This is a genomic window from Streptomyces sp. NPDC027962, from assembly GCF_055566095.1.
Map to the genome: position 1 here is coordinate 104,597 of NZ_JBVHTA010000008.1, position 45,516 is coordinate 150,112.

Genomic DNA, 45,516 nt, shown 5'->3' on the forward strand with positions numbered 1-45,516 from the left:
CGTCCGGGGGGACCCCCACCTGGCCCAGCGTCCTGAACGCCCTCCTCGAGAACCGCGACCAGAGCGCCGAGGCCACCGCGTGGGCCATGGACCGCATCCTCAGCGGCGAGGCCACCAACGCCCAGATCGCGGGCTTCGCCGTCGCCCTGCGCGCCAAGGGGGAGACGGTCGAGGAGATCTCCGGACTCGTACGGACCATGTACCGGCACGCCAACCTGATCGACGTGCCCGGCCCGAGCGTCGACATCGTCGGCACGGGCGGTGACGGCGCCAGGACGGTCAACATCTCCACCATGTCCGCGATCGTCGTGGCAGGCACGGGCGCGAAGGTCGTCAAGCACGGCAACCGCGCCGCGTCCTCCGCGAGCGGCGCGTCCGACGTCCTGGAGAAGCTCGGCGTCAATCTGGAGCTCACTCCGCAGCGGGTTGCCCAGGTGGCCGAAGAGGCCGGGATCACCTTCTGCTTCGCCGTGAAGTTCCACCCCGCGCTGCGGCACGTGGCCGCAGCCCGCAAGGAGCTGGGCATCCGCACCACGTTCAACTTCCTGGGCCCGCTGACCAACCCGGCGCAGGTCAAGGCGCAGGCCACCGGTGTCGCCGACGAGCGGATGGCGCCCATCCTGGCCGGTGTGCTCGCCGACCGCGGCTCCTCCGCGCTCGTCTTCCGCGGCGACGACGGCCTCGACGAGCTGACGACGACCGCGACGTCCCGGGTGTGGGTGGTACGGGACGGCGCGGTGCGCGAGGACCGGTTCGACCCGCGGGACATCGGCATCGAGCTCGTGCCCGTCGAGGCGCTGCGCGGCGCCGACGCCTCGTACAACGCCGATGTGGCGCGCCGGCTGCTGGGCGGCGAGACCGGCCCCGTACGGGACGCGGTGCTGCTCAACTCGGCGGCGGCGCTCGCGGCCCTGGAGCCGACGGACGGCACGCTGAACGAGCAGCTCGCGGCCGGGGTCGCCCGGGCGGCCCAGTCGATCGACTCGGGTGCGGCGCGGGCGGCGCTGGAGCGCTGGGTGGCGGCCAGCAACGCATGACGCGGCAAGGGCGCGGCAACGCATGACGCCGCCGCACGCATGACGCAAGGGCGCGGTCCGGATCGTGGACCGCGCCCTTGCGTCATGCGAGACGTATGGCAGGATGCGTCCCAAGGTCATGAGTGACAGCGATTACGGCCCCGGCCCGCTGTCCGGCAACCCTCCGTCCGTGGCGGGGTGCCCCGGGTGAAGACCAGGCCGCAGGCAGCGAGGTCTGCGGCAAGCGCGGACCCCCGCGGCATCGTCGAATGCCGTGTCCCTGGGGTCCTGGTCCTCAAGGGAGCAGTCTCGTGAGCAAGCGAATGCGATAGGGCATCCCAGCCCCTTCTCCGGTCACCCTTTTCTCCAGCGGTGCTCCGCCCTGTGCTGCGTCGACGCACCGTTTTCGCCTGCCCGTACGGGAGTTCGCCATGTCTGTCGCCACCACCTCCGACCTGTCCCTCTGCGCCCCGCTGCCGGTCCTCGGCCGGGACGTCACCGTTCCGCTCGTCACCGGCGGTGAAGTCGGCTACGCCGCCCTCGACTACGCGGCCAGCGCCCCCGCGCTTCAGCGCGTCTGGGACGACGTGGCCGCGTACGCCCCGTACTACGGCAGCGTGCACCGCGGGGCCGGCTACCTCTCCCAGCTGTCCACGGACCTGTTCGAGAACAGCCGGACCGTGGTCCACGAGTTCCTCGACTGCCGGGACGCCGACCAGGTCGTCTTCACCCGCTCCACCACCGACTCGCTCAACCTGCTCGCCGCCGCGCTGCCGGCCGGCTGCGAGGTGTTCGTCTTCGAGACCGAGCACCATGCCTCGTTGCTGCCGTGGAGCGACGCCCGCGTGACGTACCTGAACGCGCCCCGTACGCCCGCCGAGGCCGTGCGGACCCTGGAGCACGCGCTCGCCGACCGCGACCCCCACGGTCCCGCGCTGGTCTGCGTCACCGGTGCGTCCAACGTGACCGGTGAGCTGTGGCCGGTGAAGGAGCTCGCCGCCGCCGCCCACGCCCACGGCGCCCGCATCGTGCTCGACGCCGCCCAGCTGGCGCCCCACCTCCCGGTGTCCGTAAGGGAGTTGGATGTCGACTGGGTGGCCTTCTCCGGGCACAAGCTGTACGCGCCGTTCGGCTCCGGTGTGCTCGCCGGGCGGTCCGACTGGCTGCAGGACGCGGAGCCGTACCTGGCGGGCGGTGGCGCCTCCCGGAAGGTCACACGGCGGACCGACGGCGGGGTGGACGTCGAGTGGCACACCACGGCCGCCCGGCACGAGGCCGGTTCCCCGAACGTGATCGGCGTCTACTCGATCGCCTCCGCCTGCAAGGCGCTCGCAGAGGCCGGGTTCGACGCACTGGTCGCCCGGGAGCGGCTCCTGATCGAGAAGGTCCGAGAGGGGCTCGCCGAGGTGCCCGAGGTCAAGGTGCTGTCCCTGTTCGGCGACGAAGCGCCGCGGGTCGGTGTCATCTCCTTCGTGGTGGAGGGCTGGAACAGCTCGCACTTCGCCGCGGCGCTCTCCGCCGAGTACGGCATCGGTGTGCGCGACGGCCTCTTCTGCGCCCACCCGCTGGTGCGCACCTTGCTGGGCGGCGACCAGCAGGACGTCGGCGAGTGCGGCGCGCCGGAGGCGAAGCCGGGGGAGAAGGCCCGGGGCGCCATCCGGGTCAGCTTCGGCGCGGGCACTCCGGACGAGCACCTGGACCGGTTCGTGAGCGCCGTGAAGGAACTGGTCCGCGACGGTGCGCAGTGGAAGTACCGTACCGAGGACGGCCGTTGCGTGCCCGACCGCGGCTGACGCCCGCTCACGCCGCGAGCCGCGTCCCCACCAGGACCATCCCGAGCGCACGTTCGGCCGTGTCGGCGAGGAGCTCACCGGCGCGGTCCAGCGCCTCCGGCAGCGGCACGGGCGCCGGCACGATCGACCCGTAGGCGTCCACGCCCGCGGTGATGATCGCGCGGACGCCGTGGCCGAGGGTTCCGGCGAGGGCGAGGGCGAGGGCGAGGCCGAGCACGAGCGCGGCGGCGGCCCGGGCCCGGTGCGCCACCTCCGCCGCAACGGCCCGCGGTTCGCGACCGGCCGGGGTGCCGCCTCCAGCGCTACGCGTCCAGGCCGATCGCGAACGCCGCCTCCAGGTCGTGCTGGGAGTAGGTACGGAAGGCGACGTGTGTGTCGGTCGCCTCGACGCCCTGGATCTTGCTGATCCGGCCGGGGATCACATCCGCCAGGTCGTCGTGCCTGGCCACCCGGACCATGGCGATCAGGTCGTAGGTGCCGGTGACGGAGAAGACCTCGCTGACGCTGTCCAGCGCGGCGATCGACTCGGCGATCTCGGGGATACGGTCCACGCTGGTCTTGATGAGCACGATCGCGGTGATCACGGCTGGCTTTCTCCCTCGGTCGCTGCAGATGTGTTCACTCTAGTCCCACGTCCGTAGCGGCCCCACGCGTAGACGAAGCCCGCCCCGAACCCCACCAGGTGCGCCAGATACGCGACGCCCGGCCCGCTGCCCGCGCCCCTGGCCGCCAGCCACTGCAGTACGAACCAGAAGATCAGTACCGCCCAGGCGGGGAAGCGCAGCGGCAGGAAGAAGAGGAAGGGGAAGAGACTGGTCACCCGGGCCCTGGGGAAGAGGAAGAGGAACGCTCCGAGTACGGCGGAGATGGCCCCCGACGCGCCCACCAGGGTCTGCTCCGAGTCGTCGTTGACCGCCGCGTAGACGAGCAGCGCGAGATAGCCGGCCCCCGTGTAGAAGAGGGCGAAGGCGAGCCGGCCCATCCGCTCCTCGACCATCGCGCCGAAGACGAAGAGGAAGAGCATGTTGCCGAGCAGGTGCAGCCAACTGCCGTGCACGAACAGGGCGGTGAGCGGAGTGAGCAGGGCGCCCGGCGAGCCCGCCATCAGTTCGGCGGGGATCACCCCCCACCGTTCGAAGTACGCCGCCTGAGCGGCGAGCAGCCGGTCGCCGAGGCCGTACGAGAGGTTCAGACCGGAGACCGGGCTGATGACGAAGATCGCGCAGCAGACCGCGATCAGGCCGTATGTCACGGCGGGACCTCTCACCGCGTTCCGGATCGTATGCCTGGCCGTGCCCCACCGACTGATCATGGACAGAGCATGGCTTAGCGGGACCGAACGGTACAGAGTGCCTCGCCGCGACATGGGGTACCCGCGAGGCCGTAGGGTTGCAGGGAGTACATCCGCAGTTCGACGGCGCACCGCGGCACCAGCATCCCGCATGACGAAGAAGGACGGCACGATGACGACGGTTCCCTCGCCGACCGCTGACACCCGGTGGCGCTGCACACTCTGCGGCAACCTCACGCGCTTCGACGTCACGCGCTCCTCGAAGGTCGTGGAATACGTCCATCTGGACCTGGCCGGTGAGCCGGCCGTGGAGGAGCGCGAGGTCGTCAGTGAGACCATCGAGTCGGTCCGGTGCCGTTGGTGCAACGCGGTGGACCAGATCGAGCTGGTGGACAGGCCGGGCGCCGGCTCCTGAACGGAGCGGCCCGCATGGGTGGTAGGGGTGACGGATCGTGGAGCAGCCTGACAACGGCGCCGAGTCGGCCGGTGCGGCCGGCGACGCCGCCGAGGCGCTCGACCGCCCGCTGCCGGAAGGGGTTCGACGGCGGGTCGTCGCCCTGGTCTCCGATGCGTTCGGCGGCCTGACCGTCGCCGAACTTCCGGCACAGTTGCGCCAGTACGCCCGATTCACCCCCACCCGGCGCGCCAAGTTCGCAGGCAATGCGATGGCCGCCGCACTGGAGAGCGACCCCCTCTTCCGCCAGCGCATCGGCGAACGGCTCGGAAAGGCCCAGCCCGAGCTGGCCGCGGCCCTCGGGTCCGGAGCGCCGCCCGCCGCCGCCGACCCCGTCGACGTGGCGGCCGCCGCCTATGTGCTGCGTCCCCCCGGCTGGGTGAAGATGGTCGCCGCCGCGGGCGAGGAGGCCCTGCGGGCCGACGCAGAGCGCGCCGACGAGGCAGGCCGGCGCGAGCTGGACCGGCTGCGCGAGGAGCTGGCGGAGGCCCGCGGACAGATCAGGAGCGAGACCGACCGGCTGCGCGTCGAACTCGATGCCGCCCGCAAGGAGGCCGAGTCGCTCCACCGCAAGCTGCGCAGCGCCCAGGCCGATGTGAAGCGCGGCGAGGCCGCCGTGCGGCGCAGGGAAGCGGAGATCGACGGCGTCAGGGCCCAGGCCGCGGCCCAGGTGTCGGCCGCCGAGAGCGAGACACGGCGGCTCAAGGCGCGTCTGGCGGAGGCGGAGGCCGCCGTCGAGGCGGGCCGCCGGGCCGCCCGTGAGGGGCGCTCCATCGAGGACATGCGGTTGCGGCTGCTCCTCGACACGGTGCTGGACGCCGCACAGGGGCTGCGCCGCGAGCTGGCCCTGCCGCCGGCCGGTATCCATCCGGCCGACACGGTGGAGGCCGTCGAACCCGGGCGGATGTCGCCCAAGGACATCGCGGCCCGTGCGCTGTCCGAGACGGACCCCGCCCTCCTCGACCAGCTGCTGGCGCTGCCCCAGGCGCATCTGGTCGTGGACGGCTACAACGTCACCAAGACCGGCTATCCGACGATGCCGCTGGAGAAGCAGCGGCTGCGGCTGCTGGGCGGCCTGTCGATGCTCGCCGCCCGCTCCGGGGCCGAGATCACCTGTGTCTTCGACGGGGCCGAACTGGCCGCGCCGGTGCTGCTGGCGCCGCCGCGCGGGGTGCGCGTGCTCTTTTCCAAGGCGGGTGTCACCGCCGACGAGCTGATCCGTCAACTGGTGCGTGCCGAGCCGCCCGGCCGGCCTGTGGTGGTCGTGTCGACCGACCGCGAAGTGGCCGACGGTGTCGCGAAGGCGGGCGCCAGGCCCGTCGCGTCCGCCTTGTTGCTGAAGCGGCTTTCGCGCGTCTCGTAGAGTCTGGCAATCCCCACGGCATATGCCCGATTTGACGCCAGTGCAGGTGGGACGTTGCGTCAAGTAACCATTACTACGCGTGTGATGAGAGTAAAGAATGGCCTCGACGGGCAAGATTTTTCCTGCGAGGATTTGAAGTGATCACAAGAAGGTCACTAGGGTCAGGCCTCGAACCTTCGCGCGGTTGATCGCCCATCCGGGGTGACAGCGAAGGAACCGCCTAGTTCGTGCAGTTCGCCCCATTTCCCCCGGGATCCGACGCGCGGACAGCCGGGGATTCGCCCCCCACAGCCCGGTAGGCGGCTCGAGGAAGAAGGAGCTCGCCTTCGTGGCGTCCCACCGTCGTCCCAAGCAGCCGAGCCGCACCCGCGTGACCGTGCTCACCGCGACCGCCGCAGCCGCCGTCGCCCTGACCGCCCAGACCGCCCAGGCCGACCCGAAGCCGAGCAAGAGCGAGGTCAAGGAGAAGGTCGACAAGCTCTACGAAGAGGCGGAGCAGGCCACCGAGAAGTACAACGGGGCCAAGGAGCAGCAGGAGAAGCTCGACGAGCAGATCGACGCGCTGCAGGACAAGGTCGCCCGCGGGCAGGACGAGCTCAACACCCTCCGGGACAGCCTCGGTTCGGTGGCGAGCGCCCAGTACCGCACCGGTGGCATCGACCCCTCCGTGCAGCTCTTCCTCTCCGGCGACCCGGACACCTACCTCGACAAGGCTTCCGCGCTGGACCAGCTCGGCGCCAAGCAGACCGAGGCGATCCAGGAGATCCAGGCCAAGCAGCGCACCCTCGCGCAGCAGCGCCAGGAGGCCCAGAGCAAGCTCGGCGATCTGGCGGAGACCCGCAAGACCCTCGGCGAGAAGAAGAAGGAAGTCCAGGGCAAGCTCGCGGAAGCGCAGAAGCTGCTGAACTCCCTCACCGCCGCGGAGCGCGCCGCGCTCGCCGCCGAGGAGACCCGCGCCAATCGCGCGAGCGCCCGCGCCGACCTCGGCCCGGCCGTGCCCGCCTCGCAGCGCGCGTCCGCAGCCTTCGCCGCCGCGCAGTCCCAGATAGGCAAGCCGTACGTGTACGGGGCCAGCGGCCCCAACTCCTTCGACTGCTCCGGTCTCACCTCCTGGGCGTTCGCCCAGGCCGGTGTCTCCATCCCGCGTACTTCGCAGGCGCAGGCCAACGCCGGCTCCCGCATCTACTCGCAGAGCCAGCTCAAGCAGGGCGACCTGGTCATCTTCTACGGCGACCTGCACCACGTCGGCTTCTACGCGGGCAACGGCCAGGTGCTGCACGCCCCGCGCAGCGGGACCAACGTGCGCTACGAGTCGATCAACAACATGCCGTTCCAGTTCGGCGTGCGTATCTGACGCAGCGCGTTCCTGACGGCTGTGCCTTCTGACTGAACCGCGTACCTGACGGGCCGTCGGACGGAGCGTTCGGCGGTCTTCACACCCGCCCGAACGGGGGAATTCCGTCCCTCCTGGCTGACGCGACGCCCCGCCGGTGACCTTGTGATCTCCGGCGGGGCGTCACTTTGTATGCCCGGACGGGCCTTTGGTCACCCCGTGTTCACCCGGCTACTCTCTGCCGCGCACCGAACCCGGTTGCACGGAAGTCCCGTGCAACCGCTGCGGAAGTCCTGCGGAAGGGAGCGCGGCCCGTGGTTTCCCACCGCCGACCCTCACAGCCCGGCCTCACCCGGAGCGTCGCCCGTGGCACCGTCCTGTCCGCGGCTGCGGCCACGGCCGCCGCCCTCACGGCCGTACCGGCGGGCGCGGAACCGAGGGACAGCGTCGAGGCCACCCGGGCCGAGGTCGACCGGCTCCATCAGGAGGCGGAGCAGGCCACGGAGAAGTACAACAAGGCCGGTGAACACGTCGAACAGCTCAACGAGCAGGTACGGCACGCGCAGGACAGGGTCGCCCGCAGCCAGGAGCGGATCAACCGGATGCGCGAAGCGCTCGGCTCCGTGGCGGGCGCCCAGTACCGGTCCGGCGGCATGGATCCCGCCCTCGCGCTGCTGCTGTCCAAGGACCCGGACAGCTACCTCGAGGCCGCGGCCACCCTCGACCGCATCAGCGAACGCCACACCGGAGCCCTCGCGGACCTCCGCCGCGAGCAGCGCGGCCTCGGCCAGAAGCGCGCCGAGGTCGCACAGGACCTCGTGGAGCTCGAACGCAGCCGAAGCGCCGTGGCACGCCACAAGCGCACCGTCGAACGCAAACTGGGTGAGGCCCGCCGACTGCTGAACGCCCTGCCCGCCGAGGAACGGGAGGCATACGACAGGGCCTCGCGCTCCGGCCGCGGCGAACTCCCCGGCCTTTCCGGCGTCGTGGCAGGCTCCCCGCACGCGGCCGCCGCGACCATGGCGGCCCGCAGCGTGGTCGGCCGCCCGTATGTGTGGGGCGCGAACGGGCCGTCCGGCTTCGACTGCTCGGGCCTCGTCCAGTGGTCGTACGCCCAGGCGGGCGTCGCGCTGCCCCGCACCTCCCAGGCACAGGCGTACGCCGGCCGCCGGGTGTCCCTGGCCGAGGCGCGACCCGGCGACATCGTCACGTACCGCAGCGACGCGAGCCACGTGGGCATGTACGTGGGGAACGGGCAGGTGGTGCATGCGCCGTACCCGGGGGCGTCGGTGAGGTACGACCCGGTGGGGATGATGCCGGTGAACTCGGTGAACTCGGTGACGCGGGTGTAGCGCGGGCGGCTTCGGCTCCCTGCCGGCCGTTCAGAGGCGCAGGACTGCGGGGGTCCTGGTGGCGGCCGGTTACGTACCATCGCAGGGTGACACGTCATGGGCGCTCGCGGCGCACGGTGGGCCTCGGGCTCGCCGTGCTGGTCGTCGCGCCCGCGTGCACCGCCGGGGACAGGCCCCTGGACCCGACCCTCGAGGAGATCCAGCGGACGCTGGACGCCCGTGCCGCTGCCGTGCTCGATCACGACCGCCCCGGCTATCTCGCGTCGCTCGAGCCCGGCGCGACGGAGCTCCGGGCCGCTCAGGGCGAGGAGTTCGACAACCTCGCGGACGTGCCGCTGGACTCCTGGGAGTACCGGATCAAGGGCCTGCGCCACAAAGGCTCACAGGCCGTCGTGGACACCGAGCTGCGCTACCGCATCGCCGGTTACGACTCCGCCCCCGTGGTCGCCTCCCGCACGCTGGAGCTGGCCGAGCGCGAGGGCCGCTGGTACGTGACGGCCGACCGCCGTGGCGTCGGTGCCCTGCAGCAGCTGTGGCACCAGGGCGACGTGCAGGTCGTGCGGGGCAGCCGCAGCATCGTCCTCGGGGTCGGCCAGGACGAGAAGCGGCTGCGTGAGCTCGCGACGGCCACCGATCGTGCCGTGCCGTCCGTGTCCAAGGCGTGGCCGGACGAGTGGGCCGGCCGTGTGGTCGTGCTCGTACCGCCCTCCGTGGAGGCGATGGGCAGGCTGCTGGGCGCGCCGGCCGCCGGATACAAGGGCATCGCGGCGGTCACCACCGGCGAGAGCGACCCGAAGGACACCTCGCCCGCCGACCGGGTGGTCGTCAACCCGGAGGCGCACGGGCTGCTCGGCGATTTCGGGCAAGGGGTCGTGCTCACTCACGAGACCACCCATGTCGCGACCCGCGCCCACACCTCGCCGGCGACCCCGATGTGGCTGTCGGAGGGCTTCGCGGACTGGGTCGCCTATCGCGGCTCGGGCCGTACCGCCGGGGAGGCCGCGCCCGGACTGCAGGAGGCGGTCCGGGCGGGCGACGTGCCCGCCGTCCTGCCGGACGACCGGGACTTCACCTTCGGCGGGGACGCGGGCACGACGGCCCGGGCGTACGAGGGCGGCCGGCTGGCCTGTGAGCTGATCGCGGAGCGGTGGGGGGAGAAGAAGCTCACCGCCTTCTACCGGTCCGTGGGCGAGGGCGAGGGCGAGCACCGGGACGGCGCGGTGGAACGCGCGCTGGGGGAGGAGCTGGGCACGACGCCGGACGCGTTCACCGCGATGTGGCGGGGCTATCTGCTCGAGCGTCTGGGTCCGTAACCCGCCCCCGGCCGGGCACCGCCGTGACCGTCCGGCGCCACAGCCGCAGGCACGCGTCGAGCGTGGCGGCCACCAGCAGCCCGTTGCGCACCACGAGCAGCGCGATGCCGAGCGGGTCGCTCGCCACCACGTGCGAGAACCCCACCGGGAACTCCAGCAGCGTCACCCCGGTCGCCGCCAGCGCCAGCGCGGCCGGCCGCACCATCGCGGTGGCCCGGTGGACCAGGCACACGGCGGCGAGGCCGACCAGCCACACCATGTACTGGGGGCTGATCACCCGGCTCGTGGTGGTGAACAGCAGCACGGCGGCGAACGCCGCGTCGCACATCGTGGCCGCGTCGAACTCCCTGGCCCGGGCCCGCCACAACGCCAGCCAGCCGAGCGCCGCGAGCGACAGCGCGAGGGCGAGGCGGCTGACGAGCGGGACGTACGGACCGAGGAACTCGACGGACCCGTAGTTGAGCAGCACCTCGCCCTGCCAGCCGAAGTGGCGTGCCACATGGAAGACGAGGGACCCCAGCGACTCGACCTCGGTGCCGCGGTCGCGCTGAAAGGTGAGGAAGGCCAGTGCACCGGGCATCGCGGCGGCCAGCACCAGGGCGGGCACGACCGCTGTGACCGCCGCGGCGGCCCAGGAGCGCCGCGTGACCCGGCCGCGCGGGGTGCCCAGGAGCACCAGCAGCGGCCACACCTTCAGCAGCGCGCCGAGGCCCGCCAGCGCGCCCATCACGCCCGGCCGGCGGGCCGAGGCCAGGAGGGCCGCGACTGCGACGGCGGTCACCGTCAGGTCGTAGCGGGCGTAGACGGTGGGTCCCAGCAGCGGCACACCGGCGACCCAGGTCCAGGTGCCGCGCCGACGGGTGCTGTGCCGCTCCGCGCGCAGGAGCAGCGCAAGGACCAGCAGGTCCCACAGCAGCGCGAGCACGAAGAAGGCGGTGGTGTAGCCGAGACCGGGCAGCAGCCCCGGTGCGATGATCACGAGCGCGGCGCCGGGCGGGTACTGCCAGGTGACGTCGTCCAGCGGATACGTACCGGTGCGCAGCACCTCCTGCCAGCCCTGGTAGATCACCGACACGTCGGTCGTGACATCGGGGCCGGGACAGCTGAGGACGCCCAGGACCAGGAGCAGCAGCGCCGTCCTCGTCAGGACCCACACCGCGACGGGACACCGGGCGCCGTTCGCCACCGCCATGACCGAGTCGCCCCTTTCGTGTGGGAATGGGTGTTGCCATGATGTCGGGCCGGCTGGTTCCGCGGGACGAGGCGGGGCCGTGCCGGGGCCCGGGCTCAGACGGTTCGGTACTGTCGGCGGCGATGCACAAGACCTTGATCGTGACCAACGACTTCCCGCCCAGGCCCGGCGGCATCCAGGCGTTCCTGCACAACATGGCGCTGCGGCTGGATCCCGGGCAGCTCGTCGTCTACGCCTCCTCCTGGAAGCGAGGCCAGGAGGGACTGGCGGCGACCGCGGCGTTCGACGCCGAGCAGCCCTTCACCGTCGTGCGGGACCGTACGACGATGCTGCTGCCGACACCGCGCGTCACCCGCACGGCGACCCGGCTGCTGCGCGAGCACGGCTGTGAGTCCGTGTGGTTCGGGGCGGCCGCGCCGCTGGGTCTGATGGCGCCCGCGTTGCGCAAGGCGGGCGCCCGGCGGCTGGTGGCCACCACGCACGGCCACGAGGCGGGATGGGCGCAGCTGCCGGCGTCCCGGCAACTGCTGCGCAGGATCGGCGAGGGCACGGACACGATCACCTATCTGGGTGAATACACGCGCTCGCGAATCGCCTCCGCGCTGACGCCGGCCGCCGCCGACCGGATGGTCCAACTGCCGCCGGGTGTGGACGAGAAGACCTTCCACCCGGGCTCCGGCGGCGACCTGGTCCGCCGCCGACTCGGACTGAGCGACCGGCCTGTGGTCGTGTGCGTCTCGCGGCTCGTGCCGCGCAAGGGGCAGGACACCCTGATCCGCGCCATGCCCGCGGTCCTGTCGAAGGTGCCCGACGCGGTGCTGCTGATAGTCGGCGGCGGACCGTACGAGAACGAGTTGCGGGGCCTCGCCGCGCAGACCGGCGTCGAGGGGTCCGTCCGCTTCACCGGAGCGGTCCCGTGGTCCGAACTCCCGGCGCACTACGGCGCGGGCGACGTCTTCGCCATGCCGTGCCGCACGCGCAGAGGCGGCCTGGACGTCGAAGGGCTCGGCATCGTGTACCTGGAGGCGTCCGCGACCGGACTCCCCGTCGTGGCGGGCGACTCGGGCGGCGCGCCCGACGCCGTACTCGACGGCGAGACCGGCTGGGTGGTGCGCGGCGGCTCGCCGGAGGAGTCGGCCGACCCCATCGTCACGCTCCTTCAGGACCCGGAGCTGCGGCGGCGGATGGGTGAGCGGGGCCGGGCCTGGGTCGAGGAGCGCTGGCGCTGGGATCTGCTGGCCGAGAGGCTGGTCACACTGCTGTGAGTGCTGAGTGCTGAGTGCTGAGTGCTGAGTGCTGAGCGCTTGAGCGCTGGTTCGACGCCCGGCCACGGGCTCGACGGCCTCGGGACCCGGCTCGGCCCGGCGACCGGGCCGAGCCCGCGCCGCCCAGGCGTCAGAGGCCCTCCTCGGACGGCGCCTCCGCCGTGTCCGGCCGGTGGTCGGGCATCGAGGAGCGGGCGGTCGCCTCTCCGTGGAGACGCAGGAACTCCAGGTGGCGCTCGTACTGGTCGAGGATGTTGCCGATGAGCTGTTCCTTGCTGTAGCCCATCACGTCGTAGCCCTGGCTGCCGTCGACCAGATGAACCTCGAAACGCACGTACGTGTCGTGTTCGCTGATCATCCGGATGGCGAACGCCGGGGTGGGCACCTCGATCGGCCGCAGGTGGTAGATGAACAGCTCGTTGCCGCCCATCGGGACCCGCAGTTCCATGTTCGGAAGTCCGCTCTCCTTGTCGGTCCCCTCGACGACGGACGCCTCTGCCCCCTGCCGGTTCAGCTCATCCGCCACGTCCTGGAACGCGGGGTGACAGATCTCCTCGACGAATCTGACCGCCGCCCGATGGCTGGGGAAGCTCATCGCCCGTGTCAGGCGGCGCCGCCAGTTCCACTCCGGACTCCGGCCGCGGTGCGCGGTCCGCCCGGACAGCGACGACGGCAGGGTGGTGGTCAGGGCGTCCTCCCGCATCCGTTCGATGCGCAGGGCCTTGTACAGGCCCCAGATGATGAGGAACATGACGAACGAGAACGGCAGGCCCATGATGATCGTCGCGTCGGTCAGCGCTGCCACCCCGCCGACCAGCAGCATGGCGAGGGTGAGCAGGCCGGTCGCCCCCGCCCAGAAGACGCGCACCAGGGCCGGTGCGTCGGTGAGCGGGGTGCGCAGGTGCGAGCTCAGGTTGGCCATCACCAGTGCGCCGGAGTCCGCCGACGTGACGTAGAGCAGCAGGCCGACGAAGGTGGCCAGGCCGGCGCTGAACGTGGCGCCGGGGAACTGCGCGAGCAACTCGTAGAAGCCCTGTTCAGGGGTGTTCGCCGCGGTTTCGCCGAACTCGATGTTGCCTGACCGCACCAGGCCAAGCGCGCTGTTGCCGAAGATCGACAGGAAGGTCAGCGTGAACAGGAACGGGATGATCAGCGTCGCGGCGACGAACTCGCGCATGGTGCGGCCCCGCGAGATCCGGGCGAGGAACAGCCCCACGAAGGGCGCCCAGGCGATCCACCAGGCCCAGAAGAAGAGGGTCCAGGCGTTGAGCCAGTCGGTCGGCTGGTCGTAGGCGAAGGTGTTCAGCGTCATCGAGGGAAAGCGGCTCACGTAGTCGCCGATGTTGAGGATGAGGCTGTTGAGGATCCGGAGCGGACTGTCCACGAAGAGCACGTAAAGCATCAGGATGATGGCGAGGACGACGTTCAGCTCGGACAGCCGCCGGATGCCCTTGTCGACACCCGCCACGGCGGACACGGTGGCCATGACCACGGCGACGGAGATCAGACCGATCTGCGCGCCCGTGCCCTGGGGGACGTCGAAGAGGAAGGTCAGCCCGTAGTTGAGCTGCACGACACCGATGCCGAGGGACACCGAGATGCCGAAGACCGTGCCGATGATGGCCGCGAGGTCGACGGCGTCGCCGATCCGGCCGTGAATGCGCTTCCCGATGATCGGATACAGCGCGGACCGGATCGCCAGCGGGAGGTGGTAACGGAAGGCGAAATAGCCGAGTGCCATGCCCATCAGCGCATACATCGCCCAACCGGTGATGCCGTAGTGGAACAGGGTCCACACCACGGCCTGGCGCGCCGCCTCGACGGTCTCCGGCGGGCCCTCCGGCGGGGCGAGGTAGTGGCTGACCGGGCCGGCGACGGAGAAGAACATCAGGTCGATGCCGATGCCCGCCGCGAAGAGCATGGTGCCCCAGGCGAACAGCCCGTAGTCGGGGGTGGAGTGCTGCGGCCCCAGCTTGATGGATCCGTACCGGGACACGGCCACGTACACGACGAAGACCAGGTACAGCGTGGCGGCGAGGAAGTAGTACCAGCCGAACACCGAGGAGATCCAGTCCACCACCACGCCGATGGTGCGCTCGGCCCCGGAGGGGGTGAGGATCGCCCAGATCGAGATGGCGAGGATCAGCACGGAGGACCCGAAGAAGACGACGGGCTTCAGCCGGCTTTCCCTTCCGGGGCCCGTCACCGACGCCGCCGGATCCGGTCGTCCTGGTGCGTTTGTGTTCTCTCCGTCGATCGACACGACGCTCTCCTGGGTGCGGTGGTGCCGGTGGGAAGCGACTGTGGCCGGCCACGGGGGCTTTCAGCCCGCTGAGATCCGATCGCGGGCCGACGGCTCCCTGGGGGAGGCCTTCGCATGCGCGGCGGGTCGTACGAGAGACGCCAGGGTGCCGCAGCGCCGACCGGTGCCCGGCCGTGGGGTCGGGGCGGAGCGCGCCGGGCCACCGCAGACGGTGATGTGGTCGTACTCCGTCCGGCTCATGCCGCTCCTCGGGTTCGCACTGCACTGCCAAGCGTCAGGCGCCAAAGGTATGCAAGGGTGATATCCGGCGCACCACGGCATAGCGGCATATGGCTCAACCGGGGCAGCACCGCGAAGTCCGGTCCGTTCGGCGGCGGACGGCGGACCGGTCGCGTCCCAAGGGTGCGTACGGGCGCTTCAGAGCCGGGGACCGGTCCGTGGTCCGCGCTGTGGAGGAGGGCGGGCGGCGGGGACGCGTCGGCCGCCGTGAGAACACCCGTCTGCCGGCCGTCGGAGTGAGCACGGCACGTCGGCCGACGCTGCCGCAGCGGGGGAGGTGTCAGCGCCGCGACGGCTCGGCGGCGGCGCACGACGCCTTCGGCGGCGGGTCGGCCGGCCGGGTGGCCGCCGGGTGAAACAGGACGAGCAGGGCGGGCCCGGTAGCGGGCGCCAAGTCGGCGAGCGCAGCCGGGCCGCCCCTCGTCAGGCCCGGTAGATCGTTTCGATCTCGTCCGCGAAGTCCTTCGCCACCACATTCCGCTTCAGCTTCAGCGACGGCGTGATGTGCCCCGCCTCCTCGGTGAACTGCGTCGGCAGAATGCGGAACTTCCGTACCGACTCGGCCTTGGACACCGCCGCGTTCCCGTCGTCCACCGCCTTCTGGATCTCGGCCTGCAGCTCCGCGTCGTCGCGCAGCGTCGCCGCCGTCGAGCCGGCCGGCTTGCCGTGCTCCGCCGCCCAGCGGGCGAGGAACTCCTCGTCGATGGTGACGAGCGCGGCCACGAACGGGCGGCCGTCGCCGACCACCATGCACTCCGCGACCAGGGCGTGCCCGCGGATGCGGTCCTCGATCACGGCGGGGGCGACGTTCTTGCCGCCCGCCGTCACCAGGATCTCCTTCTTGCGGCCGGTGATCGCGAGGTAACCGTCCTCGTCGAGCGTGCCGACGTCGCCGGTGTGGAACCAGCCGTCGGCCAGCGCCTCCGCCGTCGCGCTCTCGTTGTTCCAGTAGCCGGCGAAGACGTGCTCGCCGTGCAGCAGCACCTCGCCGTCGTCTGCGATGCGGACCACCGAGCCCGGCAGCGGCTGGCCGACCGTGCCGATCTTCTGCCGGTCCCACGGGTTGAACGCGGTCGCCGCGCACGACTCGGTCAGGCCGTAGCCCTCGAGGACCGTGAAGCCGATGCCGCGGAAGAAGTGGCCGAGCCGCTCGCCGAGCGGCGCGCCGCCGGAGACCGCGTACTCGCCGCGGCCGCCCAGCACGGCGCGGAGCTTGCTGTAGACGAGCTTGTCGAAGACCTTGTGCTTGAGCTTCAGGCCGAGCGGCGCGCCCTGCGGGCTGCCGATGGCGCGGCTGTAGGCGATGGCCGTGTTCGCGGCCTTGTCGAAGATATTGCCCTTGCCGTCCGCCTGGGCCTTGGCCCGCGCCGCGTTGTAGACCTTCTCGAAGACGCGCGGCACACCGAGGATGAGCGACGGCCGGAAGGAGGCGAGTTCGTCGGTGAGGTTCTTGATGTCCGGCACGCAGCCGAGCTTGATCGGCGCCATCACGGCCGCGATCTCGACCATGCGGCCGAAGACGTGCGCGGCGGGCAGGAAGAGCAGCACCGAGCTCTCGCCCGTACGGAACAGCGGCTTCAGGCGCTCGACCAGGTTGCCGCACTCCGCGAAGAAGGCGCGGTGGGTGAGCACACAGCCCTTGGGGCGGCCCGTGGTGCCCGAGGTGTAGACGATCGTCGCCGGGTCGTCCGCCTTCGCGGCCGCGCTGCGCTCGTCGACCACGGCGTCGGTGACGTCCGCGCCGGCCGCGGTCAGTTCGGCGATCGCGCCCTTCTCGATCTGCCAGACGTTCCTCAGTTCCGGCAGCGACCCGCGCACCGACTCCACGGCCGCGGCGTGGGCCCCGTCCTCGACGATCACGGCGGCTGCCCCCGAGTCGCCGAGGATCCACTGCACCTGCTCCGCCGAACTGGTCTCGTACACCGGCACGGTGACCGCGCCGGCGCTCCAGATGGCGAAGTCCAGCTGGACCCACTCGTAGCGGGTGCGCGACATCAGGCCGACCCGGTCGCCCGGCCGGATGCCGGCGGCGATCAGGCCCTTGGCGGCGGCCAGGACCTCGGCGAGGAACTGGGTGGCGGTGACGTCCGTCCAGGTGCCGGCAACCTTGCGGCCCATGACTGCCACATCTGGATGCTGCGCGGCATTGCGGCGGATGAGATCCGTCAGGTTGCCGTCCGTGGGGACCTCGTACAGGGCCGGAAGGCTGAACTCGCGCAAGACTGCTGCTCCTCATCGGGCGCCGGTGCCACGGCTCTGTGTGACGCACCGGATGCGGTCCAAGATCGGGCGGGTGCTCGGTGGGGGTGAGCACGACTGGACTGCCCGGACGTTACCCACGAGTACTCAGTTCCCGATAGGGGTTCCCGGCCAATGTTCCCTGCGTCACACATCGCTGGCCGGACCTCGCGCAAAGTATTCCACTCCGCGGAGGCCGGGTGAGTAACCGCAGGTAAACCCCCTCTATCCAGAGGTCAGCGGGTCGTCCTAGGGTGATCGGTCATGCGAGGCATGCGAGTCAATGTGGTCAGCGACGTGCACGGCAATGCAAAAGATCTCGCCACCGCGGGTGACGGCGCCGATGCCCTCATCTGTCTCGGTGACCTGGTGCTGTTCCTCGACTACGCCGACCACTCGCGCGGCATCTTCCCCGATCTCTTCGGCGTGGAGAACGCCGACCTGATCGTGGAGCTGCGCACTGCCCGCCGTTTCGAGGACGCACGTGAACTCGGCCGCAGGCTCTGGGCGGAGCTCGGCACGGACAAGGGGACCGCCATCGAGTCGGCGGTACGGCGCCAGTACGCCGAGATGTTCGCCGCCTTCCCGACGCCGACGTACGCCACCTACGGCAATGTCGACATTCCCGCCCTCTGGCCCGAGTACGCCCGCCCCGGTACGACCGTCCTCGACGGCGAACGCGTCGAGATCGGCGGCCGTGTCTTCGGCTTCGTCGGCGGCGGACTGCGCACCCCGATGCGTACGCCCTACGAGATCTCCGACGAGGAGTACGCCGCCAAGGTCGAAGCGGTCGGCGAAGTCGACGTGCTCTGCTCGCACATCCCGCCCGAGGTGCCCGAGCTGACGTACGACACCGTGGCCCGCCGTTTCGAGCGCGGCAGCCCCGCGCTGCTGGACGCCATCCGGCGTACCCGGCCCCGGTACGCGCTGTTCGGCCATGTCCACCAGCCGCTCGTCCGCCGGATGCGAATCGGCGCGACGGAGTGCGTGAACGTGGGTCACTTCGCGGCAGGCGGGCGGCCCTGGTCGCTGTCCTGGTGACGCGGGGCGCTCGGCGGGGCCCCTCCGCGGGGCCCTCACTGACCGGCGGCCGGGGCGCGATAGCCTGCACCCCACACACTTGCCCGGTCCGTACCGCACTGTGAGGAGCCGCAGCGATGGCGGAACACACCAGCTCGAGCATCACGATCGATGCGGCGCCGGCCGAGGTCATGGGGGTCATCTCCGACTTCGCCCGCTACCCGGAGTGGACCGGCGAGGTGAAGGAGGCGGAGGTGCTCGCCATCGACGCCGACGGCCGCGCCGAACAGGTCCGCCTGGTGCTGGACGCGGGCGCGATCAAGGACGACCACACCCTCGCCTACACCTGGCACGGCGCCAACGAGGTCAGCTGGACCCTCGTCAAGTCGCAGATGCTGCGCGCCATCGACGGCTCGTACCGGCTCGCGCTGGCCGGCGACGGCGACCGCACCGAGGTCACCTACCAGCTCACCGTCGACGTCAAGATCCCGATGCTCGGCATGATCAAGCGCAAGGCCGAGAAGGTCATCATCGACCGTGCGCTCGCCGGCCTGAAGAAGCGCGTCGAGAGCGGCGCCGGCGCCTGATGCGCAGGGTCCTCGTCACTGGCCTCGGCGGCGCGGGCCGCACCACCGTCGCCGCCGCCACCGCACTTTCCGCCGCCCGTGGCGGCCGGCGCACACTCTTTCTCTCCGCCCACCCCGGTGAGGTGCTCGGCGTCCCGGTCACGGCGCCTCTCACCGCACCGGACGAGATCAGCGGCAACCTGTGGGCCGCCCGCATCGACGCCGGCACGGACTTCCGCGCCGAGTTCCTCGACCTTCAGGAGCGCGCCTCCGCGGCGCTCGACCTGCTGGGAGCGGCCCGGCTTGAGGACGAGGAGCTGACCTCGCTGCCCGGCAGCGACCAGTTCGCCCTGCTGCGCGCGCTGGTGCTCACGGCCGGCGGCGACTGGGACGTGGTCGTCGTCGACATGCCGCCGCTGCCCGAGACGATCGCGCTGCTCGCCCTGCCCGAGGAACTCCGCCGCTATCTGCGCCGGCTTCTCCCGCAGGAACGCCAGGCCGCCCGCGCGCTGCGCCCGATGCTCGCCCAGCTCGCCGGCGTACCCATGCCCGCGCAGTGGCTGTACGAGACCACCGGCCGCTGGGACACAGAGCTGGCCGGCGTGCAGTCCGTGATCGAGTCCCGTGGCACGACGCTGCGGATCGTCGCCGAACCGGGCCCCCGGTCCGCCGCCGCCCTGCGCACCGCCCGGACCGGGCTCGCGCTGCACGGTCTGCGTGTCGACGCGCTCGTGGCGAACCGGAATCTGCCCCAGGACCCGGCGGACCCCTGGCTCGCGGGCCTGCTCGCCCAGCAGGAGAAGTGCCTGCACGAGTGGTACGGCTCCTGGGGGCCCGCCACGCCCATATGCCGGGTACCGCACCTCGGCCGCGACCCCCAGGGCCACGACGACCTGGCGCTGCTCGACGCGGATCACGGCCCCGCCGGCGAACCCGGCCTCGGCCCCACCGCCGGGCCGCGCGGAGGGCTTGCTCCACCCGGACCGGAGGGGGACGGTGACGAACTCCGCGCGGACCAGCCCGGCAAGCGGTACGCCGAGGGCGACCTCTTCGTGTGGGAACTGGAGCTGCCCGGCGCCGTCAAGGAAGAGCTCTCCCTTGTCCGCCGAGGGGATGAACTCCTGATCGACGCGGGGTCCTTCCGCAGGATCCTGCCCCTGCCGTCCGCGCTCCGCCGCTGCACCGTGGCCGGGGCGGGCCTCACGGACGGTGTGCTGAAGGTCCGCTTCACACCGGACCCGGCACTGTGGCCACGAAGCCGCTGAACGGTCTACCGCCGTTCGGGTAACGTCGAGTGCACAAGCCCTTGAAACCCCTCGAACGGCCCCAGGAGCACGTCATGAGCGAAGCGACCGAGCGCCCCGACGCCGACGCCTGGGCCGCCGCCTGCGAAGAGGACCTCCAGCAGGAGCAGGCCCGCCGTCGCGCCCAGTACGGCCAGCCGCAGGGTTCGGCCGCCGAGGAGTTCCGCAAGCTCTTCGACGTCGTCGCGGACAAGCTCTCCTCGTTCCAGTCCTCGCTGCCCGGCATGGCCGCACAGAGCACCGTGCAGCAGTTCTTGAACCAGGCCAAGTCCGCAGTCGAGCCCGTCATCGAACGAAACCCGCAGGTCTTCGACCATCTCGCGGCCGCCGGCGGCGAACTGCTCGCCGCCTACCGGTCCGCCGTCGAAGGCCACGAGCGCCGCTGGACGCAGCGTCCGTCCGGCACGGGCGACATCAAGGACGCCGACGACCCGCGCGACGAAGGCCCCGGACCGAGCGAGCACATCGACCTGGACTGACCAGGGCATGCCCGGCCTCGGGTACGGTTGGCCTTAGCGGGGCTCGACCGAATACTGAGGGACACATGGGACTCACCATCGGCGTCGACATCGGCGGCACGAAGATCGCGGCGGGAGTGGTCGACGAAGAGGGCACCATTCTCGAGACGCACACCGTGCCCACCCCGTCGACTCCCGAAGGCATCGTCGACGCGATCTGCTCCGCCGTCGCGGGAGCCGGCCAGGGGCACGACATCGAGGCCGTCGGCATCGGCGCCGCCGGATACGTCGACGACAAGCGCGCCACGGTCCTCTTCGCGCCGAACATCGACTGGCGCCACGAGCCGCTCAAGGACAAGGTCGAACAGCGCGTCGGCCTTCCCGTCGTGGTCGAGAACGACGCCAACGCCGCCGCTTGGGGCGAGTACCGCTTCGGCGCCGGCCAGGGCCACGAGGACGTCATCTGCATCACCATCGGCACCGGCCTCGGCGGCGGCATCATCATCGGCAACAAACTGCGCCGCGGACGCTTCGGCGTGGCCGCCGAGTTCGGCCACATCCGGGTCGTCCCCGACGGGCTGCTCTGCGGCTGCGGCAGCCAGGGCTGCTGGGAGCAGTACGCCTCCGGCCGCGCCCTCGTCCGGTACGCCAAGCAGCGCGCCAACGCCACGCCGGAGAACGCGACGATCCTCCTCGGCCTCGGCGACGGCACCGTCGACGGTATCCAGGGCAAGCACATCAGCGAGGCGGCCCGCCAGGGCTGCCCGGTCGCCGTCGACTCCTTCCGGGAGCTGGCGCGCTGGGCCGGCTCCGGTCTCGCCGATCTTGCTTCGCTGTTCGACCCGTCGGCGTTCATCGTGGGCGGCGGCGTCTCGGACGAGGGCGACCTCGTGCTCGACCCGATCCGCAAGTCCTTCCGCCGCTGGCTGATCGGCGGCAGCTGGCGTCCCCACGCCCAGGTGCTCGCCGCGCAACTGGGCGGCAAGGCAGGTCTGGTGGGCGCGGCGGACCTGGCCCGCCAGGGCTGACACGTTGTACGCCAGGTGCCCGCCGCGTCCTTTGAGGATCGCGGCGGGCACCGACGTATCTTGCTCCCATGCCGATCACCGCACTGCCCAAGTCCCGCACCGAGCCGGACGGTTCAGCCGTGATCCGGGTCCTGAGCTACAACATCCGCTCCCTGCGCGACGACGAGGAAGCGCTGGCGCGAGTGATCCGCGCGTGCAGGCCCGACCTCATGTTCGCGCAGGAGGCGCCGCGCTTCTTCCGCTGGCGCAAACATGCGGCACGGCTCGCCGCCGTGACCGACCTGATGATGCTCTCCGGCGGCGCGACGGCGGCGGGGCCGCTGCTGTTGTGCTCGCTGCGGGCGACGGTCGAACGGACCGAGGACCTGCTGCTGCCCCTCAGGCCCGGCCTGCACCGGCGAGGCCTCGCCACGGCGGTCGTACGGTTCGGGGGCGCCCGGGTCGGGATCGTCAGCTGCCATCTGAGCCTGCAGACGGACGAGCGCTACGCACAGGCGGGGATGGTGCTCGACCGGGTGAAGGCGATGGACGTGCCGCACGCGGTCGTCGCGGGCGACATCAACGAACGGCCGGACGGGCGCAGCTTCCGGCGGCTGGCGGGGGAGCTCCAGGACTGCTGGGCGGTCAGGCCGTGGGGGGCGGAGCACACGTCGACGGCGCTGGATCCGCACCAGCGGATCGACGCGGTCTTCGCGACGAAGGGGGTGGAGGTGCTGGGGTGCGGGGTGCCGCGGGGGCTGCCGGGGGTCACCACGTCGGACCTTCGCTCGGCGACTGACCACCTGCCGGTGCTGGCGGCGATGCGGCTGTCGGCGACGTAGGGGGGCGCTGCGCGGGCCGTTTCCCCACGCCGCCCCATCCCGAACCGGGGCCCCGCCCCGGACATCGGTGCCGGACCCCCCGGACCCCCCGGACCCCCCGGACCCCGGTACCGCGCTCCGCGCGGCGTCCTCAATCTCCCCCTACGGCCTGGCGGGCGTGGTGAGGTGCCTCCAGACGGGTCGGATTGCCGCTGTGCGGCGCCCCGACCCCGCCGGCACGTCCGGTCAGGGGCGGGGCAGAGCCCCGACACGGCGGGCAGCCCCGTCGGCAAACGGGGTGCGGGTGCGGGGCGATGCCCCCGAACGGGCCTGCGGGCTCGCGCACCGCCCAGGGCACATCCAGTCGGCCGGAGACGCAGGCCGGCCCCGGGGCCGGATCGCGTGCTCAGGAAACGCGGGCCGAAGGACCCGCGGCGGGCTCCCGCGCGTCAGACCACCGCGCCGCGGCCGGGGTCGTCCGGCATGTCGTCGTCATGGGACATCCGGGCCACCAGCGTCGCGAAGCCGCCGAGGAAGCCGCCGACGCACAGCGTCGTCAGCCACCACGTCATGTCCCAGCTCAGCACCACCGCGACCAGCATCAGCACCGGGCCGCCGATCACCGCCAGCCAGGCGAACTTGGCGGTGACGTCCGCTTCCGGCAGCGGGGGCGGCTCCGGCGGCACGAAGTGGCCCTCGTCGCTCTCGTCGAGGTCGTCGTCGCTCGGTTCTGCGACCTGGTAGTCGCGGGGGCCGCCTACGCCCGGCGCGAAGGTGATCGAGCTGCCCAGCGCGGGCTTGTCCTCGCCGGGCTGCTTCGCCGACGGCTCCGGGGACTCGTTCACGTCGCTCTCGAGCAGGGCCAGGTCGTCCACCGACTTGAACGGCTTCGCTCCCGGAGGGTCGGCCGGCTCATCGCCGTACCCGGCGACGATGGCAGCCCAGGCTGCCTCCTCGTCGATCGGCTGCGGCTCGCGGTCCGCGTCGTGCTGCTCAGCCACCGGTCGTGCTCCCTCCCAAGGCTTCCGTCGTGGGGGACCCCGTGGTCCCCGCACCCGGAGCGAGCCGGCCGATGAACGCGTAACTCTCCTCGAAGATCCGCTCCGCATCGTGGTCCAACGTCGCCACGTGGTAGCTCTGTTCCAGCAGGATCTCCGTGACGTCCGTGGAGGAGACCCGGCTCAGGATCCGGGCCGAGTCCGCGGCCGGCACCACGTGGTCCTCGGGGCTGTGCAGCAGCAGCATGGGCTGGGTGACCTGCGGCAGTTCGCCGTCGACCATGCGGAAGAACTGCCGCACCGAGTGCGCGGCGTGCAGCGGCACCCGGTCGTACCCCAGCTCCTCGACGCCCTCCTTGGCGATGTCGCTGGTCAGCCCCTTGGTGGACGGCACCAGGTGGCGCACGACGGGCAGCACGGCCGCCATCGCGCCGTGCACCTTGTTGGCCGGATTGACCACGACGATGCCCCGGACCGCGTCGCCGTGCTTGGCGGCGAGCCGCAGCGTCAGGGCGCCGCCCATCGAGAGGCCGAAGACGAAGACCTGATGACACCGCTCGAGCAGCGTGCGCAGTTCCCTGTCCACCTCCGCGTACCAGTCCTGCCAGCCGGTGACCTGCATGTCCTGCCAGCGGGTGCCGTGGCCCGGCAGCAGTGGCAGGGACACCGTCAGTCCCCGCTCCGCCAGGTACTCGGCCCAGGGCCGCAGCGACTGCGGGGATCCGGTGAAACCGTGGCAGAGGAGGACGCCGACCTCGCCGCCGTCGTGGCGGTAGGGCTCGGCTCCAGGAATGACCGGCACCGGAAGTCTCCTGTTCGTGAGGTGTGAGACGTGCGTGGGTGGATGGGAGGGGCGAAGCGGTGTACTTCACGGTACGCGACCGCACCGACACCGACCAGGGCCGTTCGCGCACCGGCGGCACGGATGTGAGGGCCGGACTCGGCCCCCGCCACGGGAGGCGGGGGCCGGCCTCGGGTTAAGGTCTGTTCGACAGCAACAGGAGGCATTCGAGTTGATCTACGGCGCCATGAAGTTCTCCATCGGAGGCTCGCTGAAGCTTGCCTTCAGGCCCTCGGTGGAGGGTCTGGAGAACATTCCCGCCGAGGGTCCCGCGATCCTCGCCAGCAACCATCTGTCGTTCTCGGACTCCTTCTTCCTGCCCGCGGTGCTCGACCGCAAGGTCACCTTCATCGCGAAGGCGGAGTACTTCACCTCGCCCGGCGTGAAGGGCAGGCTGACGGCCGCGTTCTTCAAGGGCGTCGGCCAGCTGCCCGTGGACCGCTCCGGGGCGCGCGGCGCTGGTGAGGCGGCGATCAAGGCCGGTATCGACGTGATCGAGTCCGGTGGTCTGTTCGGCATCTACCCGGAGGGCACCCGCTCTCCGGACGGCCGTCTCTATCGCGGCAAGCCCGGCGGTCTCGCCCGTGTGGCGCTGGCCACCGGCGCTCCCGTGATCCCCGTCGCGATGATCGACACCGAGAAGATCCAGCCGCCCGGCAAGGTGATCCCCAAGCTGATGCGCCCGGGCATCCGGATCGGCAAGCCGCTGGACTTCAGCCGCTACCACGGCATGGACGGCGACCGCTTCATCCTGCGTTCGGTGACCGACGAGGTCATGTACGAGATCATGAAGCTGTCCGGCCAGGAGTACGTCGACATCTACGCGACCGCCGCGAAGCGCCAGATCGCCGACGCTCAGAAGGCCGAGAAGGCCGCCAGGGCGGAGGCAGAGAAGGCGGAGAGGGCCAAGGCCCAGAAGGCCGACAAGGAGAAGAGGGCGCAGCGGCCGGCCGCCTAGCCGGTTCGCGTACCACTGGGGGTGGGGGGGAATGGCCAAGCGCGAACGCGTCGTGCGCATGTCGGTCGAGCAGCCGCTGTGGCGTGCGCTGACCGCCTACCGCGTGCTGACCATGGTCTACGCGGTACTGCTCTACGTCTTCACCCGGCAGAACTTCGAGCGCCCGCTGGTCGCGGTCGGCTTCCTCGCGGTGCTCGTCGTCTGGACGTTCGCCACGCTCCCCAAGGTCGCGAACGCGGAGCGCTGCACCCGTGGGTTCCTGGTCGCCGACCTCGCCATCGCCCTCACCGGCATCCTGCTGACCCCCCTCGCCGACGTGCACGCCCAGACACACGACGGCCCCACCCTGCCCTCCATATGGACTGCGGGTTCGGTGCTCGCCTTCGCCATCAAGGGCGGCTGGCGCTGGGCCGGTGTCGCCTCCTCGTTCGTCGCCGTCGCCAACATCCTCGAACGGGGCGAACCCAGCCGGGACACGTTTCACAACGTCCTGCTGGTGTGGGTGGCGTCCATCGCCATCGGATACGTCGTCGAGGTGGCCCGCGCCTCCGAACGGACCCTCGCCCGTGCCCTGGAGATCGAGGCGGCCGCCCGCGAGCGGGAGCGCCTCGCGCGCGACATCCACGACGGCGTCCTTCAGGTGCTGGCGATGGTGCAGCGGCGGGGCACCGCTCTGGGTGGCGAGGCCGCCGAGCTGGGCCGTATGGCGGGCGAGCAGGAGGTCGCCCTGCGCAGCCTGGTCGCCGGTGGCCTGGTGCCCGCCTCGCGGCTGTCGGAGGACGAGTCGCAGGGCGCGGTCGTACGGGTCGTGGAGGTGCCGGACGACGACGAACCGGCGCGGCTGTGTGATCTGCGCACGCTGCTGTCCCCGCACGCGGGAGCGCGGGTGACGCTGTCGGAGCCGGGTGCGCCGGTGCTGCTGGAGGCCGGTGCGGCGCGCGAGCTGGCGGCGGCTGTCGGTGCCGCCCTGGACAATGTGCGCAGGCATGCGGGCGAGAACGCTCAGGCCTGGATCCTGGTCGAGGACTGGCCGGACGAGGTGACGGTGACCGTCAGGGACGACGGGCCGGGCATTGAGGAGGGCAGGCTCGCGCAGGCCGAGGGGGAGGGGCGTCTCGGAGTCGCACAGTCCATCCGCGGCCGGTTGCGGGACCTCGGCGGGACGGCCGAGCTGATCTCGGTTCCGGGCCAGGGCACGGAAGTAGAGCTGAAGATTCCACGGGTGAAGGCAGGAAAATGACGGACCAGCAGACGATCAGGGTGATGGTGGTCGACGACCACCCGATGTGGCGGGATGCGGTCGCCCGCGACCTGACCGAGGCCGGTTTTGATGTCGTCGCCACGGCGGGCGACGGCGCGCAGGCGGTGCGCCGGGCCAAGGCCGTGGCGCCCGACGTGCTGGTGCTGGACCTCAATCTGCCCGAGCTGCCGGGCGTGCAGGTCTGCAAGGAGCTGGTGGCGGCCCTGCCCGGCCTGCGGGTCCTGGTGCTCTCCGCGAGCGGCGAGCACGCGGACGTGCTGGAGGCGGTGAAGTCGGGCGCCACCGGCTATCTGCTGAAGTCGGCTGGTGCGGAGGAGCTGACGGACGCGGTGCGCCGCACGGCTGTGGGCGACCCCGTCTTCACACCGGGTCTCGCGGGCCTGGTCCTCGGTGAGTACCGCCGCCTCGCCTCCGAGCCCGCCCCGGCGACCGGACCGGACGAGTCGAAGGCGCCGCAGCTGACCGAGCGGGAGACCGAGGTGCTGCGGCTGGTCGCCAAGGGCCTGTCGTACAAGCAGATCGCCGAGCGGCTGGTCATCTCGCACCGCACGGTCCAGAACCATGTGCAGAACACGCTCGGCAAGCTCCAGTTGCACAACCGCGTCGAGCTCGTGCGGTACGCGATCGAGCGCGGCCTCGACGACGCCTGATCCGGGGGCCGTGCCTCGCGGCTTTACCCGTACGAGTGAATGGCCGTCGCGTAACGGCCGCGAGAAGCGCAGGAATTGACCATTCGGCCCATCCCTGAGTGACCTGCATCACCATTAGCGTGACGGTCGTAGGCTCACCAGGCGAAGGGAAGTTTTCCATGCGCGTCGGAGTACTGACCGGGGGAGGCGACTGCCCCGGCCTCAACGCGGTCATCCGCGGCCTCGTCCGCAAGGGTGTGCAGGAGTACGGCTGCGAGTTCATCGGATACCGCGACGGCTGGCGCGGACCGCTCGAAGGCGACACCGTCCCGCTCGACATCCCGGCCGTCCGCGGGATCCTGCCCCGCGGCGGCACCATTCTCGGCTCCTCCCGCACCAACCCGCTGAAGGAACCGGACGGTATCCGCCGGATCAAGGACAACCTCGCCAAGCAGGAGGTCGACGCCCTGGTCGCCATCGGCGGCGAGGACACCCTTGGTGTCGCGGCCCGGCTGTACGACGAGTACGGCGTCCAGTGCGTCGGCGTCCCCAAGACCATCGACAACGACCTGTCCGCCACCGACTACACCTTCGGATTCGACACGGCCGTCGGGATCGCCACCGAGGCCATCGACCGGCTGCACACCACCGCCGAATCCCATATGCGCGTCCTGGTCGTCGAGGTGATGGGACGTCACGCGGGCTGGATCGCCCTCCACTCGGGCCTGGCAGGCGGCGCCAACGTCATTCTCATCCCCGAGCAGCGCTTCGACGTCGACCAGGTCTGCGCCTGGGTCACCTCACGTTTCAAGGCCAGTTACGCCCCGATCGTGGTGGTCGCGGAGGGCGCGATGCCCAAGGACGGGGAGGCGGTGCTCAAGGACGCCACGCTCGACTCGTTCGGCCATGTCCGGCTCTCCGGTGTGGGTGAGTGGCTGGCCAAGGAGATCGAGCGGCGCACGGGCAAGGAGGCACGCACCACGGTGCTCGGCCATGTGCAGCGCGGCGGCACACCGAGCGCCTTCGACCGGTGGCTGGCCACCCGTTTCGGGCTGCACGCCATCGACGCCGTGCGGGACGGCGACTTCGGGAAGATGGTCGCGCTGAAAGGCACCGACATCGTGCGGGTGCCGATCGCCGACGCGACCGCGAAGCTCAAGACGGTCGACCCGAAGCTCTACGAGGAGGTCGGCGTCTTCTTCGGCTGACGGGACGGGACGTGGGTCGTATATTCACGATATCCGGCCCACAGCTCTTGTATCGGGAGAAATCGTGGAAATCCTCGCCTTCGGTGTCCAGGCCGACGAGAAGCCGCTGATCGAGAAGGCGTTCGCGGGGGTCCACGAGGTCCGGTGTCTGGATGTGTTCCTCACCGAGGACACCGCGGCCATCGCCGTCGGGCACGAGGTGATCTCCACCAGCGTGAACGCCCAGCTGAACGCGGAGGTGCTGCGGGCCCTGGCCGCCGGCGGCACGGCGATGATCGCCCAGCGTTCCACCGGCTTCAACAACATCGACCTGGAGGTGGCGGAGCAGCTCGGGCTGACCATCGCCCGGGTGTCGACCTACTCGCCGTACTCCGTCGCCGAGTTCGCCTGGACCCTGGCCATGGCCGTCAACCGGCGCATCGTCCGCGCATCGAACCGGACACGGGACTTCGACTTCCGGCTCGACGGACTGATGGGCCGTGACATGCGCGGCCGCACCGTCGGCGTGCTCGGCACCGGCAGGATCGGCGAGGCGTTCACCCGGATCGCCCACGGCTTCGGCATGGAGCTGCTCGGCTGGGACATCGCCCCCGCCCCCGGATGCGTCGAACTGGGCATGAAGTACGTCGACAAGGACGAACTGGTCGCCGCCGCCGACCTGATCAGCCTGCACGTACCGCTCCTGCCCGCCACCCACCATCTGATCGGCGCCGACGAGCTGCGGGCCATGAAGGACGACGCGATCCTGGTGAACTCCAGCCGCGGCGGCCTGATCGACAGCGACGCCCTCGTCGGCGAGCTGCGCAAGGGCCGCTTCGCCGGGGTGGGACTCGATGTGTACGAGGCGGAGGCCGGGCTGTTCTTCCTCGACAAGTCGATGGAAGCCGTCGACGACGACACCCTGGCCCGGCTGATGACGTTCCCCAACGTGCTGATCACCTCGCACCAGGCGTACTACACCGCGGACGCCGTCGCCCAGATCATGGGCACGACGGCGCGCAACGTCGAGGACTACGTGGCGGGCCGGCGCGGCGAGAACGTGCTCGTCCCCGCCGCGCCGGCCCCTTGACGACCCGCTAGCCGACCAGCACCCCCGCGAGCAGCGCCGCCGTCAGCGACGCCCCGTCCATGGTCAGCACCGACTCGGGGTGGAACTGCACCCCGGCGAAGCCGCTGCCCCGCAGCGCGTTCACGTCGCCGGTCACCTCGTCCCGGCTGAGCTCGATCCGGTGCATGGCGAGCTCCGCGGCCGTGGCCTCGTCGCACCGGGCCGTGAAGCTGTTGTAGAAGCCCACCGTCTCGGGGCGGCCGAAGAAGTCGATCCGTTCCTGCGCCCCCTGGTACGGCTCGTCCTTTCGGACGATCTCCAGCCCCAGCTCCGCCGCAAGCAGCTCGTGCCCCAGGCAGACGCCCAGCAGACCGTGGCGGTGCCCCTTGAGCAGATCGGCGGCGAGCGACCGCAGGAAGCGCATCTTCGGGTCGGTCACGTCGGCCGGATCGCCCGGCCCCGGGCCCAGCACCACCGGCCCCTGATGGGCGTGCACCCGCTCCCGCAGACCCGGCTCGTCGTACCGGCGGACCGTCACGGCGAGGCCGGTCGAGCGCAGCAGATGCGCCAGCATCGCGGTGAAGGTGTCCTCCCCGTCGACGACCAGGGCGTGTCCGGACAGCTGCCCGGACTCTGCCCGATCTCCGGCAGGGTCCTGCATCCGCAGCCAGAAAGGCGCGAGATCGGCGCGGCGGGCGTCAAGTGCGGCACGCACCCGCGGGTCGTCGGCGAGCCGCGGGGACTCGGAGGGCGTGTCCGGCCGGCCCGGGCGCACCCCCAGGGCGGCCAGTACGCCCGCCGCCTTGGCGTGGGTCTCCGCGACCTCACCGGCCGGGTCGGAGTGACGTACCAGCGTCGCCCCGACCGGCATGCGCAGCGTGCCGTCCGCGTCGATGTCGGCCGTACGGATCAGGATCGGCGAGTCCAGCGTCTGCGCGCCGCCCGCGTCCTGCCCGATGAGCGCCAGCGCCCCCGCGTAGTAGCCGCGGCCGCCCACCTCGTGGCGCTCTATGACGCGGCAGGCGTTCTGCACGGGCGAGCCCGTCACCGTCGCCGCGAACATGGTCTCCTTCAGCACCTCGCGCACGTCGAGCGAGGAACGGCCCCGCAACTCGTACTCGGTGTGCGCCAGATGAGCCATTTCCTTGAGCCGGGGCCCGACGACGACACCGCCCATGTCGCCGACGGTGCACATCATCTTCAGCTCCTCGTCGACGACCATGGAGAGCTCCTCGCGCTCCTTGCGGTCGTCGAGGAAGCCGAGCAGCGCCTCGGCGGTCGGCCCCTGCGGGGGATATCGGAACGTCCCGCTGATCGGATTCATCACGACCGTCCCGCCGCTCATACGGACGTGCACCTCGGGGCTCGCGCCGACCAGGGTGCGGTCCCCGGTGTGCACGAGGAAGGTCCAGTAGGCGCCCCGTTCCGCGGTCAGCAGTCGCCGGAACAGCGCGAGTGCGTCGGCGCGCGAGAAGCCGGGGATCCGCCCGGTGAAGGTGCGGCGGATGACGAAGTTCGCGCCCTCACCCCTGCCGATCGCGTCCTCGACCACCCTGCGGACGATTCCGGCGTACTCGTCGTCGTCGACGTCGAAATGCCCGTTCTCCACCTGTACCTGGTGGTGGGGGAGCGCGGAAAGAACGTCCGTGAGGGGTAGTTCATGGCATTCGTCGGCGACCAGGACGCTGAGCGGTGTGCCGTCGTCGGTGACGTCGAAACCGCGTTCCGCGATCTGCCGGAAGGGGACGAGGGCGAGCGAGGGCCGGTCGACCACCGGGATGTCGGCGAGATGCGCCACCTCCCGCACCTCGCCGGTCAGCACTTCCACGGTGCCGTGGTCATGACCAGGCGTACGCCGGCGCAGCAGCGCGAACGGCGGGCAGTCGTCGTCGAGGAGTCGGCTGATCAGGCTGTCGGTCATGCGGGTGTTCCTTCCGAGTGGGAGGAACGGCTGTTTCATCCGGGGTCATCCGGAAAACACTGAAGGCCGCCCCTCGGGCGGCCTTCTCGATCCGGTGCTGCGCGCGATCAGGAGGTGGGCCGCCGATGTGCGGTCCACCACCAGTTCTGGATCTGCTGCGCGAACATGACGCCGACCCTAACGCATCCGCCCGCGGCGCCGCGGCACGTCCCACGATGAGGACGGCCGCCGCGCCGCGGGCGGAGATGCCTGCGGATGCCGTACGGGTCAGATCAGCATGTTGTAGATCTGCCAGCCGGAGCCGACGGTGGTGCGGGACTTGAACGGCGCGGCTGCGTTGCCGGTGCCCTGGTAGAGGTAGAGCTTTCCGGAGCCGTCGCGGGCCACCATGTCGGGGATGCCGTCGCTGGTGACGTCGCCGGTGCCCTCCAGCTTGTCGAACTTGCCCCAGCCCGTGCCGATCAGGGTGCGTGACTTGAACGGTGCGGCCGGGTCGCCGGTGCCCTGGTAGAGGTACAGGCTGTCGTTCCAGTAGGCCACCATGTCGGGGATGCCGTCACCGGTCAGGTCCCCGGTGCCCTCCAGCTTGTCGAACTTGCCCCAGCCCGTGCCGATCAGGGTGCGTGACTTGAACGGCGCGGCCGGGTCGCCGGTGCCCTGGTAGAGGTACAGATCCTGGTTCCAGCGGGCCACCATGTCGGCGTGCCCGTCGCCCGTGAGGTCACCGGTGCCCTCCAGGATGTTGAACTTCCGCCACCCGCTGCCGGTCCTGAGCCGGCTCAGGAACGGCTGGTCGAGGTTTCCGCTCTCCCGGTAGAAGTACAGCGTGTCGTCCCAGCGGGCCACCATGGTGCCGGTCCCGTCCGCGCCCAGCGTGTCCAGGTTCGTGATCTTGTCGTAGACCTGCCAGCCGCCGCCGACGCGGTACCGCTTGAAGTACGGCGCCGTCGCGCTGCCCGTGCCCTGGTACTGGTACAGATTGCCGCCGGCGTCACGGCCGAGGAGGTTGGAGCGGGTGGTGCCGGCGTCGGGAGCCGTGGGAGTCGCTTCCGCCACGTCGCTCTGCTTCACCCATGCCAGGCGGTGGTTGAAGCGGATCGGGACGTAGACGTCGGTCTTGCCCACGACGAGGACCTGCGAGGAGCCGAAGTAGTCGTCACCGAGGACGGACTCGCCGGCCTTCGCATATGCCTGACCGGCCGGCAGCGTGTACTTCGAGAGGTGCGCGGGGTTGTCCGTCGGTGCTTCCTGCCCGGCCTCGGCGTACGCTGCATCCTCCGGGAACGACCGCCCGAAGACCGGCGCCGTGGCCCCGGCCTTGAGCTTCACCAGCGTCCCGCCGGCGACGGGCGCCGTGTACTGGCCGCCCGGGTTGTGGAACCACGCCTTCTTGCCGCCGTACCAGATCGCCGTCCAGTCGTTCCGGGCCTCCGCGACGACGTAGGTGCCGCCCGCGCGTACCTTGTTCGCCCAGTTCGAGCCCTGCGACCAGACCGCGGAGAAGTACGGGTCGGTCAGTGTGGCCGAGCTCGTCGACGGCGAGGTGTAGAGGTAGCCGAAGTTCGCCGGCCGCGCGGAGGCGGTCTTGTTCGTGCCCGTCGCGGAGTCGTAGTAGGTCAGCTTCGGCTGGTTGGCCGAGGTGAACGGCGGGACGACACGGACCAGCTGGCCGGCCTTCAGCGGGCCGCCCGCGCCCTGATCACCCGTCGGGGCGCCCAGCAGCGACATGTAGTGGTTCCAGTCCCAGTACGGGCCCGCGTCCCAGTGGAGCTTGTTGATGTAGCTGTCCTGCATCATCGGCACTTCGTCATGGCCGATGATGTGCTCACGGTCCAGCGGAACGCCGTACTTGGCCGCCAGGAACTTCACCAGCGCCGCGGAGGACTCGTACTGCGGCTCGGTGTACCAGCTGCCCTCCTTGAGGGCGTAGCCCTCGTGCTCCACGCCGACGGAGTGCATGTTCAGGGCCCAGTTGCCCGCATGCCAGGCGAGGTTCTTGTTCTCCACCATCTGGGTGACCAGACCGTCGGAGGCCCGGATCAGGTAGTGGGCGCTGGCCCCCGAAGCCGGGTTGGTGAGGACGTCGAGCGACCCGTCATAGCCGCCCTCGGTGTCGTGGATGACGATCTGACGGACGTCGAACCCGCTGTCGGGCCGGGAAGCGAGCGAGTAGCTGCGCTTTCCGGTGCTGGACGTCTGGGCGGGGACGAAGTCGCAGTTGAGTCCCGACGGGCACTCCGGCGTCGGGACGGCCGAGGTGCTCGCCGTCGTGGCCAGCGGAACCTTGGACGGCTTGACCGGGTTCACCGAAGGGTCCGCGGGAAGCGTCAGCTGCTCGCCGTCGGTGGTCAGGCGGCTCTCGCCGGTGCGGATCGACTCGAAGACGCGCTTCGCGAACAGGTCGGCGCCCTTCTTGTCGGGCGACTGGCTGAAGCGCGCCACGGCCGCGTACCACTGATCCGCATCGTCGGGCAGATCCCCCGTGGCCTGCTCCTGGTACTCGGCGAGCAGCGCCGCGCCGGCGCGGATGCTTTCGCCGGCGTCCGTCTTCACGGACTCCTCGGAGCTGTCGATCAGCTCGGCGGCCTCGTCCAGCGTGTGCAGCCGGGGGTCGTCCGTGTCGACGGTTTCCTTGGGAATGCTGCGCAGCGCCTCGGCGGGATCGAACTGCTTCTCGAGCGCCGGGTTGCCGCTGAGGTTCATGTGCTCGAGCCGGTGGTCCCCGGCGTCCTTGTCGATGTCGTCGGCGTCGACCTGGGTCAGGCCCATCAGGTTGTACGCGCCGGTGACGCTCGGCTCGCCGTCGTGGGTCTCCCAGCGCGTCTGCCGGTACGAGACCGCCATCAGTACGCTCTGTGGGACGTCGAACTCCCGCGCCGCGTCCTCGAACTTCGTCTGGAGCGACTCGCTCCGGCCGGCCGCGTCGTCGTTCAGGCCGACAAGATCGGGCGACGCCACCGCGACGGTCCCGATCGTGGCGGTGGCGACGACAGCCGCCGCCACACCGTAGAAGAGACGTCTCTTCTTTCGATCTCTGCGATGCCCCTGGCTCACACCCACCCCTGGATCTGTTTTGTTTTTTATTTGTTCGAAAGTGGGCGCAGGGTAGCACCGCTCGATCGCAGCAACCTCCTCGGTGGACATTCCGGGCAGCTGTCTCAGTCACTGGGCACTGGGCCGGACAGGTACCGGAACCCCGTAATGTTGTGGTCGTGACCGTGAACGCTAAGACCACCGCTACCGGTGGCAACACCTGGCGAAACCTGCCCGCGGCGCAGCAGCCCGAGTACCCCGATGCCGAGGCTCTGCGCGATGTGATCGCGGACCTCGAGTCGTATCCGCCGCTCGTCTTCGCGGGCGAGTGCGACCAGCTGCGCGCCCGGATGGGAGCCGTCGCCAGGGGCGAGGCGTTCCTGCTCCAGGGCGGCGACTGCGCCGAGGCCTTCGACGCCGTGTCCGCCGACCACATCAGGGCCAAGCTCAAGACGCTGCTGCAGATGAGCGCCGTGCTCACGTACGCCGCGTCCGTGCCGGTCGTGAAGGTCGGCCGGATCGCGGGCCAGTACTCCAAGCCGCGCTCCAAGCCGACCGAGACCCGCGACGGCGTGACGCTGCCCACCTACCGCGGCGACTCCGTCAACGGCTTCGACTTCACCGAGGCGGCCCGCATCCCGGACCCCGAGCGCCTGAAGCGGCTGTACAACGCCTCCGCGTCGACGCTCAACCTGGTGCGTGCCTTCACCACCGGTGGCTACGCGGACCTGCGCCAGGTGCACGCCTGGAACCAGGACTTCGTGAAGTCCTCCCCTTCGGGACAGCGCTACGAGCAGCTCGCCCGCGAGATCGACAACGCCCTGAACTTCATGAAGGCCTGCGGCACCGACCCGGCCGAGTTCAAGGCGGTCGAGTTCTACGCCTCCCACGAGGCGCTGCTGCTCGACTACGAGTCGGCCCTGACCCGCGTCGACTCCCGTACCGGCGATCTGTACGACGTCTCGGGTCACATGGTCTGGATCGGTGAGCGCACCCGCCAGCTCGACGGCGCGCACATCGAGTTCGCCTCGAAGATCCGCAACCCGATCGGCATCAAGCTCGGCCCGACGACGACGGTTGACGAGGCGCTGACCTACATCGACCGTCTCGACCCCGAGCGCGAGGCCGGTCGGCTGACCTTCATCGTGCGCATGGGCGCCGACAAGGTCCGCGACAAGCTCCCCGAGCTGGTCGAGAAGGTCACCGCCTCCGGCGCGACCGTGGCCTGGGTGACCGACCCGATGCACGGCAACACCTTCGAGGCGGCCTCCGGCCACAAGACCCGCCGCTTCGACGACGTGCTCGACGAGGTCAAGGGCTTCTTCGAGGTCCACAAGGCGCTCGGCACCCACCCGGGCGGTATCCATGTCGAGCTCACCGGTGACGACGTCACCGAGTGCGTGGGCGGCGGCGACGAGATCTTCGTCGACGATCTGCACCAGCGGTACGAGACGGCCTGCGACCCGCGGCTGAACCGCAGCCAGTCCCTGGACCTGGCGTTCCTGGTCGCCGAGATGTACCGCGACCAGTAGTGAGGAAGCGATGCCAGTGGGGCGTGGATCGATGTGATCCACGCCCCACTGGCATATTCGGGGCTTTTACCCGGCCGGGGTGGCGGGTAAGGTTAGGTTAGCCTCACCGATCATCGGGGACGGCGTCACACCAATTGTTCCCGCAGGGAGGTGGACCGCGTGTACGTCTGCTCATGCTTCGGCATTACGGAGAAGCAGGTCAAGGAGCACGCGGAAGCCGGCGTCTGCACTCCTCGCCAGATGGCGTCCGTCTCCAAGGCGGGCACGGACTGCGGTTCCTGCGTGCGGCGCATCCAGGGGATCCTCGGCCGCGGCGCATGCCCCCGCCGCGAGCTGCTGGAGCAGGGCCAGAGTGCCGCCGTGCCGGCCGCCGGGGACGTCCGGCCCGCGCTCGACGAAGCCGCCTAGCCCGACCCGCCGCCCGACCGGCCCGCCGGGTCCTGCGCTTCGGCCGCTAGCCTTCCGGCTGCTCGATCAGCTGGGCGATGTACAGCGCCTCACCGAGCTTCTCGACCAGCTCCAGCTGGGTGTCGAGGTAGTCGATGTGGTGCTCCTCGTCCGCGAGGATCGACTCGAAGATGTTCGCCGAGGTGATGTCGCCCTTGGTGCGCATGACCTCGATACCGCGCCTGAGGCGGTCGATCGCCTCCACCTCGACCTGTCGGTCGGCCTGGAACATCTCCGTGACCGTCTGCCCGATGCGCACATGGAACAGCCGCTGGTAGTTCGGGAGAGCTTCAAGGAAGAGGATGCGGTCGGTCAGCACCTCCGCGTGCTTCATCTCGTCGAACGACTCGGCACGGGTGTATTTGGCGAGCTTCGTCCAGCCGAAGTTCTCCTGCATCTTCGCGTGCAGGAAGTACTGGTTGATCGCGGTCAGCTCGGCAGTCAGCTGCTCATTGAGGAACTCGATGACCTCGGGGTCGCCCTGCATCGCAGAGGCTCCTTCCGCGCGTATGACTGGCAGGTTCGCGCATCCTCGCACCGTGGCAGTGGAGCGTCCAGTAAGTGCATGCTTAGTAGGAGTTGCCCGAATCGGGCCAGACCTGGTCATGACCACCCCTCCTGGTCTGTCACCATTGAAGGCATGGGTCAGCCGGAGAGCCGGGAATACCGCGCACAAGAGGAGTCCGAGCTTCCGCCGGGGCAGCGACTGCAGCGAGGCTGGCCGGTCACCCATTACGGGCCCGTTCCCAAGTTCAAGCCGGACCGCTGGGAGTTCAGGGTCTTCGGCGCCACCGCCGACGGCGACAAGCACTGCTGGAACCACGAGGAATTCTCGGCGCTGCCGTTCTCGACCGTCGTCGGGGACCTGCACTGCGTGACGAAGTTCAGCATGCTGGGGGCCGAATGGGGCGGTGTCCCCGCCCGTGCGATCGTGGACCTCGCGCCGCCGGCCCCCGCCGTCACCCATGTCATGGTCTGGGCCGAGTACGGCTTCAGCGCCAATCTGCGTCTCTCGGACTTCGTCGCCGAGCGCACCATGTTCGCCACCCACAAGGACGGCGAACTGCTGACGGCGGAGCACGGCTTCCCGCTGCGCCTTGTCGTTCCGCATCTGTACGCCTGGAAAGGGCCCAAGTGGGTCCGCGGTGTGGAGTACATGACGGCCGACCGCCGCGGCTTCTGGGAGGAGCGGGGCTATCACAACCTTGGCGACCCCTGGCGGGAGCAGCGTTACTCCTACCAGGAGGAGCCGGGGGACGGCCCGGAGCTCTGAGCTCGGGCCGAGCGCCGGCGGCGCCTCTCAGTGGTGGTACTGGTGGACCACCGCGTGGCCCTTGCCGCGGCCGATCATCCACTTGTTCACGGGTGTGGTGACCAGGAACGCCACGAGGAACGCGAAGGCGAGCGCGCCCCAGAACAGTGTGTCCCCGAGATGGGCGTCCATCGCGCCCGGCACCAGCAGCAGTACGCCGTTGTCGACGATCTCCATGACCGTGATGGAGAGGGTGTCGGCGGCGAGCGCGACGCCGATCGCGGCCTTCAGGCCCAGGCCGGCCCGTACGACCGCCCAGAGGGTCAGTGAGTAGCCGAAGAAGAACGCCAGCACGATGGCGAGAGTCATGGTGGGCGCGTTTCCCCAGCCCAGGCCCGTACCGATGATCATGCCGAGGACTTCGCCGACGGCGCAGCCGGTGAGGCAGTGCAGGGTGGCCTTGGCCGCCGTGCCCCAGCCGTCTCTGCCTCCGCCGGCGCTGCCGTGTGCGTGGCCCTGACCGTGGCCCTCGTGCATGTGGCCCGTGTGGTCTCCATGTGTGTCGTGCTGCATGGCGATGCCCCCAACGTCAGGTAGCGGTTCCTGCCCACCGGTAGGTACCGTATACCCCTCAGGGGTATTCCGGGATTCAGCGAAGTTTCTTCAGCCGCGCCACATCCGCCGCGTGACCCTCTTTGCCGCCGGGTGTCTCGATGATGAGCGGCACTCCGTCGGTGGCGGGATGCGACATGAGTGCACGGAAGGGCTCCTCGCCGATGTGGCCCGAGCCAATGTTCTCGTGGCGGTCCTTGTGTGCCCCGACAACATCCTTCGAATCATTCGCGTGGATCAGTTTCAGCCTCCCCTCGCCGACCGTCCCCACCAGCAGATCCAGCGTCTGCTCCATCCCCTTCGGGCCTGCCAGATCGTGTCCGGCCGCGAAGATGTGGCAGGTGTCCAGACAGACGCCGAGCTTGGGATGGGCGTCCAGGGCCTCGAAGTACGGCCCGAAGTCCCAGGTCCGCGAGCAGAGCGAAAAGCCCTGCCCCGCCGTCGACTCCAGCAGCAGGAACGGGTCGTCCTCGTGCGTCAGCTCGTCCAGCAGGGGCAGCATCCGCTCCCGGACCTGAGCCAGCGCCACCTCGCGGGTGCGGCCGCCCGTCGCGGAACCGGTGTGCACGACCACACCCTGCGCCCCGATCTCCCGTGCCCTGCGCAGCGAGTGCCGCATGGACAGCACCGACTGCTCGACGGTGGCCTCGGTGTGGGAGCCGAAATTGATCAGATACGGCGCGTGGACCCACGCGGAAATGCCCTCGTCGGCGCACTCGGCCCGGAACTTCTCGTCCTGGGCCGGATTGCCCTTGGGAGTCGCCCAGCCGCGTGGATTGGCCACGAAGACCTGGACGGTCTCCGCCTCCAGCTCGCGTGCGTAGACGAGTCCGGTCGTGGCGAGGCCGCCAGCCACGGGGACGTGGCCGCCGACGGGGTTGCGCATCAGAACTACAGTCCCTTGATCTTGATGGTGATGGTGCTGCCTTCGGGCGCCTGGCCGCCGCCCTCGGTGGACTGGCTCTCGACCTTGTCGCCGAGGAAGGGGAAGTTCTTCTCGACCTTCACCTCGAAGCCGGCCGCCTCCAGCTCGGCGGTGGCGTCGTCCACGGTGTCGCCGACGACATCGGGGACCTCGACCATCCGCGGGCCCTTGGACACCGTGAGCGTGACCGTGTCGCCACTGGCGAGACGGGTGCCCTCGGCCGCCGACTGCCGGGCGACAGCCCCGGCCTCCTCGGTCGAGTGGATCCGCTCCTCGGCGACGTCCACCTTCAGGCCCGCCTCCTCGAGCTCGGCGGTGGCGTCCTCGACGGACTCGCCCGTCACATCGGGGACGTCGATCGGCGCGCCCTTGCTGACCACGAGCGACACGGCGGTGTCGGGGCTGCGGCTGCTGTCCGCGGCCGGGTCGGTGCTGATCACCGAGCCCTGGGCGACGCTCTCGTCGAACTCCCGGGTGACCACGCCCGGCGCCAGCCCGGCTCTGCGGAGCTCGCGCTCCGCCTCGGCAAGCGGCTTGCCCACCACGTGCGGCACCTTCACGATCTTCGGCCCGCGGGAGAGGGTGATCGTCACCGAGCCGTTGCCCCGGATGCGCTCGTTCGTGCCGGGGTCGCTCCTGATGACCGTACCCCGGGCGACGGTCTCGCTGAAGTCGTGACGGACCGCCTTCACGTCCAGACCCGCCTTGTCGAGGGTCTGCCGTGCCTCCTTCTCGCTCTTGCCGATCAGGGCGGGCACGCGGGTGAACTGGCCCGAGTTGATGTACCAGACGCCCGTACCGATACCGAGAACGGCGACCACCGCGATCAGCAGTGCGATCAGGGCCCGGCGGGGCGGCCAGGCGGCCCGCGACCGTGCCGGCGCGGCCCCCCGGCCGGGCTCCGGGCGGGGCATGGCCAGCCGGGCCGTGTGGTGGATCTCGGGCTCCTCGCGGGGAAGTGCCCGCGGGATCACGTCCGTACGGTCGTCGTCGGCGACTGCGCCGCCTTGAGCCCGGTCCTCGGAGAGGGCCTGCGGCGGCACGGCGTCCAGCTGCTCGGCGCTCAGTGCCGACCGCGCCTCGCGTGCCTTTGCCAGCAGCGCCACCGCGTCGTACGGACGGACCTCGGGATTCCGGGCGGTCGCGCTCGCGACCAGCTCGTCCAGCTCGACGGCGAGGGCGGGAAAGAGCGCGGAGGGGGCCGGGACGTCCGCGTTCAGATGCTGGAACAGCACCTGGGCGGGGGTGTCCCCGGCATGCGGCTTGGAGCCGGTCAGCATCTCGTACAGGACCACACCGCACGCGTACACATCGGCACGGGTGTCGGCGGTTCCGTACTCGATCTGCTCCGGCGCGAGGTACGAGACCGTACCGAGGACCGTGCCCGAGGTGTTCGTGACGGAACCCACAGCGCGCACGAGACCGAAGTCGGCGACCTTGACCCGGCCGTCGTCCCCTATCAGCACGTTCTCCGGCTTCATGTCCCGGTGCACGAACCCGGCCCGGTGCGCGGCGCCGAGGGCGGCCAGCACGGGCTCCAGGATGTCCAGCGCCGCCCGCGGCTGGAGCGCACCGCGCTCGCGCAGCACGTCACGCAGGGTGCAGCCCTCGACGTACTCCATCGCCAGATAGACGTATGCACCCTCGGCGCCCTGGTCGAATACCCCCACCACATTGGGGTGGGCCAGGCGCGCCACGGACTTCGCCTCGCGGATGAAACGCTCCACGAACGTGGCGTCCATGGCGAGGTCCGGATGCATCACCTTGAGGGCGAGCACCCGGTCGAGACGGGTGTCGACGGCCCGGTAGACCGTGGCCATGCCGCCGACGGCGATGCGCGCATCGACTCGGTAGCGGCCGTCGAGCAGCTGCCCGACGAGAGGGTCCTGGAGGGTCGTGTCCACGCGCCGATTCTACGAGCCGGGGCGGACAGGGCCGACGGCCCGGGCGCAGCCGGGCCACGACTGCAGCCGAGCTGTGACGCGCGACCGCCTTCCGGGGCACCGCGCCCTCAGAACGCGGGTCGCTCCGGATCCAGCGCCGCAAGCCCCTCGACCGGCGACGACGCCTCGGCGAAATGCCTTCGCGGAATCCGCCCCGCGCGGAACGCCAGCCGCCCCGCCTCCACGCCGCGCCGCATCGCTTCCGCCATCAGCACCGGCTCCTGCGCCCGCGTCACCGCCGACGCCAGCATCACCGCCGCGCACCCCAGCTCCATCGCCAGCGCCGCGTCCGACGCCGTGCCGGCGCCCGCGTCCAGAATCACCGGCACGCCCGCCTGCTCGACGATCAACTGGAAGTTGTGCGGGTTGCGGATGCCGAGCCCGGAGCCGATCGGTGAGCCCAGCGGCATGATCGCGGCGCAGCCCACGTCCTGAAGCTTGCGCGCGAGCACCGGGTCGTCGTTCGTGTACGGCAGCACGGTGAAGCCGTCGTCGACGAGCGTTTCGGCCGCGTCGAGAAGTTCGACGCCGTCCGGCAGCAGCGTCCGCTCGTCCGCGACGACCTCGAGCTTGATCCAGTCGGTGCCCAGCGCCTCCCGTGCGAGACGCGCGGTGAGGACGGCCTCACCGGCCGTGAAACACCCGGCGGTGTTCGGCAGGACCCGGATGCCGAGCCTGTCCAGCACCGACAGCACGGACCCCTGGACCGTCGGGTCGAGACGCCGCATCGCGACGGTCGTCAGTTCCGTGCCGCTCGCGACGAGCGAGCGTTCGAGGACGTCGAGGCTGGGCGCCCCGCCGGTGCCCATGATCAGACGGGAGTCGAAGGTTGTCCCCCCGATGGTGAAACGGTCGTCGGCCACGGCGGATCAGCCTCCCTGCACTGCGGTGAGGACTTCGACACGGTCACCGTCGCCGAGCGGGGTGCCTGCCCACTGGCTGCGCGGGACGACGGTCTCGTTGACGGCGGCGGCGACTCCCGAGGGCGCCGCGGTGAGCGCGGAGACGACGGCGTCCAGGGTGGTGCGGTCGGCGAACTCTCGGACTTCGCCGTTGACGGAGACGTTCATGCGGGCTGCTCCTGGAGGACGGAAGAGAAGCGGCGGGGCGAGAAGGGGCGTGCCGGCTCGGGCACTTCGCCGCTCACCAGCGCGGCCGCCAGCACGTCGCCGGTGACGGGCGTCAGCAGCACCCCGTTGCGGTAGTGCCCGGTGGCCAGAAGCAGGCCCGGCAGCTCGGTGAAGCCCAGCAGGGGCGCGTTGTCGGGGGAGCCGGGCCGCAGTCCGGCCCGCGTCTCGACGAGGGGCAGCTCGGTGATGCCGGGCACGAGTTCGTGCGCGTCGCGCAGCAGCTCGTACACCCCGCCCGCGGTGACCGTCGTGTCCCAGCCGAGCTCTTCGCTGGTCGCGCCGACGACCAGCTCGCCGTCCTCCCGCGGCACCAGGTACACATGGCTGCCGCGCACCACCGCACGTACGGTGCGCGAGAGGAACGGCGCGTACGGGCGCGGCACGGTCAGCCGCAGGACCTGGCCCTTCACCGGCCGTACGGGCGGCAGCACGTCCGCCGGTACGCCCTCCAGCCGTCCGCTCAGGCTGCCACCGGCCAACACGACCTGGCCCGCGGACAGTTCGCCCCCGTCGGCGAGTACGGCACCGGCCGCCCTGCCGGCGGCCACCACCAGCCGCTGCGCCCAGGTGCGGCGGAATGCGACGCCGGCCCGCTCGCAGGCGACGACGAGCGCGGCGGCCAGCCGTCGCGGATCGACCTGGTGGTCGCCGTCCACCCGCAGCCCGCCGCGCACGCCGGGCGCGAGCATCGGCTCGAGGCGGCGGCATTCACGGCCCGTGAGCCACGCGGACTCGAGTCCCGAGCGGCGCTGCAGGGCGTGCAGTTCCCGCAGATGCGCACGGTCGTCGGCGTCCAGGGCGACGGCGAGCGTGCCGCAGGAGCGGTAGCCGACCTGCTGCCCGCTCGCTTCCTGCAGTTCCGCGACGAAGTCCGGATAGCGGCGGGCGGATTCGAGGTTGAGGCCGAGCAGGGTCTGCTCGCCGTAGTGGAGTTCGGTGACGGCGGCGAGCATCCCGGCCGCGACCCGAGCGGCGCCGCCGCCCGGTTCGGGGTCGGCGACGGCGACGCGCAGCCCGTGCTGCGCTGCCCGCCAGGCCGTGACCAGGCCGATGATCCCGCCCCCTATGACGAGGACGTCAGGGGTGCGTCGTGTATCGGACATGGGCGTCCAGCCCCTCCCTTCGCCGGCATGACCCGGATCAGGTTCGTACGGTCGGAGGCCGGCCAGCCTCCCTCTCAGCCCGGTGCGTCCGGACTCCCGCGAGTGCCTTACGGTGGCCACCCTAACGCCCCGCCCCGACACGCAGTAAGGGAGCCGCAGCAGTGGCCAGGACGCTCGACGGACTCGTCCTCTCCCCGGTCGCCGACCAGGCTCCGGGGCAGGTCGGCACCCTGACCCGGTTCACGTACCACGAGGAGCGGGGCCGGATCCGGGCCGAGTACGAGGGCGGTGACGTGGTCCGCGGACACCTCGTGGGCACCCGCGAGGGCGACCGTCTCGATTTCCGCTACGTGCAGTTGAAGACGGACGGCGCCACCTCCTCGGGCCGTTGCGTCTCCACGGTCGTGGACCTGCCGGACGGCCGGGTGCGGCTGGAGGAGACCTGGGAGTGGGAGTCCCAGGAGGGCAGCGGGACGAGCGTGGTGGAGGAGCTGCTTCCTGACTCACTGTCAGGTACGTAAGGTGTGCGGGTGAACGAACGGCAGCAGCAGACAGTGCCGAGGCGGCGCGTGGTGATCGTCGGTGCGGGCATGGCCGGAGTGCAGACAGCGGTCGCGCTCCGGGAGCAGGGCTTCACCGGGCCGGTCACCGTGATCGGCGCGGAGCCGCACCAGCCGTACGACCGGCCGCCGCTGTCCAAGGCGATCCTGCTCGGCAAGGCGGAGGACTCGGCCTTCGACATCGACTTCGAGGCCCTCGACGTCGAGCTGCGCCTGGGGGCCGAGGTCACTGGCGTGCGCCCCGGCGCCCACGAGGTGGACACCGCGGCCGGCCCCGTCCCGTACGACGTCCTGGTCCTCGCCACCGGGGCGGAGCCCGTCACACTGCCCGGCACCCGGGGCGTACCGGGCGTCCACCTGCTGCGCACTCTCGACGACGCCGCCCGGCTGCGGCCCCTGCTCACCGAGCAGCATGACATCGTCGTGGTCGGCGCGGGCTGGATCGGCGCGGAGTTCGCGACCGCGGCCCGTCAGGCCGGCTGCGCCGTCACCGTCGTCGAGGCCGCCGACCGCCCGCTCGCCGGCACCATGCCCGCGGAGGTCGCCGCTCCGATGGCCGCCTGGTACGGGCAGTACGGGGCGGAACTCGTCACCGGCGCCCAGGTGGCCACGATCGAGCCGGGCGCCGTGGTCCTGGCCCAGGGCCGCAGGATCCCGGCAGGCGCCGTCGTCGTCGGCATCGGGGCGCGGCCCGCCACCGGCCTGCTCGAGGACTCCGGCATCGAGCTCGGCCCGGACGGCTCGGTCGTCGCGGACCGGTACCTGCGTGCCTCCGCGCCCGATGTGTACGCCGTCGGAGACTGCGCCTCCTACCCGTCCGGCCGCTACGGCCGGCGGCTGCTGGTGCACCACTGGGACAACGCGCTCCAAGGGCCGCGCACGGTCGCGGCGAACATCGTCGCGGACGCGGCCGGCGAGTTCGGCCGGGAGGCCGAGGCGTACGACCCGGTGCCGTACTTCTGGTCGGAGCAGTTCGGCCGGTTCGTCCAGTACGCGGGCCACCACGCCGCCGCCGACACCCTGCTGTGGCGCGGCCGGCCCGAGGAGGACACCTGGTCGGTGCTGTGGCTGCGCGAAGGGGCGCTGGTGGCGCTGCTGGCCGTCGGCAGGGCCCGTGATCTGGCCCAGGGGCGCAGGCTGATCCTGTCGGGGGCGGTGCTGGATCCGGAGCTAGCCGCCGACCCGTCCGTCCCTCTGAAGGCGGCGGCTGCGTCCCTCTGAAGGGCGCGGCGCGACAGGTCCCGGCTACCGACTGTCGGTCCTGGATGGCAGGCTTGTTCCCGTGACCGAGATTGACGCAAAGATCGATGCTCTCGTCCCCGCCTGGCTCTACCTGCCCGACATCGCGGAAATGCTCGATGTCGAGGTGACGCGTGTGCGCCAGCTGGTCAAGGAGGGCCAGCTGATCGCCGTGCGCCGCGGTGAGAACCGTGCGCTGCAGGTGCCTGCCGCCTTCATCGACGGCACCAAGGTGGTCAAGGGTCTCGCCGGGACCCTGACGCTCCTGCGGGACGACGGCTTCACCGACGAAGAGATGCTGGAGTGGCTCTTCACTCCGGACCCGACCCTGCCGGGCACCCCTGCCCAGGCGCTCGGGGAGAATCGCGGCACGGAGGTGAAGCGCCGGGCCCAGGCGCTCGCCGTCTGACGCCACGGAAATACACCACTATCGGCCGGGGGGGGGGGGGGGGGGATCTGGGCCGCAGACACCGCCACGAAAAAAGGAGGCTGACTCCTGTCTACAGGTCGCGCGTTGTCGTTCTAAGACCGGACCTTTTTTTTTACGG

At 70.8% G+C, this 45,516-nt stretch carries 44 protein-coding genes and 2 riboswitches (1 of these 46 running past the window's edge); of the genes, 26 read left to right on the plus strand and 18 right to left on the minus strand.

Annotated features, from left to right (window positions below):
• Together trpD and ACZ4SA_RS10455 are read left to right on the plus strand one after the other, a co-directional pair.
• On the plus strand, positions 1-1,037 hold the 3' portion of the coding sequence (gene trpD, locus ACZ4SA_RS10450) for an anthranilate phosphoribosyltransferase (protein ID WP_468272091.1). It extends 55 nt beyond the left edge of the window; only the last 1,037 of its 1,092 coding nucleotides appear in the window; its start codon lies off the left edge, out of view; it ends in the stop codon at positions 1,035-1,037.
• A 114-nt stretch (positions 1,038-1,151) separates the two neighbouring features.
• Positions 1,152-1,269: riboswitch (SAM riboswitch) on the plus strand.
• A gap of 178 nt (positions 1,270-1,447) precedes the next feature.
• Positions 1,448-2,809 (plus strand): aminotransferase class V-fold PLP-dependent enzyme, encoded by a 1,362-nt coding sequence (locus ACZ4SA_RS10455; protein WP_468272094.1) that lies wholly within the window; start codon positions 1,448-1,450, stop codon positions 2,807-2,809.
• Positions 2,810-2,816: 7 nt separating this feature from the next.
• Here the strand turns inward: ACZ4SA_RS10455 and ACZ4SA_RS10460 are convergent, their stop codons facing one another.
• From ACZ4SA_RS10460 to ACZ4SA_RS10470, 3 genes are read right to left on the minus strand one after another with little or no spacing between them, the layout of a single operon-like run.
• Positions 2,817-3,059: a glycerate kinase gene (locus ACZ4SA_RS10460; RefSeq protein WP_468272097.1), complete on the minus strand. Its 243-nt coding sequence runs from the start codon at positions 3,057-3,059 to the stop codon at positions 2,817-2,819.
• A 52-nt stretch (positions 3,060-3,111) separates the two neighbouring features.
• Complete coding sequence (locus tag ACZ4SA_RS10465; protein WP_356634894.1) at positions 3,112-3,393, minus strand: Lrp/AsnC family transcriptional regulator; 282 nt, start codon at positions 3,391-3,393, stop codon at positions 3,112-3,114.
• Positions 3,390-4,121 carry a rhomboid family intramembrane serine protease gene (locus ACZ4SA_RS10470; protein ID WP_468272101.1) on the minus strand — a complete coding sequence of 244 codons (732 nt, stop codon included), beginning with the start codon at positions 4,119-4,121 and terminating at the stop codon, positions 3,390-3,392. Before ACZ4SA_RS10470 ends, ACZ4SA_RS10465 begins: the two co-directional genes overlap by 4 nt.
• Before the next feature lie 151 nt (positions 4,122-4,272).
• Between ACZ4SA_RS10470 and ACZ4SA_RS10475 the strand changes: the two genes are divergently transcribed.
• The 5 genes from ACZ4SA_RS10475 (at position 4,273) to ACZ4SA_RS10495 (ending at position 9,915) form a co-directional block, all read left to right on the plus strand.
• Positions 4,273-4,515: a hypothetical protein gene (locus tag ACZ4SA_RS10475; RefSeq protein WP_468272359.1), complete on the plus strand. Its 243-nt coding sequence runs from the start codon at positions 4,273-4,275 to the stop codon at positions 4,513-4,515.
• Positions 4,516-4,552: 37 nt separating this feature from the next.
• Positions 4,553-5,917, plus strand: a complete 1,365-nt coding sequence (locus ACZ4SA_RS10480) for an NYN domain-containing protein (RefSeq protein ID WP_468272103.1) — start codon at positions 4,553-4,555, stop codon at positions 5,915-5,917.
• Between the two features lie 328 nt (positions 5,918-6,245).
• A complete protein-coding gene (locus tag ACZ4SA_RS10485; protein WP_468272105.1) occupies positions 6,246-7,271 on the plus strand; it encodes a C40 family peptidase in 1,026 nt (341 codons plus the stop codon).
• A 293-nt stretch (positions 7,272-7,564) separates the two neighbouring features.
• Positions 7,565-8,602: a C40 family peptidase gene (locus tag ACZ4SA_RS10490; protein WP_468272108.1), complete on the plus strand. Its 1,038-nt coding sequence runs from the start codon at positions 7,565-7,567 to the stop codon at positions 8,600-8,602.
• 86 nt (positions 8,603-8,688) lie between these two features.
• On the plus strand, positions 8,689-9,915 hold the full coding sequence (locus tag ACZ4SA_RS10495) for a hypothetical protein (RefSeq protein ID WP_468272110.1): 1,227 nt from the start codon (positions 8,689-8,691) through the stop codon (positions 9,913-9,915).
• Here ACZ4SA_RS10495 and ACZ4SA_RS10500 read toward each other — a convergent pair.
• Positions 9,869-11,107, minus strand: coding sequence for a glycosyltransferase 87 family protein (locus ACZ4SA_RS10500; RefSeq protein WP_468272113.1), 1,239 nt, complete (start codon positions 11,105-11,107; stop codon positions 9,869-9,871). The genes ACZ4SA_RS10495 and ACZ4SA_RS10500 overlap by 47 nt on opposite strands.
• Before the next feature lie 122 nt (positions 11,108-11,229).
• On the opposite strand from ACZ4SA_RS10500, the gene ACZ4SA_RS10505 reads away from it, so the two are divergent.
• Entirely contained in the window at positions 11,230-12,372 is a 1,143-nt protein-coding gene (locus tag ACZ4SA_RS10505) for a glycosyltransferase family 4 protein (protein WP_468272116.1), read from the plus strand.
• Between the two features lie 130 nt (positions 12,373-12,502).
• Here the strand turns inward: ACZ4SA_RS10505 and betT are convergent, their stop codons facing one another.
• Positions 12,503-14,635 carry a choline BCCT transporter BetT gene (gene betT, locus ACZ4SA_RS10510; RefSeq protein ID WP_468272118.1) on the minus strand — a complete coding sequence of 711 codons (2,133 nt, stop codon included), beginning with the start codon at positions 14,633-14,635 and terminating at the stop codon, positions 12,503-12,505.
• Between the two features lie 437 nt (positions 14,636-15,072).
• On the opposite strand from betT, the gene ACZ4SA_RS10515 reads away from it, so the two are divergent.
• A complete protein-coding gene (locus ACZ4SA_RS10515; RefSeq protein WP_468272119.1) occupies positions 15,073-15,270 on the plus strand; it encodes a hypothetical protein in 198 nt (65 codons plus the stop codon).
• A 67-nt stretch (positions 15,271-15,337) separates the two neighbouring features.
• Here ACZ4SA_RS10515 and ACZ4SA_RS10520 read toward each other — a convergent pair whose 3' ends face one another.
• Positions 15,338-17,134: an AMP-dependent synthetase/ligase gene (locus tag ACZ4SA_RS10520; RefSeq protein WP_468272122.1), complete on the minus strand. Its 1,797-nt coding sequence runs from the start codon at positions 17,132-17,134 to the stop codon at positions 15,338-15,340.
• Positions 17,135-17,425: 291 nt separating this feature from the next.
• Here ACZ4SA_RS10520 and ACZ4SA_RS10525 point away from each other — a divergent pair, with 291 nt between their 5' ends.
• From ACZ4SA_RS10525 to ACZ4SA_RS10550, 6 genes are all read left to right on the plus strand, one after another.
• Entirely contained in the window at positions 17,426-18,193 is a 768-nt protein-coding gene (locus tag ACZ4SA_RS10525; RefSeq protein WP_468272361.1) for a metallophosphoesterase family protein, read from the plus strand.
• Between the two features lie 116 nt (positions 18,194-18,309).
• Positions 18,310-18,759 (plus strand): SRPBCC family protein, encoded by a 450-nt coding sequence (locus tag ACZ4SA_RS10530; protein WP_468272123.1) that lies wholly within the window; start codon positions 18,310-18,312, stop codon positions 18,757-18,759.
• Positions 18,759-20,003 (plus strand): ArsA family ATPase, encoded by a 1,245-nt coding sequence (locus ACZ4SA_RS10535; RefSeq protein ID WP_468272126.1) that lies wholly within the window; start codon positions 18,759-18,761, stop codon positions 20,001-20,003. The genes ACZ4SA_RS10530 and ACZ4SA_RS10535 overlap by 1 nt, the downstream gene beginning before the upstream one ends.
• Positions 20,004-20,077: 74 nt before the next feature.
• A complete protein-coding gene (locus ACZ4SA_RS10540) occupies positions 20,078-20,521 on the plus strand; it encodes a DUF5304 domain-containing protein (RefSeq protein WP_468272129.1) in 444 nt (147 codons plus the stop codon).
• Between the two features lie 65 nt (positions 20,522-20,586).
• Positions 20,587-21,528 carry an ROK family glucokinase gene (locus ACZ4SA_RS10545; RefSeq protein WP_468272131.1) on the plus strand — a complete coding sequence of 314 codons (942 nt, stop codon included), beginning with the start codon at positions 20,587-20,589 and terminating at the stop codon, positions 21,526-21,528.
• A gap of 68 nt (positions 21,529-21,596) precedes the next feature.
• Positions 21,597-22,349, plus strand: coding sequence for an endonuclease/exonuclease/phosphatase family protein (locus ACZ4SA_RS10550; RefSeq protein WP_468272134.1), 753 nt, complete (start codon positions 21,597-21,599; stop codon positions 22,347-22,349).
• A 428-nt stretch (positions 22,350-22,777) separates the two neighbouring features.
• Here the strand turns inward: ACZ4SA_RS10550 and ACZ4SA_RS10555 are convergent, their stop codons facing one another.
• Entirely contained in the window at positions 22,778-23,329 is a 552-nt protein-coding gene (locus ACZ4SA_RS10555; protein ID WP_468272137.1) for a hypothetical protein, read from the minus strand.
• Positions 23,322-24,128: an alpha/beta hydrolase gene (locus tag ACZ4SA_RS10560; protein ID WP_468272139.1), complete on the minus strand. Its 807-nt coding sequence runs from the start codon at positions 24,126-24,128 to the stop codon at positions 23,322-23,324. The genes ACZ4SA_RS10555 and ACZ4SA_RS10560 overlap by 8 nt, the downstream gene beginning before the upstream one ends.
• Before the next feature lie 211 nt (positions 24,129-24,339).
• Here ACZ4SA_RS10560 and ACZ4SA_RS10565 point away from each other — a divergent pair, with 211 nt between their 5' ends.
• From ACZ4SA_RS10565 to ACZ4SA_RS10585, 5 genes are all read left to right on the plus strand, one after another.
• Positions 24,340-25,125 (plus strand): lysophospholipid acyltransferase family protein, encoded by a 786-nt coding sequence (locus ACZ4SA_RS10565; RefSeq protein ID WP_468272141.1) that lies wholly within the window; start codon positions 24,340-24,342, stop codon positions 25,123-25,125.
• A gap of 31 nt (positions 25,126-25,156) precedes the next feature.
• A complete protein-coding gene (gene macS, locus ACZ4SA_RS10570; protein WP_468272143.1) occupies positions 25,157-26,365 on the plus strand; it encodes a MacS family sensor histidine kinase in 1,209 nt (402 codons plus the stop codon).
• A complete protein-coding gene (locus ACZ4SA_RS10575; protein ID WP_468272145.1) occupies positions 26,362-27,036 on the plus strand; it encodes a response regulator in 675 nt (224 codons plus the stop codon). The genes macS and ACZ4SA_RS10575 overlap by 4 nt, the downstream gene beginning before the upstream one ends.
• 158 nt (positions 27,037-27,194) lie before the next feature.
• Positions 27,195-28,223, plus strand: coding sequence for a 6-phosphofructokinase (locus ACZ4SA_RS10580; RefSeq protein WP_468272147.1), 1,029 nt, complete (start codon positions 27,195-27,197; stop codon positions 28,221-28,223).
• A 64-nt stretch (positions 28,224-28,287) separates the two neighbouring features.
• Positions 28,288-29,292, plus strand: coding sequence for a 2-hydroxyacid dehydrogenase (locus ACZ4SA_RS10585; protein ID WP_468272149.1), 1,005 nt, complete (start codon positions 28,288-28,290; stop codon positions 29,290-29,292).
• A 7-nt stretch (positions 29,293-29,299) separates the two neighbouring features.
• Here ACZ4SA_RS10585 and ACZ4SA_RS10590 read toward each other — a convergent pair whose 3' ends face one another.
• The 3 genes from ACZ4SA_RS10590 to ACZ4SA_RS10600 all read right to left on the minus strand — a co-directional run bounded on the left by ACZ4SA_RS10590 (position 29,300) and on the right by ACZ4SA_RS10600 (position 34,195).
• Entirely contained in the window at positions 29,300-31,192 is a 1,893-nt protein-coding gene (locus ACZ4SA_RS10590; RefSeq protein ID WP_468272152.1) for an anthranilate synthase family protein, read from the minus strand.
• 107 nt (positions 31,193-31,299) lie between these two features.
• Positions 31,300-31,359: a trp operon leader peptide gene (locus tag ACZ4SA_RS10595; RefSeq protein ID WP_177152834.1), complete on the minus strand. Its 60-nt coding sequence runs from the start codon at positions 31,357-31,359 to the stop codon at positions 31,300-31,302.
• A 100-nt stretch (positions 31,360-31,459) separates the two neighbouring features.
• Positions 31,460-34,195: an N-acetylmuramoyl-L-alanine amidase gene (locus ACZ4SA_RS10600; RefSeq protein WP_468272155.1), complete on the minus strand. Its 2,736-nt coding sequence runs from the start codon at positions 34,193-34,195 to the stop codon at positions 31,460-31,462.
• Positions 34,196-34,410: 215 nt separating this feature from the next.
• On the opposite strand from ACZ4SA_RS10600, the gene ACZ4SA_RS10605 reads away from it, so the two are divergent.
• Both ACZ4SA_RS10605 and ACZ4SA_RS10610 read left to right on the plus strand, forming a co-directional pair.
• Entirely contained in the window at positions 34,411-35,757 is a 1,347-nt protein-coding gene (locus ACZ4SA_RS10605) for a class II 3-deoxy-7-phosphoheptulonate synthase (protein WP_468272364.1), read from the plus strand.
• Between the two features lie 150 nt (positions 35,758-35,907).
• A complete protein-coding gene (locus ACZ4SA_RS10610) occupies positions 35,908-36,165 on the plus strand; it encodes a (2Fe-2S)-binding protein (RefSeq protein WP_468272158.1) in 258 nt (85 codons plus the stop codon).
• Between the two features lie 46 nt (positions 36,166-36,211).
• Here the strand turns inward: ACZ4SA_RS10610 and bfr are convergent, their stop codons facing one another.
• Positions 36,212-36,691: a bacterioferritin gene (gene bfr / locus ACZ4SA_RS10615; RefSeq protein WP_468272161.1), complete on the minus strand. Its 480-nt coding sequence runs from the start codon at positions 36,689-36,691 to the stop codon at positions 36,212-36,214.
• 153 nt (positions 36,692-36,844) lie between these two features.
• Between bfr and ACZ4SA_RS10620 the strand changes: the two genes are divergently transcribed.
• Complete coding sequence (locus tag ACZ4SA_RS10620) at positions 36,845-37,477, plus strand: sulfite oxidase-like oxidoreductase (protein WP_468272164.1); 633 nt, start codon at positions 36,845-36,847, stop codon at positions 37,475-37,477.
• Positions 37,478-37,504: 27 nt separating this feature from the next.
• On the opposite strand, the gene ACZ4SA_RS10625 is transcribed toward ACZ4SA_RS10620, so the two are convergent.
• The 6 genes from ACZ4SA_RS10625 to thiO all read right to left on the minus strand — a co-directional run bounded on the left by ACZ4SA_RS10625 (position 37,505) and on the right by thiO (position 43,169).
• Positions 37,505-38,029, minus strand: coding sequence for a DUF4396 domain-containing protein (locus ACZ4SA_RS10625; RefSeq protein ID WP_468272166.1), 525 nt, complete (start codon positions 38,027-38,029; stop codon positions 37,505-37,507).
• A gap of 76 nt (positions 38,030-38,105) precedes the next feature.
• On the minus strand, positions 38,106-38,954 hold the full coding sequence (locus ACZ4SA_RS10630) for a deoxyribonuclease IV (protein WP_468272167.1): 849 nt from the start codon (positions 38,952-38,954) through the stop codon (positions 38,106-38,108).
• Between the two features lie 5 nt (positions 38,955-38,959).
• The gene (pknB, locus tag ACZ4SA_RS10635) at positions 38,960-40,897 is read right to left on the minus strand and encodes a Stk1 family PASTA domain-containing Ser/Thr kinase (RefSeq protein ID WP_468272169.1); all 1,938 of its coding nucleotides are present in this window, start codon (positions 40,895-40,897) and stop codon (positions 38,960-38,962) included.
• 107 nt (positions 40,898-41,004) lie between these two features.
• Positions 41,005-41,799: a thiazole synthase gene (locus ACZ4SA_RS10640; RefSeq protein ID WP_468272172.1), complete on the minus strand. Its 795-nt coding sequence runs from the start codon at positions 41,797-41,799 to the stop codon at positions 41,005-41,007.
• Positions 41,800-41,805: 6 nt separating this feature from the next.
• A complete protein-coding gene (gene thiS, locus ACZ4SA_RS10645; RefSeq protein ID WP_468272174.1) occupies positions 41,806-42,006 on the minus strand; it encodes a sulfur carrier protein ThiS in 201 nt (66 codons plus the stop codon).
• Positions 42,003-43,169: a glycine oxidase ThiO gene (gene thiO / locus ACZ4SA_RS10650; RefSeq protein WP_468272177.1), complete on the minus strand. Its 1,167-nt coding sequence runs from the start codon at positions 43,167-43,169 to the stop codon at positions 42,003-42,005. Before thiO ends, thiS begins: the two co-directional genes overlap by 4 nt.
• Positions 43,167-43,279, minus strand: a riboswitch (TPP riboswitch). It overlaps the preceding gene by 3 nt.
• 51 nt (positions 43,280-43,330) lie before the next feature.
• Here thiO and ACZ4SA_RS10655 point away from each other — a divergent pair.
• The 3 genes from ACZ4SA_RS10655 to ACZ4SA_RS10665 all read left to right on the plus strand — a co-directional run bounded on the left by ACZ4SA_RS10655 (position 43,331) and on the right by ACZ4SA_RS10665 (position 45,377).
• The gene (locus tag ACZ4SA_RS10655; protein ID WP_468272180.1) at positions 43,331-43,690 is read left to right on the plus strand and encodes an avidin-fold protein; all 360 of its coding nucleotides are present in this window, start codon (positions 43,331-43,333) and stop codon (positions 43,688-43,690) included.
• A gap of 69 nt (positions 43,691-43,759) precedes the next feature.
• Positions 43,760-44,950, plus strand: a complete 1,191-nt coding sequence (locus tag ACZ4SA_RS10660) for an NAD(P)/FAD-dependent oxidoreductase (RefSeq protein WP_468272366.1) — start codon at positions 43,760-43,762, stop codon at positions 44,948-44,950.
• Positions 44,951-45,011: 61 nt separating this feature from the next.
• A complete protein-coding gene (locus tag ACZ4SA_RS10665; RefSeq protein ID WP_468272182.1) occupies positions 45,012-45,377 on the plus strand; it encodes an Rv2175c family DNA-binding protein in 366 nt (121 codons plus the stop codon).
• Positions 45,378-45,516: the final 139 nt, after the last annotated feature.

What these genes read in the sequence shown, in the direction of transcription:
- ACZ4SA_RS10505 (WP_468272116.1), top strand. Translation starts at nt 11,230, where the DNA reads ATGCACAAGACCTTGATCGTGACCAACGACTTCCCGCCCAGGCCCGGC.
- ACZ4SA_RS10580 (WP_468272147.1), top strand. Translation starts at nt 27,195, where the DNA reads ATGCGCGTCGGAGTACTGACCGGGGGAGGCGACTGCCCCGGCCTCAAC.
- ACZ4SA_RS10535 (WP_468272126.1), top strand. Translation starts at nt 18,759, where the DNA reads ATGCGCAGGGTCCTCGTCACTGGCCTCGGCGGCGCGGGCCGCACCACC.
- ACZ4SA_RS10575 (WP_468272145.1), top strand. Translation starts at nt 26,362, where the DNA reads ATGACGGACCAGCAGACGATCAGGGTGATGGTGGTCGACGACCACCCG.
- ACZ4SA_RS10550 (WP_468272134.1), top strand. Translation starts at nt 21,597, where the DNA reads ATGCCGATCACCGCACTGCCCAAGTCCCGCACCGAGCCGGACGGTTCA.
- ACZ4SA_RS10620 (WP_468272164.1), top strand. Translation starts at nt 36,845, where the DNA reads ATGGGTCAGCCGGAGAGCCGGGAATACCGCGCACAAGAGGAGTCCGAG.
- ACZ4SA_RS10540 (WP_468272129.1), top strand. Translation starts at nt 20,078, where the DNA reads ATGAGCGAAGCGACCGAGCGCCCCGACGCCGACGCCTGGGCCGCCGCC.
- macS (WP_468272143.1), top strand. Translation starts at nt 25,157, where the DNA reads ATGGCCAAGCGCGAACGCGTCGTGCGCATGTCGGTCGAGCAGCCGCTG.
- bfr (WP_468272161.1), bottom strand. Translation starts at nt 36,691, where the DNA reads ATGCAGGGCGACCCCGAGGTCATCGAGTTCCTCAATGAGCAGCTGACT.
- ACZ4SA_RS10660 (WP_468272366.1), top strand. Translation starts at nt 43,760, where the DNA reads ATGGCCGGAGTGCAGACAGCGGTCGCGCTCCGGGAGCAGGGCTTCACC.
- ACZ4SA_RS10475 (WP_468272359.1), top strand. Translation starts at nt 4,273, where the DNA reads ATGACGACGGTTCCCTCGCCGACCGCTGACACCCGGTGGCGCTGCACA.
- ACZ4SA_RS10525 (WP_468272361.1), top strand. Translation starts at nt 17,426, where the DNA reads ATGCGAGTCAATGTGGTCAGCGACGTGCACGGCAATGCAAAAGATCTC.
- ACZ4SA_RS10625 (WP_468272166.1), bottom strand. Translation starts at nt 38,029, where the DNA reads ATGCAGCACGACACACATGGAGACCACACGGGCCACATGCACGAGGGC.
- thiS (WP_468272174.1), bottom strand. Translation starts at nt 42,006, where the DNA reads ATGAACGTCTCCGTCAACGGCGAAGTCCGAGAGTTCGCCGACCGCACC.
- ACZ4SA_RS10455 (WP_468272094.1), top strand. Translation starts at nt 1,448, where the DNA reads ATGTCTGTCGCCACCACCTCCGACCTGTCCCTCTGCGCCCCGCTGCCG.
- ACZ4SA_RS10500 (WP_468272113.1), bottom strand. Translation starts at nt 11,107, where the DNA reads ATGGCGGTGGCGAACGGCGCCCGGTGTCCCGTCGCGGTGTGGGTCCTG.
- ACZ4SA_RS10590 (WP_468272152.1), bottom strand. Translation starts at nt 31,192, where the DNA reads ATGACCGACAGCCTGATCAGCCGACTCCTCGACGACGACTGCCCGCCG.
- ACZ4SA_RS10630 (WP_468272167.1), bottom strand. Translation starts at nt 38,954, where the DNA reads ATGCGCAACCCCGTCGGCGGCCACGTCCCCGTGGCTGGCGGCCTCGCC.
- ACZ4SA_RS10470 (WP_468272101.1), bottom strand. Translation starts at nt 4,121, where the DNA reads ATGATCAGTCGGTGGGGCACGGCCAGGCATACGATCCGGAACGCGGTG.
- ACZ4SA_RS10530 (WP_468272123.1), top strand. Translation starts at nt 18,310, where the DNA reads ATGGCGGAACACACCAGCTCGAGCATCACGATCGATGCGGCGCCGGCC.
- ACZ4SA_RS10545 (WP_468272131.1), top strand. Translation starts at nt 20,587, where the DNA reads ATGGGACTCACCATCGGCGTCGACATCGGCGGCACGAAGATCGCGGCG.
- thiO (WP_468272177.1), bottom strand. Translation starts at nt 43,169, where the DNA reads ATGTCCGATACACGACGCACCCCTGACGTCCTCGTCATAGGGGGCGGG.